This is a genomic window from Bradyrhizobium sp. SZCCHNPS1003 (genome assembly GCF_032381555.1).
In the GTDB taxonomy this organism is placed as follows: Bacteria; Pseudomonadota; Alphaproteobacteria; order Rhizobiales; family Xanthobacteraceae; genus Bradyrhizobium.
Genome location: NZ_JAUHIU010000001.1, coordinates 1 through 55,074 on the forward strand (window position 1 = coordinate 1; position 55,074 = coordinate 55,074).

The window sequence follows — 55,074 nt, forward strand, 5'->3', positions numbered from 1 at the left end:
TCGAATCGGACGAAGCTTGCCTGTCAGGAATCAACCCGGTCTGAATTGTCAGGACTCAGCCCGGTTCATACCCCCGGAGACCCCCACCCCCGACCCCTCCCCGCAAGGGGGAGGGGAGCCGACCGTCGCCGGGGCGCGATCTCGAGTTTCACGACTATCGTTACGCGGGCGACAGCATGCACGTGAAATAAAAAAGGGCGCGCCATCTGCGCGCCCCTCATGAGACCCAACCCGCTCAGAACCGCTTGACCTCGATGTTGTGCTTCTTCAGCGCGTAGCCGATCTGGCGCGGCGTCAGGCCGAGCAGGCGTGCGGCCTTGGCCTGGACCCAGCCGGACCGCTCCATCGCCTGCACGATGCGGTCGCGCTCCGGCACCGCGCCGCCCTCCGTACTCTCGGAATACTCGCCATCATCGGCATCGATGGCCGGCAACTCGACGGGAGCCTCGATCGGCGCCGACGTCCGCGGCAGGATCGGCAGCGGCACCATGGGCTGGCCGCGCGGCGGCGGCGGGGTTACCGTGTTGCCCTTCCACAGGATCGCCGACATGCACTCGTTGCGGCTGCAGGCGAAGTCGTCCATGCTGATCGCCGAGCCCGTTGCCATGGTCGCGGTCCGTTGCACGCAGTTCTCCAGCTCGCGCACATTGCCGGGGAAGCCGCAATGCATCAGCACCTCGATCGCGCTGACGTCGAACGTCAGGTCGCGCTCGTTCTCGCAATTGAAGCGGCGCAGGAACTCGCGCGCCAGCTGCGGAATGTCGCTGCGACGCTCGCGCAACGGCGGCAATTTGATCGGCACCACGCTGATCCGGTAGTAGAGGTCGGCGCGGAACTCGTTGCGCGACACCGCCTCCTCGAGGTTGCGGTTGGTGGCGGTGACGATGCGGACATCGACCTTGATGGTCTGATTGCCGCCGACGCGCTCGAACTCCTGCTCCTGCAACACGCGCAGGAGCTTGGCCTGGAACGCCGGCGAGATCTCGCCGATCTCGTCGAGGAACAAGGTGCCCTTGTCGGCCAGTTCGAAGCGGCCCTTGCGCGCGTTGATCGCGCCGGTGAAGGCGCCCTTCTCATGGCCGAACAGCTCCGACTCGAGCACCGTCTCTGGCAATGCGGCGCAGTTGATCTTGATGAACGGCCGCTTGGCGCGATTGGACAGTTCATGGATCGCCTTCGCCACAAGCTCCTTGCCAGTGCCCGATTCTCCGCGCAGCAGCACCGGCGCATTCGACTTGGCGACGACGTTGATCTTCTCCAACAATGCGCGCAGCGCCGGGCTGTCGCCGACGATGCCGTCGACCAGCACCTTCTTGCGATCCTTCGGCGCCGGCTTCAGCTCCGACAGCTCCTTCTGCAGCCGGTGGCTTTCCGCCATCAGCCGCTCGCGGTCACGCGCGACGACCCGATGAAGCTTGATGGTCTGGCCGATCAGGTTGGCGACCATGGTCAGGAAGCGAACGTCGGAATCGAGCCGGAACACGGCGCGGCCGTCCCAGACACGGTCGATCGTCAGCGTGCCGACGACGCGCTGGTCGATGCGGATGGGAACGCCAAGGAAGGACACGCGGGTGTCGGCACCGACGCCGAGCGTCACCGCGTCGACGGCGCTGAAGGCCGGATGATCGGCGACGTTCTCCGCGATCAGCGGCACGGCGGTGGCGACGATCTGGTCGATCGCCTTCTGCGGCAGCCGTTCGCGATAGCGCTGATCGCTGCCTTCGCTCCACCCGGCCCCCACCGCAAGATCGGGAATGCCGTCATCGGCGAGCAGCGACACCACGCCGTGGCGCATCTGCATGAAGGACTGCAGCAGGTTGACGACATTGGCGAGGGTGATCTCCAACCGCGTCGGCGCCGCCAGGATCTTCGAGATTTCGAAAATGCCCGTCAGGGCGATCTCGCTGAGCGGGATCGGAGCGGCGTTGGACCTGACGTCCTGAGCTTCGACCTGACGTGTTTCCGTTTGGACCATGGCCGCTTCTCTGATCGTCACGAACGCCTCGGTGAAGCCGCCCGTGATTGTAGATGTTCTAACATCCTCCCCCAACTGCAGATGATTGTCGTGCCTAACTTTGCTGCATTGCCGCAGAAGTAGTGTGCAACGGACAGAACAGAAAAGCTGCAGGCTTTCATGATGTTAACAAATGAGTTTGCACCCGTCACGATGCGTGCATTGCACGTCCGCGCGGGCGGCAAAAACGGTGCGCCTGCCGATTTCGCGTTGTCTTCTCGACACCTAATATCCGCGCATTCGTCTGCCTGTTTGCGATCGGATCGCAACGGACAACACTGAACACCAACTTTCCACCGTCGGCCCGCCGCTCGTCGCCTTCGGCTGCAAGCCATGGGTATGACGTGTTCACATCCGCGTGTCGGCCGCGCGCGGCTGTGATCAACCTAGAGGTGCTGCCCCCCGTTGATCTGGATCTCCTCGCCGGTCACGTAGCTCGCCGCATCCGAGCACAGGAAGAACAGCACCTTGGCGACCTCCTCCGGAGCGCCGATCCGGCGCATCGGGATCAGCGGCGAGAACCGCGCCTCGGTCTCCGGGGACACCATCTCGGTCTTGATCTCGCCGGGCGCGATGGCGTTGACGCGGATGCCATGCGGCGCGAAGTCGTGCGCCATCTCGCGGGTCAGGCAGGCGAGCGCCGCCTTCGAGGTCGCATAGGCGGTGCCCGCAAACGGATGGACGCGGGTGCCGACGATCGACGTCACGTTGACGACCGCGCCCTGCCCGCGCTTCAGCTCCTCGAACAGCCCGCGCGCGAGCAGGATCGGTCCGAGAAAGTTGACGTGAAAGACGGTCATCCAGGTCTCGACCGAAGTCGACAGAGAATCCAGCCGGCCGCCGTCGCCGGCCTTCGGAGAGATCGCGGCATTGTTGATCAAGGCATGCAGCGGCGCGCCGTCGAGCCGCTGCTTGATGTCGGCAATCGCGCGCGGGATCGCCTTGCGATCGCTGAGATCGACCTGGACGTGGTTGTCGGGACCGGCGTCCCACGGACAGCGAGCACCGTCGAACGGCTGGCGCGAGCAGGTGATGATGCGCCAGCCGGCGTCGGAGAACAGCTTTGCGGTCGCATGACCGATGCCGCGCGAGCCGCCGGTCAGCACGAGCGTTTTCTGCTCAGTGCGCGCGGGCCGCTCGGCGGCCGCCATGTCTCGATGGAACGGGCACGCCGCGATGGTCTCGGCCGCCGCCATGGCGGGCTCGCGGACGTCCTGGTCGAGATCGAGACTCACCTCATCCGTCCTGATCCTGCGCCGCAACGCCACCAGGACGCCGGCTGCCAAGCTTCGGCTGCTGCCTTTGCCTCAGACGTGGTCTGGGCGCAGGCTCCGCGACGATCGGAAATATCAGCGGTATTGCCATGCGCCGGTTGTGCAGATTCCGGGCCAGCGAAAACGGCGGGCAAAGCAGCCCTTTTCTGTCGGGTTCGCGACAGATTGGCGCGTTCTGGACACATCCAGCGTCGGCTTTGTGCTGCGTCCTTTGCAAGACCTTCAAAGAGCGATCGTTTTCAAAACGATGGCTGATGGTCCAACTCTTGCTCGACGGATTTGATCATTCGAACTGGAAGACGGCTTGCCAGCCGCACGACGACAGCCACGAGACGCCAACGCCGTATGAACCGGGACATGGGGACGAATGCAGTGCGCTTCGCCGTGGTCCTCGGGACCAACGACGTCGCGTCCGCGATCGGCGTGCATCTGCATCGTGCGGGCTTCTGCGTGGTGCTGTCGCATGATCCCAATCCGCCGGTCATGCGCCGCAAGATGGCGTTTCACGACGCGCTGTTCGGTGACACCGTCCGCATCGAGAACGTGACCGGCGAGCGCATCGAGAGCACGATGGAGGTGTTCAAGGCGCTCGGCGATCCCCGGCACGTCCTGGTCACCCCGCTCGGGTTGCTCGATCTCCTGCCGGTCCGTACCATCGACGTCCTGATCGACGCGCGGATGCAGCGGCGCGAGGTGACCCCGAATTTGCGCGGCATGACGCGGCTCTCGATCGGCATCGGTCCGGGCTTCTCACCATCAGCCAATTGCGATATCGCGATCGAGACCCGGCCGGACCGGCTCGGCCAGATCGTGCGCGAGGGCTGGACGCTGGCAACGGATGATGTCGGCGCGCTCGTCGGCGTCGAGCGCCTGGTGCGTTCGCCGCATGAGGGCCGATGGCATACCCCGATCGAGATCGGCACGCGCATCTACAAGGGCTTCGTGATCGGCCATCTCTCCGGCGCACCGGTCACGGCCCCTTATGACGGCATCCTGCGCGGCATCGTCCGCGACGGCAGCGACGTGTCGGCCGGCATCGCGCTCGCCGAGATCGATCCACGCGGCCGCCATGCGCAGTGGACCGGGATCGATGCGCAGGGACAGGCGCTCGCCCAGGCGACGCTGGCCGCAATACGGCTGCACGCCGCAAACTGCATCAGGACGAGCGCGAGCGTGCCCGCCGATCAGATCGTTTCGAACGATTCTGATTAGCCCGTATCCGGCGCGCCGGCCTTGGCATCCCGGTTGCTTATCGTTTGCAGGAGCGAGCAACAGCCATGATCATCTGTTCCTGCAACGTCATCAGCGACACGGCCATTCGCAACATCGTCACGGCGGCCGACATCACCTTCGGCTCGCCGGCGCAAGTGTATGATTGTCTCGGCTGCACGGTCCAATGCGGCCTCTGCTCACGCTCGGTGAAGCGGATTCTCGACGAGCGGCAGGGTGATAGGGCCGCTGCGGCGGTGTGGCCGGTGCAGGCCGAGCCTGCGCCGTGCGCGATGATGCCCGCCGCGTAGCACCGCACGGCTTATGACGTGCCGACGTCACGCACTTGTCGGATGTCGGACAAATGCGACAGCAGACGATGTGCACCGGTCTCAGATGAACGGCTTGCCGCCGGTGACGGCAACCGTCGTCCCCGACGTGTAGCTCGACAGGGGATCAGCGAGCATCACATAGGCGGTCGCCAACTCGGCCGGCTGACCGGCACGCTTCATCGGCACCTGCTGGCCAAAGCTCTTCACCTTCTCCTCCGGCATGGCCGAAGGGATCAGCGGCGTCCAGATCGGACCGGGGGCCACGGCGTTGACCCGGATGCCCTTCTCGGCCAGCAACTGCGCAAGTCCGCCGGTGAAGTTCTGAATGGCGCCTTTGGTGACAGCATAGGCCAGCAGACCGGGGTTGGGCATGTCGGCATTGATCGACGCGGTGTTGACGATCGCGCTGCCCGGCTTCATGTGCGGCACCGCCGCCTTGGCCAGGTAGAACATCGCATGGATGTTGGTGCGGAAGGTCAGCTCCCACTCCTCATCGGAGATGTCGCCGATGTCGCTGAAGGATGCCTGATGCGCGGCGTTGTTGACGAGAATGTCGAGGCCGCCCAGTTCGTCGACGGCGCGCTGGATGATGGCGCGGCAATGCCTGGCGTCCTGGATGTCGCCGGGCATCAGAATGACCTTCCGTCCCTCCTTTTCGATCAGCGTCTTCACCTCGCCGGCGTCATCATGCTCGCTGAGATAGGCAATGACCAGATCGGCGCCTTCGCGCGCATACGCGATCGCCACCGCCCGGCCGATGCCGCTGTTGCCGCCGGTAATGACGGCCTTCATGCCCGCGAGCTTGCCTGATCCCTTGTAGCTGGTCTCGCCATGGTCGGGCCGCGGCTCCATCCGGGCTGTGGTGCCCGGCATCGGTTGCGACTGCGGCGGAAACGGCGGCTTCGGATAGTGATCGGACATCGCGGCTCTCCTGACGAATGCTGCAACGTCAATCGCAGAACGGCATCAGCGTTCCTGCTGCCGAGCTCGGAGGCCTCAGCTCGGTCCGCGCGGGGTGCCGGGCAAACCGGATTCGTCTGGCGAACTATCGACGGGAGAACCATCGGCACGCGCGACGCAGCGCGTGCCAATGGGTCTTGCTTTAGTCGTTAGTGGGTCTTGGTCTCAGCCCACTTCTCCAGATCCTTCTTGGAATCGGAGCGCTGCTCCTTCTCCGGGTTTCCTGTCCATGGCTTGTCGGTCTGCTTGATCGATCCTTCATCGGTCCGCTGACGCGGATCGTCCTTCGGTGTTTCCTTGCTCATCAGTTCGTCCTTTGATCGTTTGAGGATCGCTAGCCGGACCCCCGCGCTACGTACGGCGTTCAACCCGGCAGCATCGGCGGCGGCGGCGCCGTCGCTTCGTCGTGCAACTGCTCGATCTCGCGGATCTCGTGCTCGGCCTGGTGCCAGAACTCATCCTCCCGGCCCTGCGGCTGCCCGGCCTGCTCCCACAGCGCGTGAGCGCGCTTGCGGATGCGGTCCTCGAGGCCCAGTTCGTCGATTTGTCCCATGGCTCGTCCCTGATTGCAGCAAGCTCTGTTCTCCTCGGACGCGAGGAAGGCGAAGACGTGCATCCGGCGCACGTCCTGCTTGGGCAATGGAGAACGTGGGGCGATGTTCCACGGCAAGGCCGTGCTGACGATGATGCGCCGCAGGCGACGACAGTTCCGGTGTGGCACTGTCAACGGTGAGGACGGGCCGTCGTCTCGTTCCGGCCTAAGCCGCGTCGGCCGGCACCATGGCCTCGATCGTGACGCCCGTGCCGGTGGAGGCCACCGTCAGCGTGCCGCCGAGCGCCAGCAGCCGCTCGCGCATGCCGGTGAGGCCGAAGCCGAGCTTGTGCTCCGGGCTGAATCCGCGGCCGTCGTCGCGGACGCGCACCCGCGTGTAGCTGCGGCGGTGGCCGGCCGTCGTCTGCTGCAGCGGCTCGATGGTGACGTCGACCGCGGTGGCCTCGGCGTGGCGGAACACGTTGGTCAGCGCTTCCTGCACCACCCGGTAGATCGTCAGCTCCGCCGTCTCATTGCTGCGGACGACCATGTCGGTGAACCTGGTCTCGATCACGACCTCCGGCCTTGACTCCTGCCACAGCCGCACCAATGCGCCGAGCGCCTCGCGCAAGCCCAGCTCGGCGAGACCCACGGGTCGCAGCCGCTCGAGGATGCGGCGGTTGAACTGCTGCACGGCGTTGACCTGGTCGAGGATCGCCTGGCCGTGCCGGCGCATCGCCGCGACGTCGAGCGTCGCAGCCTCCGGCAGCCGCATCAGCGCACTGGCATGGGCGCGCAGCGCGAACAGATGCGGCCCGAACTCGTCATGCAGCTCGCGCGCGATCTCCTTGCGCTCGTGGTCCTGCAACGACACCGTGCGCTCGGCCAGACGGCGCTTCTCCTCCACCGCCTCGCCGAGCGCGCCAGCGAGATGGTTGAGCTTGGCGCAGAGCGCCGCGAGCTCGGGCGCGCCGCCCGGCCTGACGCGGGTATCATAGGCGCCGGCCTCGATCCGGCTCATCGCTTCCGATAGATCCGCCAGCGGCGCCAGCGCGCGGCCGACCACGAGCATGGTGATCGCGAACAACGCCAGCCCGACCAGCGAGCCGACGACGAGCTGTGTGACGATGCCGTCCCAGATCTCCGCGATCTCGTCGTCGGGATGCGACGTGATCACCAGCGTGTCGCTCCGGCCGGCGACGATGACCGGCATGCTGACCGAGGTCTTGTCGGGATGCACCAGTGCGATGAACCACGCCGGCGCCGCGCGGCCGACGCCCGGAGAGGGCGGAGTCTGCGCCGGCATTCCCTGCCGTCTCACGCTGACGTGACGAAGCTGTCGGAGATCGCCGACGATCCGATCGAGGCGCGCGTCCGGATCGGGCGCGTCATTGACCTCGTCCATGATGGTCTCGACGAAGGCCCGTGTCAGGCGGATGACGCTCTGGTCCTCGGCCAGCACGCGCGGCGCCGCCTCCAGCACGAGACGGCCGATGTTGATGGCGAGGCCCAGCGTCAGCAGCAGCGCCAGCAGCACGTTGATGCGGGTCCGCAACGACCAATTCTGCCACATTCTCTCCGCCTCAAAGCCACCGGGTTTCACGCGTCCTCACATTGACAGACAAATCCGCCGGCGATCTAATTGCAACATGATGCCAGACCGCGCAGCATGCATCCATGATGCATCGCAACAATGACGCGAGTTGGAAGTCCGGGACCCCAAGGCCATGCGCGTACTGATCGTCGATGACCATCCCATTGTGGCATCGGGCTGCCGGGCCCTGCTCTCGACCGATCCGGACCTCGAACTGCTCGAGGCCGCCGATGCCGAGAGCGGCGAAGCCAGCTTCATCGCGCGCCGGCCGGACGTCTGCGTCGTCGACATCAACCTGCCGACCGTCTCCGGCTTCGAGCTGGCGCGGCGCATCCTCGCCCACGATGCCAACGCCCGGCTGATCATGTTCAGCATGAACGACGATCCGGTGTTCGCGGCGCGCGCCATCGACATCGGCGCCAAGGGCTACGTCTCCAAGAGCGGCGACCCGAACGATCTCGCCGAGGCGATCCGCGAGGTCGCGCGCGGCGGCAGCTATCTGCCGCCGGCGATCGCCCGCAGCATCGCCTTCGCGGGCGCCGCGGTCGCGCAGAGCCCGCTGGCGAAACTGACCTCGCGCGAGCTCGAGATCCTTCGCCTGCTCAGCGCCGGCAAGAGCCTGTCGGAGATTGCCTGGCTGATCCACTCGTCCTACAAGACCGTCGCCAACACCTCCTCGATCATCCGCCAGAAGCTCGGCGTGCGAACATCCGGCGAGTTGGTGCGTTTGGCGATCGAGAACGGCGTCGCTTGACTCGCCCCGATTGAACGACGCAGCTTGACACGCGTTGGCGGCACGCGCGCCAGCGGCCCGACATCATTGCCGAACAGGTGATTCCATGACCCTCACGACCGTCTCCCAGAACAAGTCCCATGGCGGCGTCCAGGGCGTCTACCGCCACGCCAGCCAGGAGACCAAGACCGAGATGACGTTCTCGGTGTTCGTGCCGCCGCACGCCGACGGCGCGAAGCTGCCGGTCGTCTGGTATCTCTCCGGCCTGACCTGCACCCACGCCAACGTCACCGAGAAGGGCGAGTTTCGTGCCGCCTGCGCCGAGCTCGGCCTGGTTTTCGTGGCGCCCGACACTTCGCCGCGCGGCGACGGCGTGCCCGGCGATCCCAACAATGCCTATGATTTCGGCCTCGGCGCCGGCTTCTATGTCGACGCGACGCAGGAGCCGTTCGCGAAGAACTACCGGATGTGGAGCTACGTCACCGAGGAGCTGCCGAGCGTGGTCGCGGCGAACTTCCCGGTCGACCCGCGCCGGCAGTCGGTGATGGGCCACTCGATGGGCGGCCATGGCGCGCTCACCGTGGCGCTGCGCAACCCGGACCGCTACCGCGCGGCCAGCGCGTTCTCGCCGATCGTCGCGCCCTCGCAGGTGCCGTGGGGCGAGAAGGCCCTGGGCGGCTATCTCGGCGCCGACAAGGCGGCGTGGCGCAAGCACGATGCGGTGGCGCTGATCGAGGATGGCGCGCGCGTCTCCGACCTGCTGGTCGATGTCGGCACCGCCGATCAGTTCCTGACGCAGCAGCTGCGCCCCGAGCTGCTCAAGGCGGCGTGCGAGAAAGCGAACATCCCGCTCTTGCTGCGCAAGCAGGAAGGCTACGACCACAGCTACTACTTCATCTCGACCTACATGGCCGATCACCTGCGCTGGCACGCGGCGCGGCTCGGCCGCTGATATCAGCCGCGGACGTGATTTGCCCGACGGGTGCGATGACGCGCCCGTCGAGGCGATTTTGTCTCCCCGGCGCCCGGATTACACGTGCGCGACGAGGGGGATTTCGCTCGGCGCCACAAGGCGATCCCAGTGTCCAGCCCGGCGGCGACAAAAATTTCACTTTCGTTTTTACGGAAATCGTGATTGTTTAGCCCCATCCCGCCTCGTCGAGAGGGCGTATCGCGGTCGTCACGAACGTGGAGGTGGGATGCGGTGGACGCCGGCGGCGCGCAGCATGCTCAGGGCATCACATGCCCCGTGAGAGCGTGCGGACGAACGCGTCACGGCGTACGGCCAAGTCGCGTGGTCCTGGCATCCCGATGCCGATGCCTCCGCGGCGGCGTGCTCACAGCGCGTCGTCGCGCACGGTGACCAGAAAGCCCGGCGCACCGGGGAGAACGCGAAGCAACCGTTAAGACCATCCGCGCAGGGAGGGCCGGGATGTCCCAGCCGAACCTGTGGTACCTGCCGCCTGCATTTCTTTCTGCAGGCGGGCCATGGGGGCGGCAGGCTCCCGGCCTTCCCTGCGCCTCTTGTTTTCCAAGGGGCGACCGACACGCAAAGCTCGGGCGTCATCCGCCGCGAGAATGCACCGTCATATCTCGTCGGCTACTGCGCCTGCGGCGCGCCGTAGTTCGGCGCCAGCAGGCGGTTGCGGACGAGCCAAGCCATGGTGCGCGTCCAGGATTCGTCGGTGTTGCCGCGCATATCCGCAGTCATCGCCGCGACCGGCTTGCCGGTGTGAACGTCGCGCAGATAGATGTTCATGTTGAGGATGAGATTGGAGACCTTCTGCACCGTCCCGGTGATGGCGAGATCGGCGCCGATGTCGCCCGCGAGCTTGACGTCGCAGCCGCCGCAAGCCTGCAGATTGCTGTGGTGCGCCGCATCGTTAACGGGAGCGATGTCGAGCACGCGAAAACGTCCGGAGTCATGTAGCGCCGCGCGCAGTTGCTCGGCCGCATGCGCCAGCCTGTTCTGCTCGTCCTGGCGCGGGCCCTGCACCTCGCCCTGCAGGCTGGTGTCGATCAGCTCGAAGTCGAACACCGCCACGTTGGTCGGCTCGGCATGCACTGATGTCGCAGACATCAGGATCAGGAACGCGGGGAGAACGGCAGGTTTCAAGGTCGTGATCCGAAATGACGCGACAGCGGCCAAAAGTGGGGTTGAAAGCTAGGCCAATTCGTTCATCTTGCAAGACGAAACCTCGCCGGACAAGGACGAGGGAACAATGGGAGGACATGTGGTCCTGGGAGTTCTGGCCCGATCTCTGATGGGCGCGATCGGCCTCATCGCCGCCGCAACTGCCGCCAGCGCGGCGGATCCGGTCGACATCGCGATCGGCTATCTCGGCCGCGCCAGCGTGCCGCAGACCTTGTCGCCGCTCGACCAGCCTGCGGCCGATGATGGCGTGGCCGGCGCGAAGCTCGCGATCGAGGACAACAACACCACCGGCAAGTTCCTCAACCAGCGCTTCACTTTGATCGACCGCCGCGTCAAGGATGACGAGGACGCCGCGCAGGCCGCCAATGAGCTCGCCGGCAAGACGGGATTCGTCCTCGTGGACCTGCCGGCAGATGCGCTGCTGAAGGTCGCAGATGCGTTGCGGGGCCGCGGCGTCACCCTGCTCAATGTCGGCGCCACCGACGACCGCCTGCGTGAGCAGGACTGCCGCGCCAACGTCATCCATGTCGCACCGACGCGCTCGATGCTGGCCGACGGCCTGGCGCAATATCTGGTCTGGAAGCAGTGGAAGCGCTGGCTGCTCGTCACCGGCTCGCACGACAACGACAGACTGTTCGCTGACGCGCTGCGCCGCGCCGCCACCCGCTTCGGCGCCAAGATCGTGGAGGAGCGCACCTTCGAGGACACCGGCGGCGCACGGCGCACCGACTCTGGCGTCACCTTGATCCAGCGCCAGATGCCGGTGTTCACGCAGAAGGCGCCCGCCTATGACGTGCTGGTCGCGGCCGACGAGAGCGAGGTGTTCGCCTCCTATTTGCCCTATCGCACCTGGGATGCGAGGCCCGTCGCCGGCTCCGCTGGCCTGCGTCCGACCAGTTGGGATCCTTCACAGGACCAATGGGGCGCCACCCAGCTGCAGAACCGCTTCATGAAGCTCGCGTCGCGCCGCATGGACGCCTTGGACATGCAGGCCTGGATGGCCGTGCGCATGGTCGGCGAGGTCGCCTCGCGCACCAACTCCGGCGACGCCAAGACGATGACCGACTACCTCAAGAGCCAGAACTTCACGATCGCCGCCTTCAAGGGCACCCGCCTCTCGCTGCGCGACTGGAACCTGCAGCTCCGCCAGCCGATCCTCTTAGCCGACGGCCGCATGATCGTCTCGGTCTCCCCGCAGGAGGGCTTCCTGCACCAGGTCTCCGAACTCGACACCCTCGGTATCGACCGCCCCGAAACCAAGTGCAAGCTGCAATGATGTCGGATCGAACCATGCTGATGAGAATGCCTAGTCCGACATGCCGGGCCGACATGCGTGCTGGTGTGGAGCCTTCCGCACACGCGCGTCCCGAAGGGCGATCGCAGCTTTGCAAGCGCTTCGGCACAGCAGTCAGCTTGCTCATCGCCGCACTCGTCATGGCCCATGCAGCCCCCGCCTTCGCCTACGTCGCCTTCGTCTCCAACGAAAAAGGCAACACCGTCTCCGTCATGGACACCGACACCTGGACGGTCACCAAGACCATCAAGGTCGGCCAGCGGCCGCGCGGCATCGCGTTCACGCGCGACGGCAAGTTCGTGATGGTCGCGGTCGGCGATGACGACACCATTCAGGTGATCGATGCCAAGAAGATGGAGGTGGTGGATACCCTGCCCTCCGGCCCCGATCCCGAGCTGTTCGCGCAGGACGCCGCCGGCAAGACGCTCTATGTCGCCAACGAGAACGACAACACCGTCACGGTGCTCGACCTCGAGAAGCGCGTCCGCATCGGCGACGTCCAGGTCGGCGTCGAGCCGGAGGGCATGATGCTCAGCCCGGACGGCAAGATCCTGATCTGCACCTCTGAAACCACCAACATGGCGCATTTCATCGACACGGCGACCCGCAAGATCGTCGCCAACGTGCTGGTCGATGCGCGGCCGCGCTATGCCGAGTTCAAGAGCGACGGCTCGGAGCTGTGGGTGTCCGCCGAAATCGGCGGCACCGTCTCGATCATCGATCCGGCCAAGCGTGAGGTCACCGGCAAGATCAAGTTCGCCGTCCCCGGCCTGCGCAGCGAGGCGATCCAGCCGGTCGGCATCGGGCTCACCAAGGACGGCAAGACCGGCTTCGTCGCGCTCGGCCCGGCCAACCGTATCGCCGTCGTCGACGGCGCCACCCACGAGGTGAAGAAGTATCTCCTGGTCGGCCAGCGCGTCTGGCACATGGAGTTCACGCCGGACGAGAAATATCTGCTCGTCACCAACGGCGTCTCCAACGACGTCTCGGTGATCGACGTCGCCGCGCAGAAGGTGATCAAGACCATCCAGGTCGGCGAGCTGCCCTGGGGCATCACGATTGCACAGCCATGACGACGCAAAACGCCCCCGCTCTCGACTCGACAGGCTCTGCATCGCAGACGGCGCCCGAGCAGGTCCCGGCGCTGTCGATCGCCGGCGTCAGCCATTCCTACGGTGCACGCAAGGCGCTGAACGACGTCAGCTTCGCCGTCCAGCCTGCGAGCTTCACCGCCCTGCTCGGCCTCAACGGCGCCGGCAAGAGCACGCTGTTCTCGCTCATCACGCGGCTGTTCGCGGTGCAGACCGGCCAGATCGGCATTTTCGGCCATGACATCGGCCGGACGCCGGGCGAGGCGCTGCGGCTGCTCGGCGTCGTGTTCCAGCCGCGCACGCTCGATCTCGATCTGTCGCTGACCCAGAACCTGCTTTACCACGCCGCGCTGCACGGCATCTCGCGCCGCGAGGCCCGCGCGCGCAGCGAGGAGCTGCTGGCGCGCATCGGCCTCGCCGACCGCGCCGGCAGCAAGGTGCGCGACCTCTCCGGCGGCCAGATGCGCCGGCTGGAGATTGCTCGCGCCCTGCTGCACCGGCCGCGCCTCTTGCTGCTCGACGAGGCCACCGTCGGCCTCGACGTCAAGGCCCGCGCCGACATCGTCGGTCACGTCCGTCAGCTCGTCGCCGAGCAAGGCATCGGCGTGCTCTGGGCGACGCATCTGTTCGATGAGATCGCCGCGACCGACGATCTCGTCGTGCTGCATCAAGGCCGCGTGCTGGCGCGCGGGCCCGTGCCGCAGGTCATTGCCGAGGCCGGTGCGACCGACGTCAACGCGGCGTTCGCGCGGCTGACGACCCAGGCCAGTCCGGCGCGGAGCTCCGAGCCATGACCGTCACCACCGTGCACGCCCCCCCACCCACACGCAGCGGCTTCTCGGCCGGCGAATACATCACTTGCCTCACCGGCATCGTCTGGCGCGAGGGCCTGCGCTTCCTGCATCAGCGCGAGCGCTTCGTCTCGGCGCTGGTGCGGCCGCTGGTCTGGCTGTTCATCTTCGCCGCCGGCTTCCGCCAGGTGCTGGGCATCTCGATCATTCCGCCGTACGAGACCTACATCCTTTATGAGGTCTATATCGCACCCGGCCTGATGGCGATGATCCAGTTGTTCAACGGCATGCAGTCGTCGCTGTCGATGGTCTATGACCGCGAGATGGGCAACATGCGCACCTTGCTGGTGAGCCCGCTGCCGCGCGGCTATCTCCTGTTCTGCAAGCTGCTCGCCGGCACCGCCGTCTCGGTGCTGCAGGTCTATGCGTTTCTCGCCATCGCCTGGTTCTGGGACATCACCCCGCCGCCGATGGGCTATCTGACGGTGCTGCCGGCGCTGATCCTGTCCGGCCTGATGCTCGGCGCGCTGGGCATGCTGATTTCCTCCGGCATCAAGCAGCTCGAGAATTTCGCCGGCGTCATGAACTTCGTAATCTTCCCGATGTTCTTCGCCTCATCGGCGCTCTACCCGCTCTGGCGGGTCGAGGAAGGCAGTCCCTGGCTGGCTTATCTCTGCGAAGCCAACCCCTTCACCCACGCGGTCGAGCTCATCCGCTTTGCGCTGTACGGCAAGCTGAACTGGGTTTCGCTCGCGGTGGTCGGCGGCTGCACCGCCGTATTCATGATCGGCGCGATCCTGGCCTATGATCCGTCGCGGGGTTTTGTCAGGCGTGGTCCCGGAGGCGAGGCATGAGGTCGAGAACGATACTGGCGGCCGTCGCCATCGCTGCGTCGGCCAGTGCTGCGCAAGCCGCCGATCCGCGCTATCCGGATTGGCCCTGCCCGCAGGCCAAGGTGCCGGAAATCTCCATCGCGGCGGTGTGGTCCGGCCCGCCGATCGACGATATCGGCGCGAGCTGGAAGGACGATGCGAAGGTGGCCGAGCTCGTCGCCAAGCTTGCCGCGCGCCGTATCCCGCTGGAGCAGGCGCAGAAGGACGTGGCCGATTTCCTGACCGGAACGTCCGAGGAGAAGACACGCAAGGGCAAGCTGCTGTTCGTCGGGCTGTTCGACACGCTGAACGCGCAGCGGACATCGGTCATGAACGGCCTCGAGCGCGTCATGCGCAAGCAGCGCGAGGCCGTCGACAAAGTGCGCGGCGACACGATCAAGCTGCAGGAGATGCAGAGCAGCGCCGCGCCGGATCAGGCCAAGGTCGAGGAAATGACCAACCAGTTGAACTGGGAGACGCGCATCTTCGAGGATCGGCGTCGCGTGATGAAGTTCGTCTGCGAGGTGCCGACCGCAATCGACCAGCGCCTGTTCGCGCTGGCCCGGGAGATCCAGCAGGACATGGAGTAGGCGTTTTGATGCGCTCTCGCCGCCCTCCCCGCTCACTCCTCAGGCCGCGGCTCAGGCTGCGTCTGCTGCAGCGGCAGGTCGGAGCGGCTCCAGCCGTCGGTCCCGTCGGGATACCAGGCGACGTTGCGATAGCCATAGGTCAGCGCGCGCCTGGCGGCATTCCACGACATCCAGCAGTCTTCGAGGCAGTAGAACACGAGCAGACGACCGAGGTCGCCGCCCGACGCGTGCGCCAGCCCGCGCTTCAGATAGTCCTCAGTCTGGGGCGCCAGCACACCATAGCCGGTATCGGGCAGCCACATGCTGCCGGGAATGTCCAGGCGCGGCTGCTCGCGCCACACCGTCCCTGCCGGCAGATTCTTCGGCTTGGGCGGGCGCGGCAGAACATCGACGAAGGCGGCCGATTTTGCGCGCCAGATCGCCTCGGTCTCCCGCGTCGACAGCACGCGCGCACCGGCCAGGGTCGTCGGCACCGGCGCGCGGTAGTTCTCGGTCCGGTAGCTGTCCGGCTCCGGCACGAGATCATCGGCTCGCACCGCCGCGGCGATCAGCAGCACGCCTGCCAACGCCGCCGCGGCGAGCCGAACGATCATGGCGATGTCTTCGCCGCAGCCTCGGCGGTGATCAGATGATTGCTCTCGTCCAGCAGCGGCACCCCGAAGTCCAGCAGGATCTTGTTGATCTCACCCTGGTTCTCCTGGATCAGCCTGTTGAGCTGACGGCGCCAGTTCTGGTCCGCGCCACGGACGCCCATGGCGATGCGATAGATCAGCTTCGGCCCGCTGGTCTCTTTCACCAGCGGCGTCACGTGCAGCTGCGGGCTCGCCTGCTTGGCGTAGTACCCGGCCATCGGGCCCCACAGCACGCCGGCATCGATATCGCCGGACTTCAGATCGTTGATCATCGCCTCCGCCGACGAATCGACGCGGGTGTCGATCATCAGCGGGTAGGGCTTTGCGGTCGGCATCAGCCCGGCCAGCGCCATGTTGGTCGCCGGCGGCGTGCCCGCCACGATGCCGATATGCTTGCCCTTGAGCTTGGCGTCCTCCAGCGTCGTCACGTCGGCGAGATCGGAGCCCGGCTTGGTCACGATCGCGTAGGCCGTCCGGTAGTAGGGACTGGTGCTCTGCACCAGGTCGTCCCCTTGGGGAAAGCCCATGATCACGTCGCAGCGGTGCGAGCCCAGCGTCATGCGCACGAATCCGGTGGCCTGCGGGAAGAACGTGTAGTCCACCTTCTTCTGCAGCTTGGCGGCAAAGAACTCGGCCAGCTTGTTCTCGAAGCCGTCGCCCTTCTCGTTCGAGAACGGCAGGTTGCGCGGATCGGCGCAGACCCTGAGCACCTTGGGATCGACCAGCTCGATCGACAGGTCCAGGCCATCATTGCTCTGCGCGAAAGCGGCGGCCGGTCCGAGCAGAGTGAGCCCCGCGGCAACGGCCAGCGAGCAGGCAAGTTTGTGACGCTTCGTCATCCGTATTTCCATCCCTATCGAACGCATCGCGGTATTTTTGAAAATGCTAGGCCGCCGGCCGCTCCGGTGCAACAGCCGCCGTCATCGCGAAGAGTTGACCCATTGCTGCACCGCAACGTCCATCGTCTGACGCACACCTCTCACGCGAGCAAGGCAAGCCGATGGTGAAACGACTGATCATCGCGATCACCGCCTGGGGGGCGCTGGCGCTCGGCAGCGCCGCTCTTGCCATGCCGCCGGAACTCGAGGTCAGCGAGATCGCGCCCGGCGTGTTCGTTCACATCGGCCAGACCGCGCTGATGAACGCGGCGAACGAGGGCGCCATCGCCAATGTCGGTTTCATCGTCGGCAACGACGCGGTCGCCGTGATCGACACCGGCGGCAGCGTCCGCGAAGGCCGCGCGCTGCTGGCTGCGATCCGCGCCCGTACCGCCAAGCCCGTGCGCTACGTCATCAACACCCACGCCCATCCGGATCACGCATTCGGCAACGCGGCATTCGAGGGCGACGGCACGCGCTTCGTCGGCGCCAAGAACCTGCCGCGCGCGCTTGCATTGCGCGGACCGCACTACATCGAGGCGTTCCGGCGCCTGATGGGCGCCGAGCTGATCGACGAGGTCCGTCTCGTCGCCCCGTCGATCCTCGTGGACGACGAGATGATGCTCGACCTCGGCGGCCGTACCCTCACGCTCAAGGCCTGGAGCACCGCGCATAGCGACTGCGACCTGTCCGTCTATGATGACCGGAGCCGGACCTTGTTCGCCGGCGATCTCGTATTCCTGCGTCACATCCCGGTGATGGATGGCAGCCTGCGTGGCTGGATTTCCGACATGACCGCGCTCGCGACCATCCCGGCCGAGCGCGTCGTCCCGGGCCATGGCCCTGTCAGCCCGTGGCCACTGGCGCTCAGCGACGAGCGTCGCTACCTCGACATATTGGCCCACGACGTTCGCGGGCTGATCAAGGCGGGCAAGCCGATCGCGGACGCCGCTGGGGCCGCCGGATCGGAGCGCGGCAAATGGGAGCTGTTCGACGACTACAATGCCCGCAACGCGACTGCGGCATTCTCGGAAATGGAATGGGAATGAGGGCGGCGACGCGCTATGATCGTTAATTCACCCGACTGCCCGAGGAGGATTGCGCCATGATCCGGCTCCACCTGCCGTCCACCCTGCTTCTCGGGGCATGCCTCGCGTTTGCCTTCGCACCTGCGAAGGCCGCTGATGGTTACGATCCCTGGCCGGGACTAGTCCAGGACATCTTCAACAACAAGGCGATGCAGGACGGCAGCAATGTGCTGTCGATCGAGATGCCGACGCGCGCCGAGGATGCCTCGGTGGTTCCGGTCACCCTGCGCAGCAAACTGTCGCCCGCCGACGAGCGCCGCATCAAGACCATCACGCTGGTGATCGACCAAAATCCCGCACCGATGGCGGCCAAGTTCACGCTCGGCGCGGACGCCAATGTGACCGCGATCTCGACGCGGGTCCGCGTCAACAACTACACGGATGTGCATGCGGTGGCCGAGTTGACGGATGGTCAGCTCTATGTGGTCAAGACCTTCGTCAAGGCTTCCGGAGGCTGCTCGGCCCCTGCGGCGAAGAATCCGGACGAGGCCAAGGCGCGCATCGGCCAGATGCGCTACCGGCAGTTCACGCAAAGCAGCGACGGCGCCACGAGCGGCATCCGCGAAGCGCAGGTCATGGTCGGGCATCCCAACAATTCCGGGCTCCAGATGGACCAGGTGACGCAGCTCTACATTCCGGCCTTCTTCATCGACCGGCTGACGCTGTCGCAGGACGGCAGCCTGGTGCTGTCGGTCGAAGGCGGCATCTCGATCTCGGAGGATCCCAATATCCGCTTCACCTACGTGTCGAACGGCGCCAAGCAATTCCGTGCGGAAGCGAAGGATACGCAGGGCCACGTGTTCGAGCACGACTGGCCGGCCGACGGCTCAGGAACTTGATGCGGCAGAGCGGCAGCGCTTCAGAAGCATCTCACTTCGGCTTCGGCCTGCGCCCGACGGAGATCGTTCAGCGCGGTGGCGGCCTGCTCGGACGTGCGGAACTGGGTGCCGAGAGTGCTGTGCACCTGGGACATGCTGAGGACGGTCTCGGCCGTGACGTAGCGCTCATAGGGAAGGATCGAGGCGATCACGTCGATCGAGCAGGAGCACTGCGCGATCGCCTCCCGGGTCTCGCCATTGGCCTTCATGCAGCCGAACACATATTCGGCCCGCGCAGAGGTCGGATAGTCGTTGAGATCCTCGGCGTGAGCCGACCCGCGCAGCGCGATCATGGCAATGAGGGTGGCGACAATCGGTCCTACCGGAACAGCACTACGCATCACAGTCCTCCGCGGCATCGCAGCCGAAGCTATGCTAAGAGAATGAGGCTGAAAAGAACACATCTCGAGGAAATGCAGACGGGCTCATGACGCAGATCGGTCGTTTGTTGATGGCGATTGTCGCCTGCGCCCTGCTGCCGGTCACGGCATGCTGCGCCGCCGAGACCGTCAAGGTTGCAGTGCAGAAGACCGGCACCTTCGCCTGGGAGCTGGCCGTGATCCGCGCCCGCCAGCTGGACAAACAGGCGGATATCGCGATCGATGCGGTCGAGCTTGCGAGCCCGGAGGCCGGCAAGATCGCGTTGCGTGCCGGCAATGCCGACATCATGGTATCGGACTGGCTGTGGGTGTCGCGCGAGCGTGCGCTCGGCGCCAAGCTGACCTTCTATCCCTATTCGAGCGCGCTCGGCGCCGTGATGGTGCCGGCGACCTCACCGATCAAGACACTTTCCGATCTGAAGGGACGCAAGCTCGCGGTGGCCGGCGGCCCGCTCGACAAGAGCTGGCTGCTGCTGCAGGCCACGCTCAAGCGCGACGGCGTCGATCTGAAATCGCAGGCAACCATCACCTATGGGGCACCGCCGCTGCTGGCCGCCAAGCTGGCCGACGGCGAGATGGATGCGGGCTTGAACTTCTGGAATTTCTGCGCGGCCCTGGAGGCCAAGGGCTTCCGCCGGCTTGCCGGGGTCGAGGACCTGCTGCCGCCATTCGGCGCCAAGGGCCGCACCGCGATGATCGGCTATGTCTTCGACGAGGACTGGGCCGCCAAGCATCGCGATCTCGTCGCACGCTTCCTAACCGTCACGGCCAAGGCCAAGGAGATCCTGGCGACTTCCGACGCCGACTGGCAAACGATCGCCCCGCTGACCGGCGCACAGGACGACGCCACCTTGCGCGCCTATCGCGACCGCTATCGCGAAGGTATTCCGCGCCGGCCGGTGGCCGAGGAAGAGGCCGACGCCCGCGTTCTCTACGGCGTTCTCGCCTCGATCGGCGGTCGCGATCTGGTCGGCCCCGCGACTGAGCTCAGTCCCGGCACCTACTACAGGGCGGATGCGAGGGATTAGTGCTGCGGCTGTTGTCCTTTGCGCTTCTGCTCGCCACCTGGTGGATTGCCGCGGCTGTCGCCGGCAGCGCCAAGCTGCCATTGCCATCGGCCGTGCTTGCGGTTGCGGTGGCGGAGGCGCGGTCCGGCGCGCTATTTCTACATCTCGGCGCAACGCTCGCCCGCGTCGCCCTCGCCTTCACTCTGTCGATGACACTCGGCTCGGCAATCGGCTTTTTGATGGGGCGCAGCCAGCTCGCCAACCGCCTCGGCGATCCCTGGCTGATCCTGCTGCTCAATCTGCCGGCGTTGGTGGTGATCGTGCTCGCCTATATCTGGGCCGGTCTCACTGAGGTCGCTGCGATCGCGGCGATCGCGATCAACAAGCTGCCGACCGCCGTCGTCACCCTGCGTGAAGGCGCCCGCGCGCTCGATCCATCGCTCGACGAGATGGCCAAGGTGTTTGCCTTTTCGCGCGGACGCATCCTCCGCCACGTCCTGCTGCCGCAGCTCGCACCTTATATTGCGGCTGCCGCGCGCTCCGGCCTTTCATTGGTCTGGAAGATCGTGCTGGTGGCCGAACTGCTCGGACGGCCCAACGGCATCGGCTTCGAGATCGGCGTCGCCTTCCAGCTGTTCGACATTCCGCTGCTGCTCGCCTACTCGCTCAGCTTTGCTGCCGTGGTGCTGGTGATCGAGGCCGTCATCGTCCAGCCGTTCGAGCAGCGCGCATCGAGGTGGCGGCTCCGTGCGGCTTGAGGTCGATATCAGGTCGAAGAGCTTCACCAGCGCCAATGGCAAGCGCCAGGAGGTGATTGCGGGCATTGCCTTTGCGCTGCAGCGGGGCGAGGTCGGCGTCGTCGTCGGCCCCTCCGGGTGCGGCAAGAGCACGATGCTGCGGATCCTCGCCGGTCTGGACAACGACTATCAGGGCCAGGTATCGCGGCCTGAGGGAGCCCGGCTGGCGATGGTGTTCCAGGAGCCGCGGCTGCTGCCGTGGCGATCGGTGGAGGACAACGTCCGGCTGGCAGCGCCCGGTGTCGCCGAGGACAGGCTGGCCGCGATCTTCGGCGTGCTCGAGCTCGAGGGACATCGCAGCCATTTTCCAGGCGAGTTGTCGCTCGGCCTCGCCCGCCGCGTCGCGCTGGCGCGCGCCTTTGCGGTCGAGCCGGATTTCCTCATCCTGGATGAGCCGCTGGCTTCGCTCGACGACGCGCTCGCCGCGCGGCTGCGCGAGGAGATTGCGACGCTGGTGGCCAACAGGCCGATGATCACGCTCCTGGTCACGCACAGCATGGACGACGCGGCGCGGCTCGGCGACCGGATCTTCCTGCTATCCTCGCGCCCCGCCCGTCTGCTGCATGCCGTCCCGATCGACCTGCCGCGCGCGCAGCGCAACAACGACACCGTTGCGGCGACCAAGGCCGATCTGGCGCGACTGGATTTTTCCGTGTCATAGTCATGGCAATCAAAGGACATCGGAAACCCAGGGAAATGCCATGAAACGCGGACTCGCCGTGACGGCAACCATTCTGTTCGCCATGCCGCTCGCAGCCGTCGCACAAAGCAAGGGCATCCGGCTCTGGAATCTGACCACCGCAACGATGACCGGCTTTCAGCTCTCTCCGGCCGGCCAGAACAACTGGGGTCCGAACCAGACGCTGAGCGACAAGGACAAGGAGCTCGATCACGACGAACGGCTGAAGCTCACCGGCATCGAGCCTGGGCGCTACGACGCCAAGGTGAGCTATGCCGGCGAGCGGCAGTGCGTCGTACGCGGCCTCGACATCAAGGCCGACGCCGTGATCTCGGTCGCGGACAAGGACCTCAAAGAGTGCACGAAGTAGGCAGCCAGCGTGCCGACGGCCAGGCCGGCCTCAGGCCTTGTCGTTGGTGTGCGGATATTCGCAGCGCCACCGCACTGCCGTCCATTTCGGGTGCTCGCCGATCCACTGCGCGATGTAGGGCGGCGCCTTCATCGCGCATTGCTGCAGAGAGGCGCCGCCATCTGCGAAAACGAGATGCTGCTCCTCGCAGGTGGCCGGAGACAGGACTGCGCAGACGGTGATGACGAGATCGATGGGGCTCATGGCTCGTTGTCCTTCGATAAGCCTGAAGCAACGTACCTGAAACTACGACATCCGGCTGCATCAGTTTCTCTTTGCGCAACAAATTATCCAGCGGAACCAAGGCTGGAACGACCATCCCCGGGCCAAGCCGGCCCTGACGCTTGATCCGAACCGGCAGATCGGCTGCAATGGACTCGGTCGATCGACCTCAAAAAGAGCGAATGCGGAGGAAGCAGATGCCCAAGGTTCTCGTACTCTACAAGACCCCCAAGAGCGCCGAGGCGTTCGACAAACACTACATGAACGTCCACGTGCCGCTGGCGAAGAAGATTCCCGGCCTGAAGAGCTACGATATCAGCCGCGGCCCCGTGAATGGGCCGACGGGCGCCACCAACATCCACCTCGTTGCCACCCTGGTATTCGATTCGATGCAGGCGCTGCAGGCGGGAATGGGCTCTGCCGAAGGCAAGGCGGCGGCGGGCGATCTGCCCAACTTCGCCGATGGCGGCGTCGATCTGTATATCTTCGACACGCAGGACGTTTGATCCTTGGACGGTCCTCAGGCCGTCACCAACGTTCGGCGGTGTGCCCGTCATACCCGATCGGCCGAGAGGCCGGTCGCCGGGACGATCTCGCGGGTCGTCTGCAGAATGGATCCGCCAAGCCAGTCCGAAGCAAATTTTGCTCTTCGTGGCTTGGCAGACCGCTACGCGCTACTTGCGCGCCGCACAGGCGTACATGTTGATTTCCATGCCAACCGGCACTTCGACGATCTTCGGTGTCTTCCAGGCCATTTCAAGCTCCCAAGTTCGACTATCATTGACTGACGCATTGCTCGCGCCGACGTCGAAGCTAGGACCGCATCAGGTGGAACGCAAGGCTCCGCAACCGTGGAGCATTTCCCAGCGGTTGGCGATCGATTGAACGAAACAAAAATCCAGCCGCCTGGCTGGACGCCGTTCCGCCTCAATCCTCGTAGGACGTGCCCCCTGAGCGGGACGGCAGCTTCGCTCACGCACCGCCCGGCTGCACATAGCAGAACACATATCGATTGCGGCTCAGGAAGATGATGCCGTGCCCCGTCGGATTTCCCTTGTCCCACTTCAGCTTGTGATCGGGGACCTCGATTTCGGTACCGACATCGATGTGCGGACGGCCACGCGGCTCATCGGGACGGTCATCGGTGATGATGACATAGGTCTTGCCGTCGCGGACATGGATCTCATCGGCAAAGTAGGCGTCGGCCTCACCGCAGCATGATGCCGTCGGGACATCGGGCTGCATCAACGCCTCGTACCATTGACGCAATGCAGGATCGACCGCTCCCCACTGACCGAGATCACGCGCACTCGCACTCACCCAAAGGCAACAAAGCATGCCGAGCCAAAGGATGGTTCGTCTCATCCGCCTACTCCTCTGTTGTCCCGGCATGATGCAGTGAAGCAATCTTCATGCCGCAACGCAGCATAGGAGCGGTGCCATCATGCCGAACTCGATCAGCGAGCAGCGACAACGGCTTGGCTGTTCCGTCCGAATCGAACGAGGAAGGCTTCCCGATGAGACGAGGGTCGTTGCCACCTTTTCGTATTGACGGTTCCTGATTTCGAGGGGAGTGTTGTTCCCGCAGCGTCAGAATAGGCGCGCATAAAAATCTCGGAGGAAATGAATGAAGCGGATCGCGCTGGCCGCAGGCCTCGCCATTTTTGCATCACATGGTGCAAGCGCGCAGAGCGCCGATCAGTTGGTCAAGGGTGCAACTGATACGGCAAACGTCCTCAACTACGGCATGGGCTACAATCTGCAGCGGTTCAGCCCGCTCACCCAGATCAACAAGGACAACGCCAAAAACCTGGTCCCGGTCTGGAACTACAGTTTCGCCGATGATCGCAGTGAAGAATCGCAGCCGCTGGTCTATCAGGGCGTGCTGTACGTCACGACCCACAATGCGACGATGGCCGTCGACGCCAAGACCGGCAAGCAGATCTGGAAGAGCAAGATCGACTATCCCGCCGAGACGCCGCGCGTGGTCTGCTGCGGCATCATCAATCGCGGCGCCGCACTGTACGACGGCAAGGTGTTCCGGACGACGCTCGATGCCAACGTGATTGCGCTCGATGCCAAAACCGGCAAGGAGCTGTGGCGCCAGAAAGCCGCCGATATCAAGGAAGGCTACTCGATGACCGTCGCGCCGCTGGTGGCCGACGGCGTCGTTTTGACGGGCATCTCCGGCGCCGAGTTCGGCACCCGCGGCTTCATCGATGGTTGGGATCCCGCGACGGGCAAGCATTTGTGGCGCACGCACACGGTCCCGAGCCCGGATGAACCCGGCGGCGACACCTGGAAGGGCGACACCTGGAAGCTGGGCGGCGGCTCGACCTGGATCACCGGCTCCTACGATCCCGAGCAGAACACCGTGTTCTGGGGCGTCGGTAATCCCGGACCGTTCAACGCGGCGGTGCGCCCGGGCGACAACCTCTACACCTGCTCGGTGCTCGCGCTCGATCCGAAGACCGGCAAGATGAAGTGGCACTTCCAGTTCTCGCCGAACAATCCGTTCGACTACGACGCGGTCGCGGAGATGGTGCTCGCCGACATGAACGTCGAGGGCAAGCCGACCAAGGTGCTGATGAACGCCAACCGCAATGGCTTCTTCTACGTGCTCGATCGCACCAATGGGAAGCTGCTCGCGGCCAACCCCTATGTGAAGGTGAACTGGGCCTCCAGCATCGACCTGAAGACCGGGAAGCCGGTCGAGACCGACGTGACGCGTGATGCGCGCGAGGGCAAGAAGGTCACGGTCTATCCGTCGATTCTCGGCGGCAAGAACTGGGAGCCGATGTCGTTCAATCCGCAAACGGGATTGGCCTATGCCAATACGCTCGTGTTCGGCGGTCACTACAAGACCGAGCCTGCGACCTACAAGGCCGGCGAGTGGTACCTCGGCATGGACCTGACGGATCTGTGGGATTGGCCGGAAGGGCCGCGCGGTCAGCTCAAGGCCATCGATCCGATGACCGGCAAGACCAAGTGGGAGCAGCCGAGCGACATCCCGCGCTTCTCCGGCGTGCTGTCCACGGCAGGCGGCGTGGTGTTCTCGGGCAAGCTGACCGGCGAGTTCGAAGCTTTCGACGCCGACAGCGGCAAGAAGCTGTGGCAGTTCCAGACCGGCTCCGGCATCGAGGGCCAGCCCGTCACCTGGCAGCAGGACGGCGTGCAGTATGTCGCTGTCACCTCCGGCTACGGCGGCGTCTACTCGCTGTTCTCCGGTGACGAGCGCCTCGCCAACGTTCCGGCAGGCGGCTCGTTGTGGGTCTTCGCGGTCAAGAATTGAGTGCGGATCGCCCGTGAGACAGACCATGTTCATGAGAACGGCGGCGGCCTTCGCCGCCGTCATGGCGACTTTGGCCGTGCCATCGACGACCGCCCTCGCCCAACAACAAGATGGCAGCGCTGCACACAGCCAGGTCGACCTCGGCAAGACGACGTTCGCTCAGAAGTGCTCGCACTGCCACGGGCCCAACATGGTGAACTCCGGCACTGTGACGCCCGACCTGCGCCGGTTTCCCGATGACCAGCCTCGTTTCGTCACCACGGTGAAGCAGGGCAAGAACGGCCGCATGCCGCCCTGGGGCGACATTCTCAGCGATGACGAGATCACCGCGCTGTGGGCCTACGTTTCGAGCCGGAGAGCGCAGTGATGCGCCATCTCTGCTGTTGGTTGGCCGCCTTGATGATTTCGACGGTGTCGTCAGCGGCTTCAGCCGCTGACGACGTGCTGCGCATCTGCCTCGACGAAAATCTTCCGCCGCTCTCGGTCCATCATCGTGGCAAGCCCGGCGGCGGCTTCGATGTCCTGCTCGGTCAGGCGATCGCCGATCGCCTCGGCAGGAAGCTCGAGATCCAGTGGTACGAAAGCAAATTGGACGAAGATTCCAGTCCAGCGCTGGAGGCGAATGCACTGCTATCGGACGGACGCTGTTCGTTGCTCGGCAGCTATGCGTTCACGCAGGACGGTTTGGTTGCGCCGGGCGTCAAGACGGCCAAGCTGCCGGACTTCGATGGCGCCACGCGCGACGACCGCCGTCGCCGTGTTCCGCTCGGCACGCTGATGCCGAGCAAGCCGTATATGTTCTCAACACTGACCGTCGTTCTTGGACCGTCCGCGAAACCGCGCCCGATCACCGACATCGGCGATCTGGCCGGGCTGCGGCTGGCAATCGAGAGCGGCACGTTGGCGGATGCCATCCTGATGACGTTCGACAAGGGACGGCTGATCGACGACATCACTCATTTGATTCCGGCGCGGGACGATCTGCTCGGCGCGCTCGAACAGGGCAAGTTCGACGCGACCCTGCTCGATAGCAGACGTTTCGATGCGTATCGGGCGGCTCATCCCGACACCAAGCTCGGCGGGTCGGGCTACAGCTATCCGATCGGCGTGAACCGAGGTTATGTCGGGCTGGCCAGTTCGGCCGAGCTCATCACATCGGTCGACAAGGCATTGACGGAGCTCGACGGCTCCGGGGCCCTGGCGAATCTCGGTCGGTCCGCCGGACTGACCTATCTTCCGCCGCGCGAGCCGGTGATTCTCGGCGATGCATTCCAGAGGATCATCCGGAGCGGCGCACGCTAGCGCGGTCGCTCCACGACCGCTCAGCGCGCCGCAGTCTTGTGAACCGACGATGGCACGACGCCGAAATATTTGCGGAAGACGCGGCTGAAGTGCGACGAGCTCGAAAAACCCCATGAGAACGCGACATCGGTGATGGTCTTGCCGCTCTGCGTCTCCAGCTCCTGCCGGCAATGCTGAAGCCGGGCCCGCCAGATGTAGTCGCTGACCGTCATCCCACGATCGCTGAAGACCATGTGAAGGTAGCGCTTGGTGCAACCCAGGGCCGCCGAAATCTGATCGATGCACAGATCGGGATCGCGCAGATGCTCGCGGATGAAGGCTTGAGCGCGGATATAGACCGCCTCGGGTCCCGCACGGTCCAGCATTCGATCGGCTTCGCGCAGCGGCAGCAGCAGCAGATCGATCAGCGACTCGGCGACGCTGGCCGCCGAGTTGGGCGACAGCCGGGTCGCCTCGTCGAACGCGGCATGGGTGACGTCATGCGCAATCCGACCGGTCCCGCTCCGCGCCGACAGCTTGTATGCCGGCATCTTCTCCGACCGGAAACCGCGCTCCTGCAACAGCTCCTTGGGCACGATGACAACGTCATGGCGCGTCAACGCGGGGCTGATGATCGTGTGCGGCGACGACACATCGTAGGCGAGGCAATCGCCGGGGCCGATCTCGATCTGGCGGCCATCCTGCTCGAAATAGGACGTTCCATAGGTCTGGAACAAGATCTTGATGTAGGGATGTGCCGCCTTTTGCGCACGCGCATAGGAATGCGCAATGCGGTGCTGGCTGGCCTCGATCTGGCAGAGCTTCAGGCGCGACACCGTCGTGAAATTGATGCGCCCCTCGAATGAGGCCCCCTCCAGCGGATCGACATCGAAACGTCCGCACAGGTCGGTCAGTGCATCTGACCAACGCTGGATCTGGCTCTTCGGCGAGAAGCCCGAAGTATTAAGCGAGCGGATCGTATCGGACATGTTTCATCCACCGATTCATGATCGAAACGCAACGGGTCCGCCGCAGGACGGCGAACGAGACTGCAGCAAGATTGCTCCCATTTTAAGGCTGCGGCTCTTTCGCGGCGCACTCGTTCCATAACGCGCCCTGTTTGATCCTCCGCCTTCATCTCTGTAAGGTCAAGGGAAACGTCAACCCTCGGTGGAACCGCGATGCTGCAAATTGATGCTGCGCAGCAAGAGTGGCCCTCATGTTGCGGACCAGCAAAGCAAAATCTCCTTCAAAAACTTCTATTCGCTTCACTCTTGAGCAAGCTCTTTTCTCTTTTGGGCAAGTTTCCCGGTTGGGAAGTGGATAATCAATGATGCCGAAAACGAATACTGGGCCGCGTGATGCGGAACCTCAGTTGAACCCGGGAGGAAAGACGATGCGAAGAGTGCTACTCGCAACATGTCTGACGTCAGTCGCGGCGCTTGCCGCGGGTGGCGCATGGGCCAGTGAAGAGCTGGTCAAGATGTCGGCCAACCCGAAGGACTGGGTGATGCCGGCGGGAGACTACGCCAATACGCGTTACTCCAAGCTCAACCAGATCACCGCCCAGAACGTCGGCAAGCTGCAGGTCGCGTGGACCTTCTCCACCGGCGTGCTGCGCGGCCATGAAGGCGGACCGCTCATCATCGGCAACCTGATGTATGTGCATACGCCGTTCCCGAACAAGGTGTATGCGCTCGATCTCGCGCAGGACAACAAGATCGTCTGGAAGTACGAGCCCAAGCAGGACCCAAACGTCATTCCGGTGATGTGCTGCGACACGGTCAACCGCGGCGTCGCCTATGGTGACGGCAAGATCTTCCTGCATCAGGCCGACGACAAGCTGGTGGCGATCGACGCCAAGACCGGCCAGCATGTCTGGACCGCCGTCAACGGCGATCCGACCAAGGGCCAGACCGGCACCTCGGCGCCGCTGGTGGTGAAGGACAAGGTCCTGGTCGGCACGTCCGGCGGCGAGTTCGGCGTCCAGTGCAGCATGACCGCTTACGACATCAAGAGCGGCAAGCAGGTCTGGAAGGCCTACTCCGAAGGTCCGGATGACCAGATCCTGTTCGATGCCAACACCACCGCGCTCGGCAAGCCGGTCGGCAAGGACTCGAGCTTGAAGACCTGGCAAGGCGATCAGTGGAAGACCGGTGGCGGCTGCACCTGGGGCTGGATCTCCTACGATCCGCAGCTCGACATGGTCTATTACGGGTCGGGCAATCCCTCGACCTGGAACCCGAAGCAGCGTCCCGGCGACAACAAGTGGTCGATGACGATCTTCGCCCGCCACGCCGATACCGGCGTCGCGAAATGGGTCTATCAGATGACGCCCCACGACGAGTGGGACTATGACGGCGTCAATGAGATGATCCTGTCGGACCAGTCGATCAACGGTCAGCCGCGCAAGCTGCTCACGCACTTCGATCGTAACGGCCTCGGCTATACGCTCGACCGTGCCAGCGGCGAGCTCCTCGTCGCCGAAAAGTTCGACCCGAAGGTGAACTGGACCACCGGCGTCGACATGGACAAGAACTCGCCGACCTACGGCCGTCCGAAGGTCGTCGATCAATACTCGACCGACAAGCAGGGTGAAGACGTCAATACCAAGGGCATCTGCCCGGCGGCGCTCGGCACCAAGGACGAACAACCGGCCGCCTACTCGCCGGACACGCAGCTGTTCTACGTTCCGACCAACCATGTCTGCATGGACTACGAGCCCTTCAAGGTGAGCTACACCGCAGGTCAGCCCTATGTCGGCGCGACGCTGTCGATGTATCCGCCGGCGGGTGAGACCCATATGGGCAACTTCATCGCTTGGGACGGCAAGACCGGCAAGATCGCCTGGTCGAACAAGGAGCCGTTCTCGGTGTGGTCGGGTGCGCTCGCAACGGCCGGCGGCGTGGTGTTCTACGGAACGCTCGAAGGCTACCTCAAGGCGGTCGATGCCAAGACGGGCAAGGAGCTCTACAAGTTCAAGACTCCGTCCGGCATCATCGGCAACGTCACGACCTACGAGGCAGGCGGCAAGCAGTATGTCGCCGTGCTCTCGGGTGTCGGTGGCTGGGCCGGCATCGGTCTCGCGGCGGGCCTGACGGATCCGACTGCCGGTCTCGGTGCGGTCGGCGGCTACGCAGCGCTGAGCAACTACACCGCCCTGGGCGGCGCGCTCACCGTGTTCTCGCTCCCGCAGCAGTGAGCTAGGCACCTGCTTCCGGCGCATGGATTTCGTCCATGCGCCGGTTCGCCTGCCCCAGAAAATTAAGGGAAGACGCCCTTGCGTAGAATCTGTTTTGCGGTCGCCACGGCTCTGATCCTGGCAACCGGCGGGATGAATGTCGCCGAAAATGCCTGGGCGGAAAGTCCGGGAGATCCTGCGGCCGTCAAGTCCGAAGACGGGAAGTACTTCGATAAGGATGGCAATCCGACCTACAAGGTGGGCGCCGACGGATCGGTCGACTGGTACACCTACTCCGGATACCGCCGCTATCATTCCGAATGCCACGTCTGCCACGGGCCCGACGGCATGGGATCGACTTATGCGCCTGCGCTGAAGGACTCGGTCAAGACCATGAGCTACGGCGATTTCATCGGTGTCATCGCCAGCGGCCGCAAGAATGTCAGCACGTCCCAGGAGAACGTCATGCCGGCTTTCGGCGACAATCCGAACGTGGCCTGCTACATGGACGACCTCTACATCTACCTGCGCGCCCGCGGCAATGACGCGGTGGGACGCGTTCGCCCGGCCAAGCACGAGGACAAACCGCCAGCCTATACGGAAGCGGAGAACTCCTGCATGGGCAAGAAATGACTGACGACGGGGACCGCGCCTGAACAGTTTCCCTGGGCAGCGTCGCGGGCTCAAGAGAATGAAAGAGGAGTTTGAGACATGAAGACGCGCGCCGCGGTCGCTTTCGAAGCCAAGAAGCCGCTGGAGATCGTCGAGGTCGACCTCGAAGGGCCGAAGGCCGGCGAGGTACTGGTCGAGATCAAGGCCACCGGCATCTGCCACACCGATGCCTACACGCTCGACGGTTTCGACAGCGAGGGCATCTTCCCCTCGATCCTCGGCCATGAGGGCGCCGGCATCGTGCGCGAGGTCGGCCCTGGCGTGACCTCGGTCAAGCCCGGCGATCACGTCATTCCGCTCTACACACCGGAATGCCGCCAGTGCAAGAGCTGCCTCAGCCGCAAGACCAATCTCTGCACCGCGATCCGCGCCACGCAGGGCAAGGGCCTGATGCCCGACGGCACGTCGCGCTTCAGCTACAAGGGCCAGGCCATCTACCACTACATGGGCTGCTCGACCTTCTCCAACTTCACCGTGCTGCCGGAGATCGCGGTCGCGAAGATTCGCGAGGACGCGCCCTTCGACAAGAGCTGCTATATCGGCTGCGGCGTCACCACCGGCGTCGGCGCAGTCGTCAATACGGCCAAGGTCACGCCCGGCTCGAACGTCATCGTCTTCGGCCTCGGCGGCATCGGCCTCAACGTGCTCCAGGGCGCGCGGATGGCGGGCGCCGACAAGATCGTCGGCGTCGACGTCAATGACAGCAAGGAAGAATGGGGGCGCCGCTTCGGCATGACCCACTTCGTCAACCCGAAGAAGGTGACCGGCGACATCGTCCAGCATCTGGTTGCGCTGACGGATGGCGGTGCCGACTACACCTTCGACTGCACCGGCAATACCACGGTGATGCGCCAGGCGCTGGAAGCCTGCCATCGCGGCTGGGGCGAATCGATCATCATCGGTGTCGCCGAAGCCGGCAAGGAGATCGCGACCCGCCCGTTCCAGCTCGTCACCGGACGCGTCTGGAAGGGCACGGCGTTCGGCGGCGCGCGCGGGCGCACCGACGTTCCCAAGATCGTCGACTGGTACATGAACGGGAAGATCGAAATCGACCCGATGATCACCCACACGCTCAAGCTCGAAGACATCAACAAGGGCTTCGACCTGATGCATGAGGGCAAATCGATCCGTTCCGTCGTCGTGTTCTGACCCCAAGCACGCAAAACTGAGGAGGATTGCGCCATGACTGTCCACATCCATCCGTCCGTCGATAACGGCGTCAAACAAGGAAGCGGCCATTTCGCCGGCGGCACGCTGGTCTGCAAATGCCACGACCGGCCGGTCAAGGTCGGCATCAAGGGCGATGTCGCGCATAACCACGCGTGCGGCTGCACCAAATGCTGGAAGCCCTCCGGCGCGACCTTCTCGGTCGTTGCAGTGGTGCCGCGGCAGAACGTCACGGTGCTGGAGAACGGCGACAAGCTCAAGATCGTCGATCCCTCCGCCGTCATCCAGCGTTACGCCTGCACCGGCTGCGGCACGCATATGTATGGCCGCATCGAGAACACGGGCCACCCGTTCTACGGCCTCGACTTCATTCACCCCGAGCTGTTCCAGGAGCAGGGTTCGGCCGCGCCGGGCTTTGCGGCCTTCGTCTCGTCGGTGATCGAGTCGGGCGTGAAGCCGGAACAGATGAGCGAGATTCGGGCGCGATTGAAGGAGCTGGGGCTCGAGCCCTATGACTGCCTGTCGCCGGCCCTGATGGATGCGATTGCCACCCACGTGGCGAAAGCAAAGGCGGCCTGACGGCCGCCACGTACCAAGCGTACCAACTGAAGCGTTCCTTCCTGAAGACTTGGTGCCTCGCCTGCCCCACGCTGGCGAGGCATTCTTTTTTTGTCGTCGTTTTGGTCTGGCGGTCGCCATTGTTGTCGGCGCATCGCCCATTGTTCCGCATTTGCATTGCAGCGGGCTGCACGCGCAGCGCTCGTCTGCTCTGACAACACACGCGCCTGTGTAGACCGATGCCTGTCCCGGTCTGCTATCATCAGTCGTTTTCCGACAACTCTCGATTGATCCGGCGCGTGCACGTAAGGACATGTGGTCCCGCGCGCGTCCACCAACGATCAGAACAGCGACCATTGGTCCGACAGAGCGAGGGCGAACATGATCAAGGTGAAAATCAACGGACAGGAGCAGAGCTGGGATGGCGATCCGAGCCTGCCGCTGCTGTGGTATCTGCGCGACGAGCTGGGTTTGACCGGAACGAAATATGGGTGCGGCGCAGCGCTGTGCGGCGCCTGCACCGTGATAGTCGACAAGGAAGCGGCGCGCGCCTGCATCACCGCAGTGTCGGATGTCGCGGGACGGGAGGTCACCACCATCGAAGGTCTGCATCCGACCGGAGATCATCCGGTGCAGAAGGCGTGGCGGCAGGTCAACGTGCCGCAATGCGGCTTCTGCCAGGCCGGGCAGATCATGCAGGCGGCCGCACTCTTGAACGAGAATCCCAAGCCGTCGCATGACCAGATCAGGGATGCGATGGCCGGCAACATCTGCCGCTGCGGCTGCTATCAGCGCATCGAGAATGCGGTCCATCTGGCCTCGACGGGGGTGTGATCATGAACATCATCGCAAATCCCGACATCGCAAAGTCCGCGTCTCGCCGCGGCTTCGAGCGGCATCTCAAGGTCGAGAACGTCTCGCGCCGTACCATCCTGCAGACGCTGGGCCTCGCCGGCGGGTTCGTGCTCGCGGCTCCCTTGCTGTCGCGCCCGGCGTTTGCCGCCTATGAAACCGGCGCCGGCAAGATGCCGCACGGCACCGTGGTCGATCCCAAGGTTTTCGTTTCGATCGCCCCCGACGGCATCGTGTCGATCCTCGCCCACCGCTCCGAGATGGGCACGGGCGTGCGTACCAGCCTGCCGCTGATCGTGGCGGAGGAGATGGAAGCCGACTGGTCGCGCGTGCGCGTCGTGCAGGCCCCCGGCGACGAGGTGAAGTTCGGCAACCAGGATACCGACGGTTCGCGCAGCACGCGGCACTATCTGCTGCCGATGCGACAGATCGGCGCCATGGCGCGGGCGATGCTCGAAGCCGCGGCGGCCAAGCGCCTCGGCGTGCCGCCGAGCGAAGTGAAGGCCGTCAATCATGAGGTCGTGCACAGCGCCAGCGGCCGCCGCCTCGGCTTCGGCGAGCTCGCGGCCGATGCAGCCAATCTGCCGGTCCCTGCGGTCGACACCGTGCAGCTGAAGTCGCCGAAGGACTTCCGTTATCTCGGCAAGGGCCAGGTCAGTATCGTCGATCTGCACGACATCACCGTCGGCAAGGCGCGCTATGGAGCCGACGTCCGCCTGCCCGGCATGAAATACGCGGTTATCGCCCGGCCGCCGGTCACCGGCGGCAAGGTCAAGTCGTTCGATCCGGCCGAGGCGCTGAAGGTGCCCGGCGTCGAGCAGGTGATCGAGGTCAAGGGCTGGCCCTGGCCGTCGAAGTTCCAGCCGCTTGGCGGCGTCGCCGTGATCGCGCGCAACACCGGCGCTGCAATCAAGGGTCGCGACGTGCTCAAGGTCGAATGGGACGACGGCGCCAATGCTGCTTACGACTCCGTCGCCTATCGCGCCGAGCTCGAAGCCGCCGCACGCCAGCCGGGTCTCGTCGTGCGCCAGGAGGGCGACGTCGAGGCCGCGCTGAAGTCGGCCGACAAGGTGATCACCGGCGAGTACTACCTGCCGCATTTCGCCCATGCCAGCATGGAGCCGCCGGTCGCGGTCGCCGACGTCAAGGGCGACAAGGCCGAGATCTGGGCGCCTGTGCAGAGCCCCGGCGGCACGCACGAGGATGTTGCCAAGACGCTGCAGATCCCGCCGGAGAACGTGACCGTCAACGTCACCCTGCTCGGCGGCGGGTTCGGGCGGAAGTCCAAATGCGACTTCGCGCTCGAGGCTGCCCTGCTGTCGAAGACGCTGGGTGCGCCGGTCAAGGTGCAGTGGACGCGCGATGACGACCTCCATCACGATTTCCTGCACACCGTGTCGGTGGAGCGCATCGAAGCCGGGCTCGACAAGAGCGGCAAGGTGGTGGCCTGGCGCCACCGCAGCGTCGCGCCGACCATCCTGTCGACCTTCGCGGCGGGCGCCGATCATGCCGCGCCGTTCGAGCTCGGCATGGGCCTCGTCGACATGCCGTTCGAGATCGCCAACATCCAATGTGAGAATCCCGCCGCCAAGGCGATGACCCGCATCGGCTGGTTCCGCTCGGTCTCCAACGTCCCGCGCGCCTTCGCCGTGCAGTCGATGGTCGGCGAGATCGCCCATGCCACCGGCCGCGACCAGAAGGACACGCTGCTCGAGCTGATCGGCACTCCGCGCGTCCTGAAGCTCGCCTCGGTGAAGGATCTCTGGAACTACGGCGAGCCCTACGAGAGCTACCCGATCGACACCGGCCGGTTGCGCCGCGTCGTCGAGTTCGTGGCCGAGAAGGGCAATTGGGGCCGCTCGGTGCCCAAGGGCCACGGCCTCGGCATCGCCGCGCATCGCAGCTTCGTCAGCTACATCGCCACCATCGTGGAGGTGTCGGTCGACGACAAGGGCAAGCTTGTGGTGCATCAGGTCGACACCGCGATCGACTGCGGCACCTTCGTCAACCCCGAACGCATCGCCTCGCAGCTCGAAGGCGCCGCGATCATGGGGCTGAGTCTCGCCAAATATGGCGAGATCAGCTTCAAGAACGGCCGGGTGCAGCAGCGCAACTTCGACGACCATCCGGTGGTCCGAATCGACGAGGCACCGCTGGTGACCAACGTGCACATCGTGCCCGTTGATGCCGACACTCCGCCAAGCGGCGTCGGCGAGCCGGGCGTGCCGCCATTCGCGCCGGCGCTCGCCAACGCGATCTTTGCCGCCACCGGCAAGCGCCTGCGGGCGCTGCCGATCGGCAATCAGCTCGCGACCTGAGCTTGCAGCAATCAGCAGATCATCGGCCGGAGCGATCCGGCCGGTGATCCCAGCGGAAGAAGCAGGATCAGTCAGCGCCCGTAGCGCACCGAGGCATAGCGGCCGATGACGGCGGACGGCGAGGTCTGCATCACCGCGCTGGAGACCGGCGTCACCGGCACCTTCCGCCTCACCGTGCGCAAGGACATGGACATCACCTGGCCGTTCGCCGAGAACGCCACCCACCTGATGTCGATCGGCCTCGACGAGGATCTCGATGACGCCGCCAAGCAGGCGGTGCGCGAGATGGTCGAGCACGTCTGCGCCCGCACCAACCTGTCGCGCAACCAGGCCTACATGCTGTGCTCGCTGGCCGGCAATCTGCGCCGTCACCCAGCTGGTCGACGGCAACAAGGGCATTCCACATGCTGCTGCCGAAATCCTATCTGTAGGCCCTCCGCTACCGGTTCACGAAGCGGTCGTGCGCGGTCAGCACGACCTGCCCGCTCGCATCGACCGCCTGGAAGGTCACATCGGCATCCACAGACTCGGGCATGGTCAGCGTCACCCGCAGCGCCTCCGAGCCGTCCGGCTCGACCTCGATCACATCCGCCGCCGCATGACCGACAATGGCGAGCGCCGCATCGATGCCGCTGATGCCGAGCTTGAAGCTCTGCACGGCGGACGACTTGTTGAGCAGCTTCACCGTGTAGCCGTTGCGCACCGAGCCATCCGACAGCCGCACCGACATCGGATCGCGATCGTGCTGCACCGACAGCACGGCGGTGGTCTTCGTGACGAACGAAACAGCGATCACGCCGGCGACAGCGACGCAGGCCAGCGCAAGCCCGATCGTCTTCGGCCGCACCAGCCGTGAGACACGCGGCTCGCCGACACGGCCACGCTCGATGTTGCGCCAGCTCTCGTAGTCGATCAGGCCGCGCGGACGGTCGAGCTTGGCCATCACGCCGTCGCAGGCATCGACGCAGAGGCCGCAATTGATGCAGGCGAAGCTCGGCCCCTGGCGGATGTCGATGCCGATCGGGCAGACCGCGACGCAGGCGCCACAATCGACGCAATCGCCGGCCGGCAACCCCTGCGATCGCGCCTCGGCGGCCTTTTTCGCCGACATCCGGGTCTCGCCGCGATAATCGCGATAGTTCACCGTGAAGGCTTCCGGATCCCAGATCGCGCCCTGCAGACGCGGCCACGGGCACATGAAGGTGCAGACCTGCTCGCGCGCGAAACCGGCGAGGCCATAGGTCGTGCCGGCGAACACCAAGGTCCAGGTCAGCGCGGTCGCCGACATCTCGCCATGGATGAGATCGCGCAGCAACTCCGGCGCGTCGGTGAAGTAGAAGATCAGGGTGCCGCCGGTGCCGAGCGCGATCGCCATCCACAGCGCGTGCTTGGTGGCGATCTGTGCGATGCGCCGCGCCGTCAGCGGCGCGCCGATGTTCTTCAGCCGCTGCCGGCGGTCGCCCTCGACGAGGCGCTCGACGAGGAGGAACAGGTCGGTCCACACCGTCTGCGGACAGGCGAAGCCGCACCACAGGCGGCCGGCCAGCGCGTTGACCAGGACGAGGATGAACGTCGCCAGCAGCATCGCCGCGGTGATGAGATAGAGATCCTGCGGCCAGATCTCGGCGGGGCCAAGGTAGAGCTTTCCGTGGGCGAAATCGAGCAGCACGGCTTGGCTCGGCGCATTCGGCCCGCGGTTCCAGCGCACGAACGGCGTGATGTAGTAGACGGCGAGCGTCAGAACGAGAATCAGCCATTTCAGCCGCCGGATTGGCCCCTTGACGCCCTGCGGAACCACCGGGCCGCCAGCACTGCGCAACGACCGTGCCGGGCCGCGGGCCTGACCCTGGCCCTTGCTTTGGCCTTGGCCCTGCGCCATGCGCCTCGTCTTGGCGTGATCGATCTCGATGGTGATGGCCACGGCTGCCCTCGTTCGCTCGGCTGATGCAGGGCAACGATAGGCGGCGGTGCCCGGCGGCTCTTTGTCGGGCCACAAACTTGCGAACGGGTGGCAGCGCCTGTTTGCGCGGGAACAACGATAGTTCCCGTCCGGCAGGCGATGAGAGGCGCGGCGCCGCGAGCGCCACGGCGGCAGTCGCAGCATCCGGAGGGATGGCTGCGGCTGCCGCGCTTGTTGGATAGCGCGCGTAGCGACGCTCGCTGCTCGCCTCTCCCCGCGTGCGGGGAGAAGGAGCGTACCGGCATTGCGGCGGCGACTTCCGTTCCAATCGGCAGCGTTAACATGCTGCACACGACGTGTGATCCAGCCCCTCCACTCAAACGATCTTGATCGACATGTCCGGCAGGCCCTCGAGCTTGCACAAGAGCACGTCGCCCTTGACGACCGGGCCGACATTCTCCGGCGTGCCGGAATAGATGATGTCGCCGGCCTTCAGCTCGAACGCCTCGGACAGTTTCGCGATCTGCTCGGCGACGTTCCAGATCATCTTGGTCAGGTCGGAGTTCTGCCGGACCGTGCCGTTGACCGCGAGCGAGATCGCGCCCTTGGTGAAGTGGCCGACCTTCGCCACCGGATGGATCGGGCCGAGCACAGCGGCATGATCAAAACTCTTGCCGATCTCCCATGGCTTCTTCTCGGCGGCCATGCCGTTCTGCAGGTCACGGCGGGTCATGTCGAGGCCGAGCGCGTAGCCATAGACATGATCGAGCGCGGACTCGGCGGGAATGTTGGTGCCGCCGGATTTCAGCGCCGCGACCAGTTCGACCTCGTGATGATAGTTCTTGGTCAGCGACGGATAGGGATGATCGGCGACCTCGCCGACCGCGACGTTCTGGATCGCGTCAGTCGGCTTCTGGAAGAAGAACGGCGGCTCGCGGTTCGGATCGGAGCCGCGCTCGATGGCATGCGCCGCGTAGTTGCGGCCGATGCAGTAGATGCGGCGGACGGGGAAGACGCCCTGCTCGCCGGCGATCGGAATCGTGGTCGCCGGCACGGCGAAGATCGGCTTCGGCCCGGCCTGTGCCGCGGCAGGGTGGGTGTCCGTCATGATCGCAGCCGCTGCGGCGGCGCTGCCGGCGACGAGAAGATCGCGGCGTGAGGTGTCTGCCATGGGTTTCCTCCTGGATCAGCCGTTGCGGCCGGCTGATTTGTTGGTGGTGGCGCGCCAGCATCGGCGCCCCGCTCAACTGATAAGCATATCCAGTATGCCAGCGCCACTATGCGCACGCGCCGTCGCTCTCGCGACGCAACACACGCCCGAAGCGATGCTCGAGACCCTCGCCGGAAACGCGAGGGCGCAGGGAAGGCCGGACCTCGACTGAGGCCCGTGGCCCGCCTGCGGAAAAAATGCAGGCGGCAGGAACCACAGGTTCAGCCGGACAGACCCGGCCTTCCCTGCGCGATGGGTGAACGTCTGCTCCGAGCTCTCCCCGGGGACCGGCTTGTTTGCTCCCGTCACCTGCGCAACCCATCAGGTCGGCAACAGGCTTGGCGCCAGCATCGGGGCGCCAGGACCACACGGCTTGAACGTCCGCGAGCTGACAGTCGTCTTGCGCAAAAGCGCCTGACAGACCCGCGGCCATCGCTCCCCGCCTCAACGTATCGTGACGACGCGTACGCCCCTCTGAATGAGGCGGGATGGAGGGAGGAAAGCATATCTTCCGATAAAACGAAAGTCGGAAATTTTTGCGCCGATATCTGGACAGAGGTGATCGCGCTGAGCGCGCTGCGGAATTTTCGTTTTCGGCACAGGCACGATCTGGATCATGAGAGGGGTTGCGGGGCGGCGCTTCTTGTCGCGCCCGAGGCCGAGTCGCCCGACGGGCACGCACCGCCATCGGCACGCGCGTAGCCGGATGAGCGCAGCGACATCCGGGGGGCCCCTACGCCTCGTGCGATCCCGGATATCGCTGCGCTCATCCGAGCTACGCTACAGTCGGGCGTCGCGAAGGACGACCGCAGGCGGGCACCCGGCACGTGATCTGCCGGACCTTCGCTCGCGTTTCCTCGTTATTCAATCCTGACGGCGCAACCGCCATGACCGAGCCGACACCACCGGGGAGACGCCGCATGCTGATCTGGCTCACCGGCATCGTCGTGCTCGCGCTGGCCGGCGCCGCCATCGCCGCGGGGCCGATCATGAGCCGGGTCGAACATCCCAGATACGACGTCGTTTCGCGCGATGGCAACTTCGAAATCCGCGCCTATGCGCCGATGATCATCGCGAAGGCCGAGGTGCAGGGCGCGCGCAAGCCGGCGATCGAGGAAGGCTTTCGCATCATCGCCGGCTACATTTTCGGCGCCAACCGTGCGAAGACGAAGATCGCCATGACCGCGCCGGTGCAGCAGCAGGCCAGCGCCACCATCGCGCCCGCCGATGGCGTCGCCAGCGACCGCTGGAGCATCAGCTTCGTGATGCCCTCGAACTGGTCGCTCGACACTCTCCCGCCGCCGGCCGATGCCCGGATCAAGCTGACGGCCCAGTCTGCGCAGCGCATGGTCGCGATCACCTTTTCGGGCTCCACCTCCGACGGCATCATCGCTGACAAGACTCGCCAACTGCGTGACTACGCGCAGCGCAAGGGGCTGACCGTCACCGGATCGCCGCTGCTCGCGTTCTACAATCCGCCCTGGACCCTGCCGATGCTGCGGCGGAACGAGGTCATGCTGGCGTGTAGTTGCTAAAGCGAGATGAGAGAGAGCGGCCTGATTTTGCAGTCAAGGTCGGCTCGCAACTGTCACCACGACGCGCGACGAGCTCCCTCTCTGGCTTTGCCGAGTCTCCTCCTCGGTCATTCCGGGGCGTGCGCAGCGCGAACCCGGAATCCATCCTTCAGCGCACGTCGCGCGGCTCGATGGATTCCGGGCTCGTCGCGCTGGCGCGCGCCGCCCCGGAATGACGCGAAGATCAAACGCGCCAGAACCCATGTCGTGACTTCAATCGGAGATTAGGCGCCTCACCCCTCGATGATCGCCACCGCCCGCGTCCATCCGGCCGAGGCGCGCTCGATCTTGACCGGGAAACACGACACCATGAACCCCGTCGACGGCAGTTGCTCCAGATTGTGCAGCTTCTCCAGATGGCAATAGCCGATGTGGCGGCCGGCCTTGTGGCCTTCCCAGATCAGCGCGGCATCGTGGGTCTCGGCGTATTTCTGCGCGGTGAACACGAACGGCGCGTCCCAGCTCCAGCCGTCGGTACCGGTCAGGCGCACGCCGCGCTCAAGCAGATACATCGTCGCCTCATAGCCCATGCCGCAGCCGGAGTTGACGTAGTTGGCCTGGCCGAAGCGCGCGCCGGCCGAGGTATTGACGACGACGATCTCGAGCGGCGACAGCGTGTGGCCGATGCGCTTGAGCTCATCCTCGACATCCCTCGCGGTCACCACATAGCCGTCCGGGAAACGACGGAAGTCGAGCTTCACGCCCGGCTGCAGACACCACTCCAGCGGCACCTCGTCGATGGTCCAGGCGCGCTCGCCGCGGTTCATCGTCGGATGAAAGTGCCAGGGCGCATCGAGATGCGTGCCGTTGTGGGTCGACAGATTGACCTGCTCGACCGCCCAGCCCTGCCCGTCCGGCAGATCCTCGGCCTTCAGCCCGTCGAAAAACTGCAGCATCCGCGGCAGGCCTTGCTGGTGATCAATGTATTGGATGGTCGGGTGCGCTCCCGGCGGATCGGCCGGCACGTCGTTCTGCAAGGGCACGGAGATGTCGATCAGTCTGCGGGCCATGGGCGGTCCTCTCTTGTCATCGTTCTTGGTTGTTGTCGTCGGCAGCAGGATCAGACGTCCTGCCGCTCGACCTTGTTCTTCAGGATGCCGATCTTCTCGACCTCGAGCTCGATCACGTCGCCATGTTCGAGATACCAGCCGAGCTCCAGGCCACAGCCATTGCCGACGGTGCCCGAGCCGATGAACTCGCCCGGCATCAGAGTCTCGTCCTTGCTGATATAGGCGATCAGCTCCTCGAACGAAAACAGCATGCCCTCGCTGACGCCGCGCGAGCGCACCTCGCCGTTGACCCGCGCCTCCATCTTCAGGCGATAGGGATCGCCGATCTCGTCCGGGGTCACGATCCACGGCCCCATCACGTTGCCGCCGTCAAAGCTCTTGCCTTTGGAGGGGCCGAGCCGGCCGTCCATCTCGATGCGCTGCGTGTCGCGCGCGGAGAAGTCGTTGAAGATCGTGAAGCCGAAAATGTGGTCGCGCGCCTTCGCCGCCGGAATATCCTTACCCTTGCCCCTGGTGATGATGCCGAACTCCAGCTCATAGTCCATCACCTTGCTGTAGCGCGGCCATTTCACCGTCGTGTTGGGGCCACGCACGCTGAAGCGGTTGGTGATGTAGAAGATCGGGACCTTGCGATAGACCTCGGGCAATTCGCCGAGCGGCTCGGCATCGATGCGCGCGAGCTCCTCCGCGTCGCCGCGCTGCCGCGCCGCGAGCTTTCGCTGGCCGCGCGGCGCCTGCAGGATGTGCAGCGGAAACGACATGCCGTCGCGCATCTGCCGCGGCTCCGGCACCGGGGCCAGCAGCTCGGTGCCGCCGACGTCGCGCGAGAGGCTTTCGTCGCTGCCATAGCGCTCGACCAGCGCGCGTGCTGCGTCGAGCGCAGCTTCGCCGGCATCGATCAACGCCAGCATCGAGCCGAACGCCGGATTGCTCTTGCCAGCGCGATCGGCGGCCGTGGTGAGGTCGAAAAGCTTGGAATCGCCGCCATGAACGACGCCGATCCGCTCCCCGCCTTCCGCTCGAAATGTCGCAAGTTTCACGCTGGCCTCCCCTTGTGTTCTATCTGAAAATATACAAACATAGAAAATATCGATAAACAAGAGGCGTCCGAGAGAGGGACGCCCGCGGGAGGAGTCAAGGATGCGTCATCGGATCATCAGTGCTGCGCTCGGATCGGTGCTGGCCACGCTTGTGCTCACATCTGCGACACGCGCCGAGAAGATCCAGATCGGCTGCACCGCCACCTCGGACTGCGCCTCGGCGATGGTCGCGGTCGATGAGGGTCTCTTCAAGAAGCACGGGCTCGACGTGGAGATGGTGCTGATCGGGATCAACTCGAACATCCCCGCGGCCATCCTCTCCAATTCGATCCAGATCGGCGGGCCGACCTCGACCGTGTTCCTCCAGGCCGCTGACGGTGGGCTCGACCTCGTCGCGATCTCCGGCGCCTCGATCATGACCAAGACCTCGAACGATGCGGTCGCCGCCTTCGTGCGCAACGGCGTCACCATCAACGGCCCGCAGGACTTCAAGGGCAAGAAGGTCGGCGCACCCGGCATCGGCGCGTTCCTTCAGGTGCTGTTCGTGAAATGGCTGGTCGAGAAGGGCGTCGATCCGAAGAGCGTCAACTTCGTCGAAGTGACGTTCCCGACCATGGCCGACACCATCAAGTCGGGAGGCGTCGATGCGGTGCTGACGGCGGAGCCTTTCGTGATGCGCATGACCAATGCCAATCTCGGCACGGTGGGCGCGCACTACGCGGCCGAGCTCGCCCGCACCGAGCCGATCATCTTCTATGCGGCCTCGCGCGAATGGGCGGAGAAGAACCCGGAGACCGTCAGGAAATTCCGCGCGGCCATCGCCGAGGCGGCGCCGGTCGTCAACAGCGACCGGGAGAAGGCCTCGGCCGCGATCGCCAAGTTCACCAAGCAGCCGCTAGAGCTGGTCAAGCTGACGACGCCCAACTACGCCGAGCCGGTCCTGAAACCCGAGCAGCTTGGTTGGTGGATCGACGTGATGTCCGCGCAGAAGATGCTGCAGAGCAAGCTCGATCTCAAGAAGCTGATCCTCGACTGATGACGGCACCACACCCGATCCCGCAGACCGAGCCGCCGAGCAGCGACACGCTCAGCGAGCGCGCCGCCGCGCTGATCGAGCGCGACATCGTCGCCGGCGTCCTCGCCCCCGGCTCGCGGCTTGGGATCGTCGAGCTTGCCAAGCGCTACGAGATCGGGCCGACGCCGGTCCGGGAAGGGCTGTCCCGGCTGGTGTCGCGCGGCCTGATCGTCGGCATCGGCCAGCGCGGCTTTCGCGTGGCCGAGGTCAGCCGCGACGATCTCGTTGACATCACGCGCATGCGCACTGTCGTGGAAAAAGAGGCCCTGCGGCTGGCGATGCAGAGCGGCGACGACCAATGGGAGGCCGGCATCATCGCCGCGCTGCATCAGATGCGCCGCTACATCCAGCGCATGCAGAGCGAGTTCCGCGAAGGCGCGCCGGAGTTCGATCGCTTGCACAAGGCGTTTCACACTGCGCTGCTGGGGGCCTGCGGATCACGGCGCCTGCTCGCCGCTCATTCGGATCTCTACGACCAGGCCTATCGCTACCGCCGCGTGATGATGCGCAGCTTCGAGGATGGCAGCGGCTTCATCAGGGAGCACGAGACGCTCGCCGACCTCGTGCTCGCGCGCAATGCCGCCGCGGCCCAAGCGCGGCTCGAGGCACATCTGCGCTCGACCGTCGATATCGTCTATCCGCATCCGAAGGGAGCCTGAGATGGCAGAGCCTGCCCTCGCATTGGTGCAATCATCTCCCTCGCCTGCGCGTGCGCAGATCGCCTTCGACAATGTCGCGCTGGTGCTCGGCGGCAAGACGATCATCGACACGATCAGCCTGGAGGTCGCGACTGGCGAGATCCTGTGCGTGGTCGGCGCCTCCGGCTGCGGCAAGACCACGGCGCTGCGGCTCGCCGCCGGCCTCTATCAGCCGAGCGGCGGCACGGTGCGTTTCGAGGGCGAGGCGATGCGCGCGCCGCGGCGCGAGATCGCGGTCGTGTTCCAGGATTATGGCAAGGCGCTGCTGCCGTGGCGCACCGCCGCCGGGAACATCTCGCTGGCGCTGGAGACGATCGGCATGCCCGCCATCAAGCGCGAGACGCGCATCGCCGAACTGCTGGCCAAGGTCGGGCTCGCCGGCCATGCGGCCAAATATCCGACGGAGATGTCCGGCGGCATGCAGCAGCGGCTGCAGATCGCGCGCTGTCTCGCGCAGGATCCGAAGGTGCTGCTGATGGATGAGCCGTTCGGCGCGCTGGACGCGATGACGCGACAGGGGCTGCAGGACGAGATGCTGGCGCTGGTGGCGGCGACCGGCGCCACCGTCGTGTTCGTCACGCATGATCTGGAGGAAGCGATCTATCTCGGCGATCGCGTGGTCGGCCTGCTGCCGCATCCCGGCCGCGTCGGCCTCACGATGCAGATCGACCTGCCGCGGCCGCGCGACCAGTTGGCGACGCGCGAGCATCCGGAGTTCCTGCGGCTGCGGCGCGAGCTGTTCGACTTCATCAAGGCGAGCGAATGACGATGCCGGATCGCATCAAGCCCGCCCTGCTGCCGTTCGCGGCGCTGCTCGTGTTCGAGGCCTGGATGCGGCTCGCCGGCGTGCAGAGCGACTCGCTGGCGCCGCCGAGCGCGATCGCGCTCGCCTTGCTGGGCGCGCTGACCGACGGCTCGCTGCTGGCGGCGACGCGCGACACGCTCGCCTCGGTGTTCGCCGGCCTCGCGCTCGGCGGCACCATCGGCCTCGTGCTGGGCATCGCGCTCGGCCTGTCGCCTATCTTCAACCGGTTGATGGAGGTCACGATCGAGGCGATCAGGCCCATTCCTTCAGTGGCGCTGCTGCCGATCGCGCTGATCGCGCTCGGCTTTGGCTATCGCATGGAGATCGCGATCGTCGCCTTTGCCTGCGTCTGGCCGGTGCTGATCGTGACGCGTGCCGCGGTGGGCGGCATCGAGCCGCGCCTGCTCGAGGTGGCGCGCGCGTTGCGGCTGACGCAGCTCGACCGTGTCACGAAGATCGTCATCCCCGCCGCCCTGCCCCGCATCATCATTGGGTTTCGCCTCGCCGCCGGCATCGCGCTGATCGTCGCCGTCACAGTCGAGATCGCGATCAATCCGCTCGGCCTCGGCGCCGGCATCATGATCGCGCAGCAGGCGCTGCGGCCGGACCTGATGCTCGCTTATCTCGTCTGGATCGGCGTCACCGGTTTCGCCCTCAACACTTTGCTGATGGCTGCGCAACGGAGCTTGTTCGGGCGCGCGGCTGTCATGGGAGAGCAGGCATGAGATGGTCTGCCATCGCCTGGCGCCTTGCCAGCTTCGCCGTCGCCGCCGGCATCATCGTGCTGTGGCAGTTCGCCGCCGATCAGCGCCTGATATCACCGGTGTTTCTTCCCAGTCCCGACCGCGCCTGGGCGGCGCTGCTGCGCGGCTTCACCAGCGGCGATCTCCTGACCAAGCTCACGGGCACCCTCACGCATATGGCCTATGGCTGGCTGCTCGCCTCCGCCGCCGGCATCGCGCTCGGCGCCATGATCGGCTCCTCGAAGACGATGCGCATCTACGTCGCGCCGACGCTGGAGCTGCTGCGGCCGCTGCCGGTCTCGGCGATCATTCCCGTCGCCATCGCCTTTCTTGGACTGAGCCAGGGCATGGCGCTGTTCGTGATCGCGTTCGGCTCGCTGTGGCCGCTGCTGCTCGGGACGATCCACGGCTTCGCCGCGGTCGAGCCGCGACTCTATGAAGTCGCGCGGGTGCTGCACATGTCGCGGCTCGCCGTGATCTTCAAGATCGCGCTGCCATCGGCCGCACCCGACATCCTCGCCGGCATGCGGCTGAGCCTCACGGTCGCGCTGATCCTCGCCGTCGTCTGCGAGATGCTCGCCGGTCTCGACGGCCTCGGCCAATGGGTGCTGCTGTCGGCGCGCTCGTTCCGCTCGGCGGATCTGTTTGCCGGCGTGATGCTGCTCGGAATCATCGGCTACATGACCGCGCTCGCGATGGGCGCGGCCGAGAGCCGGCTGCTGCGCTGGCAGCACGCGCGGCGGTGAGGCTCAGGTCGCGCGCGATCGCGGTGAAATATTGCCGGAGGCCGCTCAAGCCGGCTTCCAGGAGCGCGACGACCGCCCATGGCTCCGATTGCGGAGCCAGCACCTGACCCGCCCCCTGAAAGAAAGAGGCCGCCGACACACAAGGTGCAGGCGGCCCAAGTCCAGGGAGGAAACGCCCCAAGAAGGGCTAGGTTTTACTTACTAGATCAGGAGATTCGTGGGTATCCGGATGATACCGGAGGTTGTCATCGCGCTGACGGGTTCCTATCCCGACCGAGATACCGCCAGGTCACGCCGTCTGACGCTCTTCGTGGCGAACGCATTCCAGCGTGACCTTCTCGACATCGGAGTCGACCCACTCTGCTCTCCGTTCCTCCTCCTGCAGCGACTGTTCGAGCGGCGCGCGGGCGTCCTCGACGCCGGCGGCACAGCGAGAGCAGCGACGTGTGGGCGGCGATCTCAAATTTCTCGAATGCTTTGTTGGCGAAGGTGTTCTTCAGGAACTCGTCGCCGGACATCGCATGTCCGATGGCCGCCGAGAACGACTCCTTCTCAGCGCCACATGGTCGGTGTGACAAGATGCGCGCCATCGGACCGTTTCCGACCGAGAGCGCCACGGCTTTGTGCTGCCTGATCGACATTGGGCGCGGGATCGATTGCGGGCGCGTGGTCGAGCTGGATCACGGGAACCGCGGCGGAATGTTCCGGAGCGCTGCGCTGATCGCGCGCACAAGGGGAAGCGGAACTTACCGAATCACTCGGCTGGTCAACGGGGTCGTGCATGTGGCAGCTCCGAGCCCTGAAGCGGCGTTTACTAATCTCTTCCGAGACTAGGCGATATCAACTGCGTTAATCCATGCGCGATCTCGCCGCGTGCGGCCGATTCGCCCGCAACGCGACGAACCAGCGTGTGCTTGCCATCCGTTCATGGCTGCTCGATGACGCCTCCCGCACTGCACGCGAGATCGTGATGGGCGTTGCACCGGCATCAGCGCTCGCGCGCGCCGACGCGGTCGAGCAGTGCCGCACCGGTGCGAATGCCATTGTAGAAGCAGTCGATCGTCATGTTCTCGTTCGGCGCGTGATTGGCCTCGTCGGCATTCGCATAGGGAACGACGAAGGCCGGGACGCCGAGGATCTTGGTGAAGACGTAGTCCGGCAGACTGCCGCCAGTGCACGGAAATTCGAGGGGCGTGACGCCCTGTGCCAATCGAATCGCGTCGCGGATGATTGCGCCATAGGGCGAATCGAGCGGCACGCGCGAGGGCAGCATGCCGCCGCGGGGGATGAACTCGACCTCGGGCGCGTGCTTCCTGACATGGGCCTCGACCTTGGCCAGCACGTCGCCCGGCGTCATCGCTTCGACCAGGCGGATGTCGCATTTCACGACCGCCTCGCACGGCAGGACGGTCTTGCTGCCGGGGCCGCCATAGCCGCCGTGAAAGCCATTGATGGTGAGCGTCGGGTGGAACATCAGCCGCTCGTAGTAGCCGCGTTCTGCCGGCGCATCGAGGCGGCTGAGACCGAGGCTTGCCTTGGCGGCATCGAGATCGAGCGGCAAACGCTTCACCGCAGCGACGTCAAGCGCACTTGGCGGCACGATCGCGTCGTGGAGACCGTCGATCGTGATCTCGCCGGCGGCATTCTTCATCGTCGCAAGCAGATGCACCAGGGTCCAGATCGGATTCGGCACGATGCCGCCGAGATTGCCGGAATGAACGTCGCGGATGGCGTGCTTGGCGCGCAGCTCGAACGAGCACATGCCGCGGACGCCATAGGTCATGGTCGGCCGTCCCGACGCATGCATCGGGCCGTCGGCGGTGACCACGAAATCGGCCTTCAACTTCTCGCGATGCGTGGCGACAAACTCGGCAATGCGTGGGCTGCCGATTTCCTCCTCGCCTTCGAGCAGGAAGATGACATTGCACGGCAGCTCGCCGTGAACCTTGAGATGCGATTCGATCGCCATGAGCTGCGCGAAATGCTGCCCTTTGTTGTCGCCGATGCCGCGGGCATAGATGCGGCCGTCGCGGATGGTCGGCTCGAACGGCGGACTCAGCCACAGCTCCAGCGGATCCGGCGGCTGCACGTCGTAGTGCCCGTAGAGGAGCACGGTCGGCGCGCCCGGCTTGTTGTGCCAGCGTCCCAGCACCATCGGATGACCCGCGGTCGGCACCGCCTCGGCCTCGAGGCCGATCTCCCGCAGCATCCTCACCAGCAGCGCAGCCACCTCGGCAATGCCGACATTGTGCGCGCTGATCGAGGGATGGCGCACATAGTCCATCACGCGGGTGAGAAAATGCTCCCTCTCGGCGTCGATGTGCCGGAACACGGCAGCGAGACCGGCGGAAGGAGATGGAACGGTGCGGGCATCGCTCATGAGGTCGTCTTTCGTCGCGTGACGTTGCAGTCACACCATGTTCGATCGAAATCCCCTCAAAAGCAAATGACGCGCGGAGCGAGTCCGCGCGTCACCCTCGATCACATTTGTCCGAGCCGAGGCGTTGTGCTCAGCCCTTCAAGGCGGTGATGACGATCTCGATCAGCGCGCCGCCGCCGAGATCGGAGACGCCGACCGTGGCGCGAACCGGCAGATCGTCGCCGAAAAACTCGGTCCAGGCCGCATCCATCTCCTTCTTCTTCGACAGGTCGGTGACGAAGATCTGGCCGGAGACGACGCGCGACTTGTCGGTGCCGGCCTCTTTCAGGAAGCCGTCGATCTTGCCGAGAATATTACGGGTCTGCTCGCCCATCGACACCGAGGTGTCGTCGGCGATGGTGCCGCCGATGAAGACGAAGCCGTTGGCCTCGACGATGCGGTGATGAATGGCGGAACGGATCTTGCGGGTGATCGTCATCATGTCCTCATGTCGTTGACGAAGGGGTGGAAGTCTGAAAGCGCGCAATGCCGAGATCGCCGATGCGCGTCTGGGTGCCGCCGTGCACGATGAGCTCGGCCATCACCGCGCCGGCGCCGGGGCCGAGCTGGAAGCCGTGCGCGGAGAAGCCGAACTGGTGATACAGCCCCTCGTGCCGCGCACTCGGTCCAAACACCGGAATGTCGTCGCGCATGCGCGCCTCGATGCCGGCCCAGGCACGCACGATGGTCGCGCTGCGCATCACCTCGAACAGCTCCGCGACGGTGCGCGCACTCTCCGACAATTTGCGCCAGTCCAGCACGGTCTCGTTGCGGTCCTGGTCGGGCGTTGCAAGATGGCCCCCGCCGATCAGCACCGTGCCGTTGGGGAACTGCTTGAATGACAGTTTGCGGCCGCGCAGGATGACGACGGGATCGATGAAGTGCGCGACGGGAGACGTGATCATCAGCATCGGCGCGATGGTCTCGACCGGGACCGGCTCGCCGAACAGCGCGGCGATCCGTCCCGCCCAGGCGCCGGCGGCATTGACCAGCACCGGCGCGGCAAAGCTCTCAGGACCGACGTCGACATGCCAGAGCTTGCCGTCCTTGCGGATGTTCGTCGCGGCCACGCCCTCGCGAATGAGGGCGCCGAGCTGCTCCGCCTTGCGGCGGAACGCCGTCGTGGTGCGCGCAGGCTGCGCCGCGCCGTCCCGCCGCGACACCACGCCGCCCGGACAGCTCTCCGCCACCGCCGGCACGAGGCGGCGCAATTCCGTGCCGTCGATCAGCTCCTCATGGGTGAAGCCGCGCGCATTGAGATCGGCGACGCGGGCACGGCAGGCGTCGAGCTCAGCGTCGTTCTCGGCGACCAGCACCTGGCCGAAGCTTTCGAAGCCGCAATCATCGTCGACCAGCTCGCCGATCCTCTCCCAGATGCCCATCGAGCGGATCGACAGCGGAATCTCCGCGACGTCGCGCGCGAGCTGGCGCACGCCGCCGGCGTTGACACCGGAGGCATGGCGGCCGGCATAGTCCTTCTCGATCAGCACCGGCTTCAACCCGGCCAGGCATAGATGCAGCGCGGTCGAGCAGCCGTGGATGCCGCCACCCACGATGATGGCATCCTTCTTCACCGTCATCCGCGCACCACGGCCTTGGTGGCCTCTTCGGTCTTCGGCAGGCTCGCGAGCTCGGACAGCATGATCGGCTTCACCGGCGCGCGCAGCCGGTAATAGCCGATCTCCTGCGGGGTCTTGCCGCGCGCCTGCGCCATCAGCTCGGTGACGGTGAGGCCACACAGCCTGCCCTGGCACGGCCCCATGCCGGTGCGGCGATAGGCCTTGAGCTGGTTCGGTCCGGTGGCCCCGATCGCGACGGCGTCGAGCACGTCCTTGGCGGTGATCTCCTCACAGCGGCACACGATGGTGTCGCCTTGCGGGATACGGAACTGTTCTGCCGGCTGGAATAGAACGTCGAGGAAGACACGGCCACGCTCGGCGCGTTTCAACTGCGCTGAATAGTCCAAAACCTTTGCCTGGGGCCGAAGGGCCTTGATGGCGCTGGCTGCCGCGATGCGTCCGCGCCACAGCGCGGCCTGCGCACCGCCGATGCCGGCACCGTCGCCGGCAATCGCGATGCCCGGAATCGAGCTGTTGCCGCCGGCGTCCAGCACGGGCGTCCAGCACAGCTGCAGCTCATTCCAGCGATGCTCGACGCCGGCGGCCATCGCCAAATTGACGTTCGGCACCACGCCCTGATGCAAGAATAACAGCTCGGCCGGCAGCGTCTCGCGCTTGCCGCCCGCGGCGACATAGCTGACGGCGTCGAGCTTGCCGTTGCCGGTGGCAGCGAGCTCCGTCACGCCCGTGGTGACCGGCACCTTCGCGCGCACCTCGCGCATCATCGCCAGACCCTTGAGAAAATAGGACGAGGTCACGAAGGCGAAGGCGTGCGGCAGTGCTGTGATGTAGTTCGCGCGCGGCGTGGTGTCGAGCACGCGGTCGATGCGGCCGCCAAGCCGCAGGATCTGGGCGGCGAGCAGCCACAGCAGCGGTCCCTGCCCTGCGATCACCGTCGGACAATCCGGCACCAGCCCCGACGATTTCAGCACCGTCTGCGCCGCGCCCGCCGTCATCACGCCGGGCAGGGTCCAGCCGGGAATCGGGAACGGGCGCTCCTGCGCCCCGGTCGCGATGATGACCCGCCCGGCCTTGATGAAGGCCGAGCCGCCGCCGACGGAGACGCCGAGCTCGAGCTTGCGATCGAGGCTCCACACCGTGGCCCGATGGATGATTTCGGCCCCGCTGGTCTCGGCAGACTTTGCGATCTCGGCCCCGGACCAATAATCGGTGCCGAGCAGCGCTTCACTCTTCACCGGCGTCGAATTGATCGCGCGCCAGACCTGCCCGCCGGGACCAGCATTCTCGTCCAGCAGCAAAGTCGACAGGCCGGCGCCGGCCGTCGCGGTCGCTGCGGCCAGCCCGGCCGGGCCAGCGCCGATCACCACGACGTCGTATTGATCATGCTTCGGCGCCGCGCTCATTTGCCGATCTCCCGCTTGCCCTTCTGGATTTCGATTTGCATGCCCTCGGCGACCGGGACCAGGCAGCCCTGCCGATTGCCGACGCCATCGATGGTGACCAGGCAATCGAAGCACACGCCCATCATGCAGTAGGGCAGCCGCTTGGCGCCGCTGACCGCGGTCGAGCGCCTGACGTCGAGACCCGACGCAAGCAGCGCCGCCGAGACCGTGTCGCCTTCGCGCGCGGCGATCGCCTTGCCTTCGACATGGATCGTCACCGATCGCCTGGCGTCACCCTCTGCTCGCTTGAACATCATCATCTCCGCGCCCGTGCCGGGCCTCTCACTATCAGTAGTAGCCACTGCCGCCCGCTCCCGCCTCGCTATCGAAGCGATTGGCCGTGAAGGCGCCCACCAGCTCCGGCTCCAGCGCGCCGTCCTTGACCATGCGCGCGATGTCGAACGCGTGGTTCGCCGCGAGCGTCACGCCGGAATGGCAGCAGGCGACGAAGGCGCCTGGGTGGCTCTCCGACTGCTCGTAGATCGGGAAGCCGTCCTTCGGCATCACGCGGATGCCGGTCCAGCTCCTGACGACGTTGAGCCGCGCCAGATGCGGGAAGGTGCGCTGGGCGCGATCGGCCATGACCGCGTTGATCGGATGGTTCTGCACGCGATCGTCGAGCTCGTCCTCCTTGCTGTCGCCGATCATCACCGTGCCTTCGTCGGTCTGGCGGATCGTGGTCAGCGGATGCGGCAGGAACGGCATCGTGCGCTCGGTCACGACGATCTGGCCGCGCGTCGGGCCCATCGGCGCCGACAGCCCGACCATCGGCGCCAGGGTCTGGTTGGCATTCCCTGCAGCGAGCACCACCTTCGCTGCGCGTACCTCGCCCTGCGCCGTCGTCAGCCTGAACTCATCGCCCTCACGGGCAATCGCGCCGACCGCGCGTTCTGGCAGATAGTCGACGCCGAACTGCTTCATGCCGGCATGCAGGGCGCGGAAGGTGCGCAGCGAATTCACGTGGCCATCATAGGGACAGAAGCTGCCGCCGGAGACCTCCGGGCCGATCAGCGGCAACATCTTCTTCACCTCTGCCGCCGGCAGCATCTCCATCTGATAGTCGGCGGCGCCGACCTGATTGTGCATTCGCGCCACGAGCTGCGCGCGCTGCTCGTACTCGGCCTCGCCGAGGGTAAGGTGAAAGCCGCCGTTCTGCTGCAGCACGACGTCGAGCCCGGTCTGAGCCTTCAGCTCCTCGGCGAGCTTCGGCCACGCCTTGGAGCCGCGCACCGTCCAGCCGGTATAGGCCGGCATGCCCAGGCCCTTGCTCTGCACCCACACCAGCGCGAAGTTGGCGCGCGAGGCGCGTTTGGCGATATCGCCCTCGTCGAGCACGGCGACGCGCTGGCCGAGCCGGCCGAGCCCCCAGGCAATCGCAGAGCCGAGCAGGCCGCCGCCGACGACGGCGACGTCATAGTCTCTCATCGTAGTGTCTCCTATCGTCCTGCGTCGCCGCCTTTGGCGGTGAGCACGCGGTCGAGCCCGTAGAAGCGGTCGAGCAGGATCAGGACGGTCATGGTGATGGCGATGACGCTGGCCGATACCGATGTCACCAGCGGATCGATGTTGTCCTGGATGTAGAGGAACATGCGCACCGGCAGGGTCTCGGTGCCGGGCGTCGCCAGGAACACGGTCATGGTCAGATCGTCGAACGACTGGATGAAGGCGAGCATCCAACCGCTGACGATGCCGGGCAGGATCGCGGGCAAGGTGACGCGGCGAAACATCGTCCAGCCGTTGGCGCCGAGCGAGATCGCGGCCATCTCGATCGAGCGGTCCATGCCGGTCGCGGCCGCAAGCGTCAGCCGCAGCGCGAACGGAAACACCACGACGACATGGGCGATCACCAGCGCCACGAACGTGCCGCCGATGCCGACCGACGTGAAGAAGCGCAGGAAGGCGATGCCGAGCACCACATGCGGGATCATCAAGGGCGACAGGAACAGCGCCGACAGCGCGTCACGGCCGCGGAAGCGATAGCGGCTGATCGCGAGCGCCGCCGGCACCGCGAACAGCAGCGCCACGCACGACGACAGCGCGCCGAGCCACAGGCTTACGCCGAAGGCGTGGACGAACTCCGGATAGTCGGCGAGCGCCCTGAACCAGCGCAGCGAGAAGCTCGTGATCGGAATCGACAGAAAGCCTTCCGGCGTGAACGCGACCCAGCACACGACGAGTATCGGCGCCACCATGAAGACGACGAAGACGGCATGGAAGATCAGCGCCAGAGGACCGTTCCTGCTCATCGGAACATCTCCTGGTAGCGGCGCTCAATCAGCGCATTGGAGCCGACCACGATCAGGACGAGCGCGATCAGCAGCAGCACGGCAACCGCGGCGCCGAGCGGCCAGTTCAACGTGTTGAGGAATTCGTCATAGGCGAGCGTCGCGGCGACCTTGAGCCTGCGGCCGCCGATGATCGCCGGCGTCGCAAAGGCGCTGGCGGACAGCGAGAATACGATGATGGCGCCCGACAGCACGCCCGGCATGATCTGCGGCAGCACGATGCGGCGGACCACCGTCAGCGAGCTTGCACCCAGCGACAACGCCGCATTCTCGACCTGCGGATCCAGCCGCTGCAGTGCGGTCCATACCGCGAGCACCATGAACGGCATCATCGCGTGCGCCAGCGCGATCACCATGCCGGTCTCGGTGAACATGAACCGGACCGGTGAATCGATCAGGCCTGATGTCATCAGGAGCTTGTTGGCGAGCCCGTTGTTGCCGCCGAACAGGAGCGCCCAGCCGAGCGTGCGCGCAACCACCGAGATCAGCAGCGGGCCGATGATCACCAGCAGGAAGAGGCCCTTCCACGGCCCCTGCATGCGGTTGAGGATGTAGGCCTCGGGCACGCCGAACACCGCCGTGATCAAGGTCGCCAGCACCGCGACGCGGAAGGTGCGCCAGAACATCTCGGCGTAGTAGGGGTCGTCGAAGATCTCGATCCAGTTCTTCAGGATGAAGACTGGCTCGATGCCCTTGTACTGGCCCCAATCATGGAACGACAGCATCACCGTCATCGCCAACGGGATCACGACGACTCCCAGGAACAGCATCAAGGCCGGCAGCGCCAGCGAAAGGCCGGCGCGCGTCTCGGACGA

At 65.4% G+C, this 55,074-nt stretch carries 57 protein-coding genes and 1 pseudogene (1 of these 58 only partly in view); 32 read left to right on the forward strand and 26 right to left on the reverse strand.

Annotation, left to right across the window (positions count from 1 at the left end; genetic code table 11):
* Positions 1 to 235: 235 nt before the first annotated feature.
* Together nifA and QX126_RS00010 are read right to left on the reverse strand one after the other, a co-directional pair.
* On the reverse strand, positions 236 to 1,975 hold the full coding sequence (nifA, locus tag QX126_RS00005; protein WP_315740942.1) for a nif-specific transcriptional activator NifA: 1,740 nt from the start codon (positions 1,973 to 1,975) through the stop codon (positions 236 to 238).
* Between the two features lie 425 nt (positions 1,976 to 2,400).
* On the reverse strand, positions 2,401 to 3,249 hold the full coding sequence (locus QX126_RS00010; protein WP_315779358.1) for an SDR family oxidoreductase: 849 nt from the start codon (positions 3,247 to 3,249) through the stop codon (positions 2,401 to 2,403).
* A gap of 396 nt (positions 3,250 to 3,645) precedes the next feature.
* Here QX126_RS00010 and QX126_RS00015 point away from each other — a divergent pair, with 396 nt between their 5' ends.
* Both QX126_RS00015 and QX126_RS00020 read left to right on the forward strand, forming a co-directional pair.
* Positions 3,646 to 4,500: a xanthine dehydrogenase gene (locus QX126_RS00015; protein WP_315778553.1), complete on the forward strand. Its 855-nt coding sequence runs from the start codon at positions 3,646 to 3,648 to the stop codon at positions 4,498 to 4,500.
* Between the two features lie 65 nt (positions 4,501 to 4,565).
* Positions 4,566 to 4,808: a bacterioferritin-associated ferredoxin gene (locus QX126_RS00020; protein ID WP_315778555.1), complete on the forward strand. Its 243-nt coding sequence runs from the start codon at positions 4,566 to 4,568 to the stop codon at positions 4,806 to 4,808.
* A gap of 81 nt (positions 4,809 to 4,889) precedes the next feature.
* Here QX126_RS00020 and QX126_RS00025 read toward each other — a convergent pair whose 3' ends face one another.
* From QX126_RS00025 to QX126_RS00040, 4 genes are all read right to left on the reverse strand, one after another.
* Positions 4,890 to 5,750, reverse strand: coding sequence for an SDR family oxidoreductase (locus tag QX126_RS00025; RefSeq protein WP_315778557.1), 861 nt, complete (start codon positions 5,748 to 5,750; stop codon positions 4,890 to 4,892).
* A 188-nt stretch (positions 5,751 to 5,938) separates the two neighbouring features.
* Entirely contained in the window at positions 5,939 to 6,094 is a 156-nt protein-coding gene (locus tag QX126_RS00030) for a hypothetical protein (protein ID WP_315740937.1), read from the reverse strand.
* A gap of 59 nt (positions 6,095 to 6,153) precedes the next feature.
* A complete protein-coding gene (locus QX126_RS00035) occupies positions 6,154 to 6,342 on the reverse strand; it encodes a DUF2934 domain-containing protein (RefSeq protein ID WP_315778559.1) in 189 nt (62 codons plus the stop codon).
* A 205-nt stretch (positions 6,343 to 6,547) separates the two neighbouring features.
* On the reverse strand, positions 6,548 to 7,894 hold the full coding sequence (locus QX126_RS00040; protein ID WP_315778561.1) for an ATP-binding protein: 1,347 nt from the start codon (positions 7,892 to 7,894) through the stop codon (positions 6,548 to 6,550).
* A 154-nt stretch (positions 7,895 to 8,048) separates the two neighbouring features.
* Here QX126_RS00040 and QX126_RS00045 point away from each other — a divergent pair, with 154 nt between their 5' ends.
* Together QX126_RS00045 and fghA are read left to right on the forward strand one after the other, a co-directional pair.
* Positions 8,049 to 8,669: a response regulator transcription factor gene (locus QX126_RS00045; protein ID WP_315713180.1), complete on the forward strand. Its 621-nt coding sequence runs from the start codon at positions 8,049 to 8,051 to the stop codon at positions 8,667 to 8,669.
* A gap of 85 nt (positions 8,670 to 8,754) precedes the next feature.
* Positions 8,755 to 9,600 carry an S-formylglutathione hydrolase gene (fghA, locus tag QX126_RS00050; RefSeq protein ID WP_315778562.1) on the forward strand — a complete coding sequence of 282 codons (846 nt, stop codon included), beginning with the start codon at positions 8,755 to 8,757 and terminating at the stop codon, positions 9,598 to 9,600.
* 648 nt (positions 9,601 to 10,248) lie between these two features.
* Here the strand turns inward: fghA and QX126_RS00055 are convergent.
* Positions 10,249 to 10,728: a DUF3280 domain-containing protein gene (locus QX126_RS00055; protein ID WP_315779360.1), complete on the reverse strand. Its 480-nt coding sequence runs from the start codon at positions 10,726 to 10,728 to the stop codon at positions 10,249 to 10,251.
* A 142-nt stretch (positions 10,729 to 10,870) separates the two neighbouring features.
* On the opposite strand from QX126_RS00055, the gene QX126_RS00060 reads away from it, so the two are divergent.
* The 5 genes from QX126_RS00060 to QX126_RS00080 all read left to right on the forward strand — a co-directional run bounded on the left by QX126_RS00060 (position 10,871) and on the right by QX126_RS00080 (position 15,441).
* Positions 10,871 to 12,079, forward strand: coding sequence for an ABC transporter substrate-binding protein (locus QX126_RS00060; protein WP_315778564.1), 1,209 nt, complete (start codon positions 10,871 to 10,873; stop codon positions 12,077 to 12,079).
* A gap of 158 nt (positions 12,080 to 12,237) precedes the next feature.
* Complete coding sequence (locus QX126_RS00065) at positions 12,238 to 13,170, forward strand: YVTN family beta-propeller repeat protein (RefSeq protein ID WP_315779361.1); 933 nt, start codon at positions 12,238 to 12,240, stop codon at positions 13,168 to 13,170.
* Positions 13,167 to 13,982, forward strand: coding sequence for an ABC transporter ATP-binding protein (locus QX126_RS00070; RefSeq protein WP_315778566.1), 816 nt, complete (start codon positions 13,167 to 13,169; stop codon positions 13,980 to 13,982). Before QX126_RS00065 ends, QX126_RS00070 begins: the two co-directional genes overlap by 4 nt.
* Positions 13,979 to 14,833 (forward strand): ABC transporter permease, encoded by an 855-nt coding sequence (locus tag QX126_RS00075; RefSeq protein WP_315741281.1) that lies wholly within the window; start codon positions 13,979 to 13,981, stop codon positions 14,831 to 14,833. Before QX126_RS00070 ends, QX126_RS00075 begins: the two co-directional genes overlap by 4 nt.
* Positions 14,830 to 15,441 carry a hypothetical protein gene (locus QX126_RS00080; RefSeq protein WP_315778567.1) on the forward strand — a complete coding sequence of 204 codons (612 nt, stop codon included), beginning with the start codon at positions 14,830 to 14,832 and terminating at the stop codon, positions 15,439 to 15,441. Before QX126_RS00075 ends, QX126_RS00080 begins: the two co-directional genes overlap by 4 nt.
* Positions 15,442 to 15,473: 32 nt before the next feature.
* On the opposite strand, the gene QX126_RS00085 is transcribed toward QX126_RS00080, so the two are convergent.
* Together QX126_RS00085 and QX126_RS00090 are read right to left on the reverse strand one after the other, a co-directional pair.
* Positions 15,474 to 16,034, reverse strand: coding sequence for a PQQ-dependent catabolism-associated CXXCW motif protein (locus QX126_RS00085; RefSeq protein ID WP_315778569.1), 561 nt, complete (start codon positions 16,032 to 16,034; stop codon positions 15,474 to 15,476).
* Positions 16,031 to 16,912 carry a substrate-binding domain-containing protein gene (locus QX126_RS00090; protein WP_315778571.1) on the reverse strand — a complete coding sequence of 294 codons (882 nt, stop codon included), beginning with the start codon at positions 16,910 to 16,912 and terminating at the stop codon, positions 16,031 to 16,033. The genes QX126_RS00085 and QX126_RS00090 overlap by 4 nt, the downstream gene beginning before the upstream one ends.
* A 161-nt stretch (positions 16,913 to 17,073) precedes the next feature.
* Between QX126_RS00090 and QX126_RS00095 the strand changes: the two genes are divergently transcribed.
* Both QX126_RS00095 and QX126_RS00100 read left to right on the forward strand, forming a co-directional pair.
* The gene (locus tag QX126_RS00095; protein WP_315778573.1) at positions 17,074 to 18,000 is read left to right on the forward strand and encodes a quinoprotein relay system zinc metallohydrolase 2; all 927 of its coding nucleotides are present in this window, start codon (positions 17,074 to 17,076) and stop codon (positions 17,998 to 18,000) included.
* A gap of 56 nt (positions 18,001 to 18,056) precedes the next feature.
* Positions 18,057 to 18,878, forward strand: a complete 822-nt coding sequence (locus tag QX126_RS00100) for a quinoprotein dehydrogenase-associated SoxYZ-like carrier (RefSeq protein ID WP_315741276.1) — start codon at positions 18,057 to 18,059, stop codon at positions 18,876 to 18,878.
* A gap of 20 nt (positions 18,879 to 18,898) precedes the next feature.
* Here QX126_RS00100 and QX126_RS00105 read toward each other — a convergent pair whose 3' ends face one another.
* Positions 18,899 to 19,258: a hypothetical protein gene (locus tag QX126_RS00105; RefSeq protein WP_315771594.1), complete on the reverse strand. Its 360-nt coding sequence runs from the start codon at positions 19,256 to 19,258 to the stop codon at positions 18,899 to 18,901.
* A gap of 86 nt (positions 19,259 to 19,344) precedes the next feature.
* Here QX126_RS00105 and QX126_RS00110 point away from each other — a divergent pair, with 86 nt between their 5' ends.
* The 4 genes from QX126_RS00110 to QX126_RS00125 are packed head-to-tail and all read left to right on the forward strand — an operon-like array spanning position 19,345 to position 22,150.
* Positions 19,345 to 20,325 carry an ABC transporter substrate-binding protein gene (locus QX126_RS00110; protein WP_315778575.1) on the forward strand — a complete coding sequence of 327 codons (981 nt, stop codon included), beginning with the start codon at positions 19,345 to 19,347 and terminating at the stop codon, positions 20,323 to 20,325.
* The gene (locus tag QX126_RS00115; RefSeq protein ID WP_315713201.1) at positions 20,325 to 21,062 is read left to right on the forward strand and encodes an ABC transporter permease; all 738 of its coding nucleotides are present in this window, start codon (positions 20,325 to 20,327) and stop codon (positions 21,060 to 21,062) included. The genes QX126_RS00110 and QX126_RS00115 overlap by 1 nt, the downstream gene beginning before the upstream one ends.
* Positions 21,052 to 21,762 (forward strand): ABC transporter ATP-binding protein, encoded by a 711-nt coding sequence (locus QX126_RS00120; RefSeq protein WP_315778577.1) that lies wholly within the window; start codon positions 21,052 to 21,054, stop codon positions 21,760 to 21,762. Before QX126_RS00115 ends, QX126_RS00120 begins: the two co-directional genes overlap by 11 nt.
* Before the next feature lie 40 nt (positions 21,763 to 21,802).
* Complete coding sequence (locus QX126_RS00125; protein ID WP_315756261.1) at positions 21,803 to 22,150, forward strand: hypothetical protein; 348 nt, start codon at positions 21,803 to 21,805, stop codon at positions 22,148 to 22,150.
* A gap of 30 nt (positions 22,151 to 22,180) precedes the next feature.
* On the opposite strand, the gene QX126_RS00130 is transcribed toward QX126_RS00125, so the two are convergent.
* On the reverse strand, positions 22,181 to 22,393 hold the full coding sequence (locus QX126_RS00130; protein ID WP_315741270.1) for a hypothetical protein: 213 nt from the start codon (positions 22,391 to 22,393) through the stop codon (positions 22,181 to 22,183).
* 215 nt (positions 22,394 to 22,608) lie between these two features.
* Between QX126_RS00130 and QX126_RS00135 the strand changes: the two genes are divergently transcribed.
* On the forward strand, positions 22,609 to 22,917 hold the full coding sequence (locus QX126_RS00135; protein WP_315741269.1) for an EthD family reductase: 309 nt from the start codon (positions 22,609 to 22,611) through the stop codon (positions 22,915 to 22,917).
* 168 nt (positions 22,918 to 23,085) lie between these two features.
* Here QX126_RS00135 and pqqA read toward each other — a convergent pair whose 3' ends face one another.
* Both pqqA and QX126_RS00145 read right to left on the reverse strand, forming a co-directional pair.
* A complete protein-coding gene (pqqA, locus tag QX126_RS00140) occupies positions 23,086 to 23,166 on the reverse strand; it encodes a pyrroloquinoline quinone precursor peptide PqqA (RefSeq protein WP_009031067.1) in 81 nt (26 codons plus the stop codon).
* A gap of 217 nt (positions 23,167 to 23,383) precedes the next feature.
* A complete protein-coding gene (locus QX126_RS00145) occupies positions 23,384 to 23,656 on the reverse strand; it encodes a hypothetical protein (protein WP_315778579.1) in 273 nt (90 codons plus the stop codon).
* Between the two features lie 382 nt (positions 23,657 to 24,038).
* Here QX126_RS00145 and QX126_RS00150 point away from each other — a divergent pair, with 382 nt between their 5' ends.
* The 3 genes from QX126_RS00150 to QX126_RS00160 are packed head-to-tail and all read left to right on the forward strand — an operon-like array spanning position 24,039 to position 27,005.
* A complete protein-coding gene (locus QX126_RS00150; RefSeq protein WP_315741267.1) occupies positions 24,039 to 25,703 on the forward strand; it encodes a methanol/ethanol family PQQ-dependent dehydrogenase in 1,665 nt (554 codons plus the stop codon).
* A 25-nt stretch (positions 25,704 to 25,728) separates the two neighbouring features.
* Positions 25,729 to 26,070, forward strand: coding sequence for a cytochrome c (locus QX126_RS00155; RefSeq protein ID WP_315771598.1), 342 nt, complete (start codon positions 25,729 to 25,731; stop codon positions 26,068 to 26,070).
* Entirely contained in the window at positions 26,070 to 27,005 is a 936-nt protein-coding gene (locus tag QX126_RS00160) for a transporter substrate-binding domain-containing protein (RefSeq protein ID WP_315741266.1), read from the forward strand. The genes QX126_RS00155 and QX126_RS00160 overlap by 1 nt, the downstream gene beginning before the upstream one ends.
* Positions 27,006 to 27,025: 20 nt before the next feature.
* Here QX126_RS00160 and QX126_RS00165 read toward each other — a convergent pair whose 3' ends face one another.
* A complete protein-coding gene (locus QX126_RS00165) occupies positions 27,026 to 27,973 on the reverse strand; it encodes a helix-turn-helix domain-containing protein (protein ID WP_315741265.1) in 948 nt (315 codons plus the stop codon).
* 407 nt (positions 27,974 to 28,380) lie between these two features.
* On the opposite strand from QX126_RS00165, the gene xoxF5 reads away from it, so the two are divergent.
* The 7 genes and pseudogenes from xoxF5 to QX126_RS00200 form a co-directional block, all read left to right on the forward strand.
* On the forward strand, positions 28,381 to 30,186 hold the full coding sequence (xoxF5, locus tag QX126_RS00170) for a lanthanide-dependent methanol dehydrogenase XoxF5 (RefSeq protein WP_315741264.1): 1,806 nt from the start codon (positions 28,381 to 28,383) through the stop codon (positions 30,184 to 30,186).
* Positions 30,187 to 30,318: 132 nt separating this feature from the next.
* Positions 30,319 to 30,798 carry a c-type cytochrome, methanol metabolism-related gene (locus QX126_RS00175; RefSeq protein ID WP_315741285.1) on the forward strand — a complete coding sequence of 160 codons (480 nt, stop codon included), beginning with the start codon at positions 30,319 to 30,321 and terminating at the stop codon, positions 30,796 to 30,798.
* Positions 30,799 to 30,876: 78 nt separating this feature from the next.
* Positions 30,877 to 31,986 carry an S-(hydroxymethyl)glutathione dehydrogenase/class III alcohol dehydrogenase gene (locus QX126_RS00180; protein WP_315756267.1) on the forward strand — a complete coding sequence of 370 codons (1,110 nt, stop codon included), beginning with the start codon at positions 30,877 to 30,879 and terminating at the stop codon, positions 31,984 to 31,986.
* 33 nt (positions 31,987 to 32,019) lie between these two features.
* Complete coding sequence (gene gfa, locus QX126_RS00185; protein WP_315778581.1) at positions 32,020 to 32,583, forward strand: S-(hydroxymethyl)glutathione synthase; 564 nt, start codon at positions 32,020 to 32,022, stop codon at positions 32,581 to 32,583.
* A gap of 360 nt (positions 32,584 to 32,943) precedes the next feature.
* Positions 32,944 to 33,396: a (2Fe-2S)-binding protein gene (locus QX126_RS00190; protein ID WP_315741262.1), complete on the forward strand. Its 453-nt coding sequence runs from the start codon at positions 32,944 to 32,946 to the stop codon at positions 33,394 to 33,396.
* 2 nt (positions 33,397 to 33,398) lie between these two features.
* The gene (locus QX126_RS00195) at positions 33,399 to 35,732 is read left to right on the forward strand and encodes a xanthine dehydrogenase family protein molybdopterin-binding subunit (protein ID WP_315778582.1); all 2,334 of its coding nucleotides are present in this window, start codon (positions 33,399 to 33,401) and stop codon (positions 35,730 to 35,732) included.
* 114 nt (positions 35,733 to 35,846) lie between these two features.
* Positions 35,847 to 36,163: pseudogene (locus tag QX126_RS00200) on the forward strand (amidase); the annotation flags it as partial.
* Between the two features lie 8 nt (positions 36,164 to 36,171).
* Here the strand turns inward: QX126_RS00200 and ccoG are convergent.
* A complete protein-coding gene (gene ccoG, locus QX126_RS00205) occupies positions 36,172 to 37,653 on the reverse strand; it encodes a cytochrome c oxidase accessory protein CcoG (RefSeq protein ID WP_315778584.1) in 1,482 nt (493 codons plus the stop codon).
* A 355-nt stretch (positions 37,654 to 38,008) separates the two neighbouring features.
* Positions 38,009 to 38,803 (reverse strand): fumarylacetoacetate hydrolase family protein, encoded by a 795-nt coding sequence (locus QX126_RS00210; protein ID WP_315778586.1) that lies wholly within the window; start codon positions 38,801 to 38,803, stop codon positions 38,009 to 38,011.
* A gap of 959 nt (positions 38,804 to 39,762) precedes the next feature.
* Here QX126_RS00210 and QX126_RS00215 point away from each other — a divergent pair.
* Positions 39,763 to 40,377: a heme-binding protein gene (locus QX126_RS00215; RefSeq protein WP_315778588.1), complete on the forward strand. Its 615-nt coding sequence runs from the start codon at positions 39,763 to 39,765 to the stop codon at positions 40,375 to 40,377.
* Positions 40,378 to 40,649: 272 nt separating this feature from the next.
* Here the strand turns inward: QX126_RS00215 and QX126_RS00220 are convergent, their stop codons facing one another.
* Positions 40,650 to 41,426, reverse strand: coding sequence for a cyclase family protein (locus QX126_RS00220; protein WP_315778590.1), 777 nt, complete (start codon positions 41,424 to 41,426; stop codon positions 40,650 to 40,652).
* Positions 41,427 to 41,476: 50 nt separating this feature from the next.
* A complete protein-coding gene (locus QX126_RS00225) occupies positions 41,477 to 42,466 on the reverse strand; it encodes a fumarylacetoacetate hydrolase family protein (RefSeq protein WP_315778592.1) in 990 nt (329 codons plus the stop codon).
* A 100-nt stretch (positions 42,467 to 42,566) separates the two neighbouring features.
* Here QX126_RS00225 and QX126_RS00230 point away from each other — a divergent pair, with 100 nt between their 5' ends.
* Genes QX126_RS00230 through QX126_RS00250 form a run of 5 tightly spaced genes read left to right on the forward strand, consistent with a single transcriptional unit; the run spans position 42,567 to position 46,533 of the window.
* Entirely contained in the window at positions 42,567 to 43,502 is a 936-nt protein-coding gene (locus QX126_RS00230; protein ID WP_315778594.1) for an ABC transporter substrate-binding protein, read from the forward strand.
* Positions 43,502 to 44,200, forward strand: a complete 699-nt coding sequence (locus QX126_RS00235) for a GntR family transcriptional regulator (protein ID WP_315778596.1) — start codon at positions 43,502 to 43,504, stop codon at positions 44,198 to 44,200. Before QX126_RS00230 ends, QX126_RS00235 begins: the two co-directional genes overlap by 1 nt.
* Position 44,201: 1 nt before the next feature.
* Entirely contained in the window at positions 44,202 to 45,005 is an 804-nt protein-coding gene (locus QX126_RS00240; protein ID WP_315778598.1) for an ABC transporter ATP-binding protein, read from the forward strand.
* Positions 45,002 to 45,769 carry an ABC transporter permease gene (locus tag QX126_RS00245; RefSeq protein WP_315778599.1) on the forward strand — a complete coding sequence of 256 codons (768 nt, stop codon included), beginning with the start codon at positions 45,002 to 45,004 and terminating at the stop codon, positions 45,767 to 45,769. Before QX126_RS00240 ends, QX126_RS00245 begins: the two co-directional genes overlap by 4 nt.
* A complete protein-coding gene (locus QX126_RS00250; protein ID WP_315778602.1) occupies positions 45,766 to 46,533 on the forward strand; it encodes an ABC transporter permease in 768 nt (255 codons plus the stop codon). Before QX126_RS00245 ends, QX126_RS00250 begins: the two co-directional genes overlap by 4 nt.
* Positions 46,534 to 47,521: 988 nt before the next feature.
* Here the strand turns inward: QX126_RS00250 and QX126_RS00255 are convergent.
* The 8 genes from QX126_RS00255 to QX126_RS00290 all read right to left on the reverse strand — a co-directional run.
* A complete protein-coding gene (locus QX126_RS00255) occupies positions 47,522 to 48,913 on the reverse strand; it encodes a M20/M25/M40 family metallo-hydrolase (protein WP_315778603.1) in 1,392 nt (463 codons plus the stop codon).
* 130 nt (positions 48,914 to 49,043) lie between these two features.
* Positions 49,044 to 49,391: a RidA family protein gene (locus QX126_RS00260; protein ID WP_315737085.1), complete on the reverse strand. Its 348-nt coding sequence runs from the start codon at positions 49,389 to 49,391 to the stop codon at positions 49,044 to 49,046.
* 7 nt (positions 49,392 to 49,398) lie between these two features.
* A complete protein-coding gene (locus QX126_RS00265) occupies positions 49,399 to 50,532 on the reverse strand; it encodes an FAD-dependent oxidoreductase (RefSeq protein WP_315778605.1) in 1,134 nt (377 codons plus the stop codon).
* On the reverse strand, positions 50,529 to 51,935 hold the full coding sequence (locus QX126_RS00270; RefSeq protein WP_315778607.1) for an NAD(P)/FAD-dependent oxidoreductase: 1,407 nt from the start codon (positions 51,933 to 51,935) through the stop codon (positions 50,529 to 50,531). Before QX126_RS00270 ends, QX126_RS00265 begins: the two co-directional genes overlap by 4 nt.
* A complete protein-coding gene (locus QX126_RS00275) occupies positions 51,932 to 52,228 on the reverse strand; it encodes a (2Fe-2S)-binding protein (protein WP_315736978.1) in 297 nt (98 codons plus the stop codon). The genes QX126_RS00270 and QX126_RS00275 overlap by 4 nt, the downstream gene beginning before the upstream one ends.
* A gap of 34 nt (positions 52,229 to 52,262) precedes the next feature.
* The gene (locus QX126_RS00280; protein WP_315778608.1) at positions 52,263 to 53,399 is read right to left on the reverse strand and encodes an FAD-dependent oxidoreductase; all 1,137 of its coding nucleotides are present in this window, start codon (positions 53,397 to 53,399) and stop codon (positions 52,263 to 52,265) included.
* 11 nt (positions 53,400 to 53,410) lie between these two features.
* Positions 53,411 to 54,220: an ABC transporter permease gene (locus QX126_RS00285; protein ID WP_315778610.1), complete on the reverse strand. Its 810-nt coding sequence runs from the start codon at positions 54,218 to 54,220 to the stop codon at positions 53,411 to 53,413.
* Positions 54,217 to 55,074: the 3' portion of an ABC transporter permease gene (locus QX126_RS00290; protein ID WP_315736974.1), read on the reverse strand. The gene runs 24 nt beyond the window's last position; the window shows 858 of its 882 coding nt (coding positions 25-882); its start codon lies off the right edge, out of view — the gene reads right to left on this strand; its stop codon occupies positions 54,217 to 54,219. The genes QX126_RS00285 and QX126_RS00290 overlap by 4 nt, the downstream gene beginning before the upstream one ends.

Coding starts and splice junctions, on each gene's coding strand:
- QX126_RS00250 (WP_315778602.1), top strand. CDS start 45,766: ATGAGATGGTCTGCCATCGCCTGGCGCCTTGCCAGCTTCGCCGTCGCC.
- QX126_RS00125 (WP_315756261.1), top strand. CDS start 21,803: ATGAAACGCGGACTCGCCGTGACGGCAACCATTCTGTTCGCCATGCCG.
- QX126_RS00035 (WP_315778559.1), bottom strand. CDS start 6,342: ATGGGACAAATCGACGAACTGGGCCTCGAGGACCGCATCCGCAAGCGC.
- QX126_RS00025 (WP_315778557.1), bottom strand. CDS start 5,750: ATGTCCGATCACTATCCGAAGCCGCCGTTTCCGCCGCAGTCGCAACCG.
- QX126_RS00095 (WP_315778573.1), top strand. CDS start 17,074: ATGGTGAAACGACTGATCATCGCGATCACCGCCTGGGGGGCGCTGGCG.
- QX126_RS00105 (WP_315771594.1), bottom strand. CDS start 19,258: ATGCGTAGTGCTGTTCCGGTAGGACCGATTGTCGCCACCCTCATTGCC.
- QX126_RS00055 (WP_315779360.1), bottom strand. CDS start 10,728: ATGTCTGCGACATCAGTGCATGCCGAGCCGACCAACGTGGCGGTGTTC.
- QX126_RS00090 (WP_315778571.1), bottom strand. CDS start 16,912: ATGACGAAGCGTCACAAACTTGCCTGCTCGCTGGCCGTTGCCGCGGGG.
- QX126_RS00165 (WP_315741265.1), bottom strand. CDS start 27,973: ATGTCCGATACGATCCGCTCGCTTAATACTTCGGGCTTCTCGCCGAAG.
- QX126_RS00100 (WP_315741276.1), top strand. CDS start 18,057: ATGATCCGGCTCCACCTGCCGTCCACCCTGCTTCTCGGGGCATGCCTC.
- QX126_RS00075 (WP_315741281.1), top strand. CDS start 13,979: ATGACCGTCACCACCGTGCACGCCCCCCCACCCACACGCAGCGGCTTC.
- xoxF5 (WP_315741264.1), top strand. CDS start 28,381: ATGCGAAGAGTGCTACTCGCAACATGTCTGACGTCAGTCGCGGCGCTT.
- QX126_RS00220 (WP_315778590.1), bottom strand. CDS start 41,426: ATGGCCCGCAGACTGATCGACATCTCCGTGCCCTTGCAGAACGACGTG.
- QX126_RS00260 (WP_315737085.1), bottom strand. CDS start 49,391: ATGACGATCACCCGCAAGATCCGTTCCGCCATTCATCACCGCATCGTC.
- QX126_RS00145 (WP_315778579.1), bottom strand. CDS start 23,656: ATGCAGCCCGATGTCCCGACGGCATCATGCTGCGGTGAGGCCGACGCC.
- QX126_RS00085 (WP_315778569.1), bottom strand. CDS start 16,034: ATGATCGTTCGGCTCGCCGCGGCGGCGTTGGCAGGCGTGCTGCTGATC.
- QX126_RS00070 (WP_315778566.1), top strand. CDS start 13,167: ATGACGACGCAAAACGCCCCCGCTCTCGACTCGACAGGCTCTGCATCG.
- QX126_RS00155 (WP_315771598.1), top strand. CDS start 25,729: ATGTTCATGAGAACGGCGGCGGCCTTCGCCGCCGTCATGGCGACTTTG.
- pqqA (WP_009031067.1), bottom strand. CDS start 23,166: ATGGCCTGGAAGACACCGAAGATCGTCGAAGTGCCGGTTGGCATGGAA.
- QX126_RS00135 (WP_315741269.1), top strand. CDS start 22,609: ATGCCCAAGGTTCTCGTACTCTACAAGACCCCCAAGAGCGCCGAGGCG.
- QX126_RS00245 (WP_315778599.1), top strand. CDS start 45,002: ATGACGATGCCGGATCGCATCAAGCCCGCCCTGCTGCCGTTCGCGGCG.
- QX126_RS00275 (WP_315736978.1), bottom strand. CDS start 52,228: ATGTTCAAGCGAGCAGAGGGTGACGCCAGGCGATCGGTGACGATCCAT.
- QX126_RS00215 (WP_315778588.1), top strand. CDS start 39,763: ATGCTGATCTGGCTCACCGGCATCGTCGTGCTCGCGCTGGCCGGCGCC.
- QX126_RS00150 (WP_315741267.1), top strand. CDS start 24,039: ATGAAGCGGATCGCGCTGGCCGCAGGCCTCGCCATTTTTGCATCACAT.
- QX126_RS00210 (WP_315778586.1), bottom strand. CDS start 38,803: ATGGCAGACACCTCACGCCGCGATCTTCTCGTCGCCGGCAGCGCCGCC.
- QX126_RS00255 (WP_315778603.1), bottom strand. CDS start 48,913: ATGAGCGATGCCCGCACCGTTCCATCTCCTTCCGCCGGTCTCGCTGCC.
- QX126_RS00065 (WP_315779361.1), top strand. CDS start 12,238: ATGGCCCATGCAGCCCCCGCCTTCGCCTACGTCGCCTTCGTCTCCAAC.
- QX126_RS00030 (WP_315740937.1), bottom strand. CDS start 6,094: ATGAGCAAGGAAACACCGAAGGACGATCCGCGTCAGCGGACCGATGAA.
- gfa (WP_315778581.1), top strand. CDS start 32,020: ATGACTGTCCACATCCATCCGTCCGTCGATAACGGCGTCAAACAAGGA.
- QX126_RS00280 (WP_315778608.1), bottom strand. CDS start 53,399: ATGAGAGACTATGACGTCGCCGTCGTCGGCGGCGGCCTGCTCGGCTCT.
- QX126_RS00020 (WP_315778555.1), top strand. CDS start 4,566: ATGATCATCTGTTCCTGCAACGTCATCAGCGACACGGCCATTCGCAAC.
- QX126_RS00285 (WP_315778610.1), bottom strand. CDS start 54,220: ATGAGCAGGAACGGTCCTCTGGCGCTGATCTTCCATGCCGTCTTCGTC.
- QX126_RS00180 (WP_315756267.1), top strand. CDS start 30,877: ATGAAGACGCGCGCCGCGGTCGCTTTCGAAGCCAAGAAGCCGCTGGAG.
- QX126_RS00130 (WP_315741270.1), bottom strand. CDS start 22,393: ATGAGCCCCATCGATCTCGTCATCACCGTCTGCGCAGTCCTGTCTCCG.
- QX126_RS00110 (WP_315778575.1), top strand. CDS start 19,345: ATGACGCAGATCGGTCGTTTGTTGATGGCGATTGTCGCCTGCGCCCTG.
- QX126_RS00265 (WP_315778605.1), bottom strand. CDS start 50,532: ATGACGGTGAAGAAGGATGCCATCATCGTGGGTGGCGGCATCCACGGC.
- QX126_RS00040 (WP_315778561.1), bottom strand. CDS start 7,894: ATGTGGCAGAATTGGTCGTTGCGGACCCGCATCAACGTGCTGCTGGCG.
- nifA (WP_315740942.1), bottom strand. CDS start 1,975: ATGGTCCAAACGGAAACACGTCAGGTCGAAGCTCAGGACGTCAGGTCC.
- QX126_RS00160 (WP_315741266.1), top strand. CDS start 26,070: ATGCGCCATCTCTGCTGTTGGTTGGCCGCCTTGATGATTTCGACGGTG.
- fghA (WP_315778562.1), top strand. CDS start 8,755: ATGACCCTCACGACCGTCTCCCAGAACAAGTCCCATGGCGGCGTCCAG.
- QX126_RS00240 (WP_315778598.1), top strand. CDS start 44,202: ATGGCAGAGCCTGCCCTCGCATTGGTGCAATCATCTCCCTCGCCTGCG.
- QX126_RS00080 (WP_315778567.1), top strand. CDS start 14,830: ATGAGGTCGAGAACGATACTGGCGGCCGTCGCCATCGCTGCGTCGGCC.
- QX126_RS00195 (WP_315778582.1), top strand. CDS start 33,399: ATGAACATCATCGCAAATCCCGACATCGCAAAGTCCGCGTCTCGCCGC.
- QX126_RS00230 (WP_315778594.1), top strand. CDS start 42,567: ATGCGTCATCGGATCATCAGTGCTGCGCTCGGATCGGTGCTGGCCACG.
- QX126_RS00045 (WP_315713180.1), top strand. CDS start 8,049: ATGCGCGTACTGATCGTCGATGACCATCCCATTGTGGCATCGGGCTGC.
- QX126_RS00190 (WP_315741262.1), top strand. CDS start 32,944: ATGATCAAGGTGAAAATCAACGGACAGGAGCAGAGCTGGGATGGCGAT.
- QX126_RS00270 (WP_315778607.1), bottom strand. CDS start 51,935: ATGAGCGCGGCGCCGAAGCATGATCAATACGACGTCGTGGTGATCGGC.
- QX126_RS00015 (WP_315778553.1), top strand. CDS start 3,646: ATGGGGACGAATGCAGTGCGCTTCGCCGTGGTCCTCGGGACCAACGAC.
- QX126_RS00235 (WP_315778596.1), top strand. CDS start 43,502: ATGACGGCACCACACCCGATCCCGCAGACCGAGCCGCCGAGCAGCGAC.
- QX126_RS00175 (WP_315741285.1), top strand. CDS start 30,319: ATGAATGTCGCCGAAAATGCCTGGGCGGAAAGTCCGGGAGATCCTGCG.
- QX126_RS00060 (WP_315778564.1), top strand. CDS start 10,871: ATGGGAGGACATGTGGTCCTGGGAGTTCTGGCCCGATCTCTGATGGGC.